Here is a 57,671-nt window from a genome sequence, read left to right on the forward strand (position 1 = left end):
AAACAAAAGCGGAAACGCCTGTTTAGAGGCGGCAGGCATAAGAAGGGCTGGCTATGCGGCGCACTTTACCGCATAACCGGACCAGCTTATGACCGAGCCTCTAGGCGTTGGAGTCTAGACGGAAACAAAAGCGGAAACGCCTGTTTAGAGGTCATCCATAGGCCAAGAACTTTATAATTTCCTTGGAATAAGTAAAAGACCGCATCGCCAACTAATAGGCGATGCGGTCTTTTACTTTATAATTGAAATCTCGATATCGTCGCGTTCAATTCATCGGTCAGTTCGCGAAGGGCTGTCACCTTGTCCACTACTTTTCCTATAGATTCTAGTTGCTCTTCTGCTGAAGCAGAAATCTCCTCACTGCCTGCCGCCGTTTGTTCTACGACTGCACTAATGTTTTCGGTATTCTCAAGCACCGTAACATTGAACTGCTTCGAATTATTCACGCCTGTAACGAGCTCTGTCAGCGCTTCCGTAATATTCCCCATTTTATCTTCGATGTTGGCAAATGAATTCAGGGTACGGGTTACATTGCCATCTTGCGCTTCGGCAATTTCAACACCTTTTCCAACTGATTGTGAAATTGAGCCAAGTCCGCCTTTGATCAGGTTAACCATATCGAAAATCTGTGAAGTCGCGGTTGTTGATTCATCGGCTAGTTTCCTTACTTCCGAGGCAACCACTGCAAATCCTTTGCCCGCTTCTCCCGCACGCGCTGCTTCTATTGCAGCATTCAATGCAAGTAAGTTCGTCTGCGAAGCAATGTTGGAAACCGTTTTGGCCATATCTTCAATTCTTATCGCATAGTGCGTAAATTGTTCAGTCGCATCTTTAATCGATTCCGATGCTACGTTATTGCTATCAATAAGTTCACGCTGTTCATTGATAGCGCGGCGCCCTTCCACAATTGCCTCATTAGCCATAGCAGCAGAATCAGCAGAATGTCTTGCCCGGTCGACATTAAATTCGAATTCCACATTCATCTGTTCTATGAGTTCTACGGAATGTTGCAAGTCCTCGGAGATGCTTTGGGTTCCTTTTGCAAGCTCTTCGGTTGATAATGTCACTTGGTTGCTCGCTTCGGTAAGATAACGATTTTCCACCTCAAGCTCTTTTGTGTAGTCATCTACTTTCCGGCTTGCCCCGTCAATCGATTGCAATAATGTCCGCAGCTGATTGGTCATGGATGTGAATGAGCGATTCAAATGCCCAAGTTCATCGTTTTTATCATACTGAATCGGCTCTACAACCAGATTGCCTGATGCAATTTCTTCGGCATTCATCGCCAGCCTCTTAAGCGGATTTGTAATGACGTTTGCAAGTCGGATAATGATTACCATTGTCCCCATTATGACAAATACGCTGCCAATAATTGCGAATGTAATGATGCCTTTAATTTTAGCGGCGAGTGCTTCTTGTAAATAGTCATAATGTGCAGATGTAAAGAGATCTACCATATAAATGTCATTGACAATTCCCACGTTGCGAAGCGATTGTCGATTGATTTCTGCGGAGTTATTTTCTTCAACAGCTGCCAGCGCTTGTTCTTTTAATAAATCAAATTTCTCTTGTGCCTTTAAAAGAATTGCCCGTGGCTCTTTCTCTTTAACCAGGCTTTCCGCAACGGAGAACTTTTCAGCAGTCGACTCTAGTTGTTGACGAACATTGTCTTTATTAGCATCTGTCATGTTATAAGCAAGTGTATTCAAACTTTGCATCGAGGCTTTGGTTTCTGCATTCACGTCATGAACAGCTAGCAACACGTCCACGTAATCATTACTCGTATTTTGAACTGCCAGCATTCTGACAATAATAATCGCTATCATCAGAATCGATAGGCCAAGCACGAAAAGTGAATTGATCACTATTTTTCTCTTTATTGTCATTTCAACTTTCCCCCTATCATTCCATTTCTAACGCAGCTTGTTCAATAAGTGCGTCTAACTTCCCTTTTTTAGCGTCCGTCAGTTCTAGCACTCGAAATGGCGCAAGACCTACTCCATTTTCCGCTAACCCCAATTCGATATGGCCGGATTGAATTGCTCCCGACTCTTTATAGGTATGAATGATATCGAACAACGCACTATCAATATTTTTCATCATAGATGTAATGACAGCTTGTTCTGCATAAAAGTATTGATCACTGTCTACGCCGATTGCATAGATGCCTCTTTTTTCAGCTTCTTTCAGCATGCCCACTCCCGTGAATCCAGCAGCAGCATAAAGAACATCCGCTTTGTCATCAATCATCTTCGAAGCAATCTCTGCCCCTAAACCATCGTTATCAAAGTCACCAGCATATTCAGTGTGAATAACGATAGCAGGGTTAATCGACTTTGCTCCTTGGATGAACCCTTGCTCAAACCGTTGAATAACCGGGGCCTCCATGCCACCAATAAAACCGACTACCTGTGATTCCGAAACAGTCGCTGCTACAATTCCCGCAAGTACACTTCCTTCGTCTTCCTTAAAGGTAATCGATGTGATATTCGTAGCTTCCGAAACCGCATCAATGAGAACGAACTTTTGGTCCGGAAAATCTAGAGCCACTTTTTCCAGCTCCTGCTGACCGGTGTAACCTAGCGCAAACACTAAATCATTACCGCTTTCCACAAGCTCCCTGAATCCTTTTTCATAAGTACCTGCTTCCGCAAGTTCCAAGTATTCGACAACAATTCCCTCTTCATCCCGCGCCTTCGTCAAACCCTTGAATGCCAAATCTGAAAACGATTGATCTCCAAGACCATTTTCCGACAGCATGACACCCACTTTTACTTTTCCAGCAAGCGGATCTTTTTCTTCAAGGCCGCAGCCTACAAGTAAGAGTAAAGCTGTCGTAAGAACAATCAGTTGTTTTAATTTCATCTCTTTCACTCACTTTCATTTACATTTTCCCTTGTATTACATCGGATATAATTTTGATTTGTTAATAAAAAAAGAATAAGTCGTCAGATGTCTTACAACTAAGTATTTTCAGACTTTTATTATTCACAAAAGCTTGTGGCACGAGCAATCATATAATCCGCCAACCGAGCATAAACACCGCACGAACGATCATATATCCCGCCAACCGAGCATAAACACCGCACGCCCGATCATATATCCCTCCAACCAAGCATAAACACCGCACGAACGATCATATATCCCGCCAACCAAGCATAAACGCCGAGCAATCATATAATTCGCCAACCAATCATTAACACCGCACGAACGATCATATAATCCGCCAACCGATCATATATCCCGCCATCCAATCATTAACACCGCACGAACAATCATATATCCCGCCAACCGATCATAAACGCCGAACAACCAATCATATGTAACCCCACAAACATGGAATATCATCTTCCAACGTTTATCTAAAGGCAAGCACTCTCTAATTTCCTGATACAACGAAAAAAAGAACCGCCATGGAAAAATCCATGACGGCTTGTTTTATTTCCTATATATATACATCCGCTTCACTAGAAACGTTATCTTGCGGAGTATCCGCCATCAATAACAAGTTCTGCACCTGTAATGTATGCAGCTTCGTCTGATGCCAAGAATAGGACCGCGTTTGCAACGTCTTCAGGTTTTCCTAGACGGGCAAGTGGTGTCATTTTCACAAGCGCTGCAACTACGTCTTGTGACGATTCCAGGCCTTTCGTCATCGGTGTTTCAATGATACCTGGGAAGATAGTGTTGACGCGTACTCCAAATTTCCCAAAATCTGCTGCAGCCGCTCGTGAAATCGCGCGAACTGCTCCTTTTGATGCAGCATAAGGGTTCAAGCCCATTCCGATAAGTGCTGTGTAAGAAGAGATGTTGACGATTGAACCTTTAGCTACTTCTTTCATATATGGAAGTACATGTTTCATACCAAGGAATGGTCCGAAACTATTGATATCCGACAGCCTGCGCCAGTCTTCAATTGTAATTTCATTCATCCCTTTTTCAGTTGAAATACCAGCGTTGTTAATTAAAATATCAATCTTCCCAAGCTTACCAACCACTTTTTCAACGGCTGCTTTCCACTCTTCATCAGATGTGACATTCAATTTAACTGTCATTACCTTTTCATTGCTACCCCACTTTTCTTCCAGTGCTGCTTCATTAATATCTGCTGCAATTACAGTAGCACCTTCAGCTGTAAACATCTTAACCATCATTTCGCCCATACCTGATGCGCCACCCGTTACGAATGCAACTTTATCTTGTAATCTACCCATTATGACCACTCCATTTCAAAATGATTTAATGTCTAAACATTAATCCTTTTTAGAGCTACTTGCAATCTATTTGCTTTGGTAAGTATGTTGAATTCTCTTCATTAAATACAACTTTACGTATCTTAACCCCTTGTTACTATAGCTTTTTAGGAATACACTAGAAAGAGGAAGTTTTTGTAGGAAGACCCTGAAAGAAGTGAATCGAATGTTCAAGGATAACCGTTATCTTGATTACAATGGAGCTGGGTTCCGCAAGGATTTGATTGCAGGAATCACTGTTGGTATTGTAGCCATTCCGCTTGGGATGGCTTTTGCAATTGCTTCAGGTGTCAAACCGGAATACGGACTTTATACGACGATTATTGCCGGGCTTATCGTTGCATTACTAGGTGGATCGCGTTTCCAAATCGCGGGACCTACTGGTGCGTTCATCCCCATACTACTCGCCATAGTTCTTCAATACGGCTATGAAGATTTGTTGATTGCCGGATTTCTAGCAGGTATTTTCCTGGTTATTATGAGTTTTCTTGGTGTAAGTAATCTTATCCACTTCGTCCCAAGATCCGTAACAATAGGTTTTACTACAGGGATTGCAGTCATCATCTTTACAGGCCAACTGGGTAACTTTTTCGGGATTACTGGTCTAGAAAAAAGAGAGTTTTTCCATGAAAACATGATTGATCTTGTCAATCAGTTTCACACAGTGAACGTCTTCAGCATAGTCACAGCCTTGATTGGGCTTATTGTCATATTTACTTTACCCAGAATAGCCCCGCGTATACCGTTACTCCTTATTGCGCTACTCATTCCGACTCTTATTTCAATTTTCCTATTCCCGGGGAAAGTTGAAACGATTGGGACAGCTTTTGGTGGTATTCCCAACACACTCCCGCGTTTTCATTTTCCAAGGATTACAGTAGAGAAATTGGTCAACCTTTGGCAGCCCGCGCTTATTATTGCCGCACTCGGTGCAATTGAATCACTGTTATCAGCTGTTGTTGCAGATGGCATGAAAGGCGGACAAAAACATGATTCAAAACGTGAATTATTTGGTCAAGGGATTGCCAATATAATTACGCCATTATTCGGCGGTATTCCTGCAACTGGAGCAATTGCCCGTACAGCTACCAACATCCGATCTGGAGCAGTCAGCCCACTATCCGGAGTCGTACAAAGTGTTTTCGTTCTTGCCTTTTTGCTCCTTTTTGCGCCGTATGCATCTTATATCCCATTAGCGGCGATGGCACCTATTCTTATGTATGTTGCCTGGAATATGAGTGCACGCACATCGTTCACACATATATTAATGATCCGGTCGGGTGACTCACTGGTTTTATTGACAACGTTCCTTTTGACGATTTTCATCGACTTAACGATTGCCGTTCAGGTGGGTATTTTGCTTGCTGCGTTGTCATTCTTACGTAAAATGAGTGGTAAACTCGATATTAAAGAGGAAACACTTTCCGATGTTGAAATCATTAAGTTCGGTGAAAGTAATACATCTTCATTAGCAAAATATACCGTGAACGGCCCTATTTTCTTTGGTACCGCAAAAGTATTTGAAGATAAATACCCTGCGATTTTTCTAACAGACGCGAAGAAAATCATTCTCGATATGGAGCACCTATCCGTTATAGATGCGACGGGTGAAGCAGCGCTATACGCACTTCTTGACGATGCAGATAAAGTCGGTGTTCAGATCATTATCAAACGTTTGCCGAAAGAAAAGTTGTCCCTGTTCAAAAAAAGTGGATTGTATGACAGGATTGGCGATGCTAATTTTTTCATGTGAATATCCACAAAACAAAAGTATCACTCCCCTACAATAAAGACTATTTTCTGTTTGGAGAAGTTTTAAGGGGCAAATGAAAACAGCAATAGACAATGTGAAAAAGAGCTAAAACCTTTACGGTTTATAGCTCTTTTTCTAATTTATTCTACACTATGGCACCTTGGGTTTATCTAATCCGTGCCTTTCATTCTGAATAAACACTGGGGGAATTCCCTAATTTTCATTAACCATTTGATTAACAATTAATTAAGAGAGGTAGTTGATTGCCCGTCCTTCGATCCATCGCTTGAATAGTATATTAAAGGAAGGTGGTGAAAAAATGAAATGTTACGACAATAATGATTATAATAGTAACAAATACAAGACCTACCGTTGCTCTTACCAAGCTAAATGCAGTAGATGCTACAATCAATGTTGCAAAGGATGTAGCAATCAATGTTGCAAAGGATGCAGCCATCAATGTTGCAAAGGATGCAGAGGACCAATTGGACCACCTGGTGCTACCGGAGCTACTGGAGCTACTGGACAAAACGGAACTAACGGCGCTACAGGAGCTACTGGACAAAACGGAGCTAATGGGGCTACCGGAGCTACTGGACAAAACGGCGCTAACGGCGCTACTGGAGCTACTGGACAAAACGGAGCTAATGGTGCTACCGGAGCTACTGGAGCTAACGGAGCTACTGGATCTACTGGACCTGCTGGAGCTAACGGAGCTACTGGACCTGCTGGAGCTAACGGGGCTACTGGAGCTAACGGAGCTACTGGATCTACTGGACCTGCTGGAGCTAACGGGGCTACTGGATCTACTGGACCTGCTGGAGCTAACGGAGCTACTGGATCTACTGGATCTACTGGATCTACTGGACCCGCTGGAGCTAACGGGGCTACTGGATCTACTGGACCTGCTGGAGCTAATGGTGCTACTGGAGCTACTGGACAAAACGGCGCTAACGGTGCTACAGGAGCTACTGGCGCTACTGGAGCAGCCGGCGGATTATCCGTATATGGGTATATTTACAATCTAATCGCTCAGACGGTAGCTATAGAAGCTGATATTACCTTTGACACAAATGGAATCATTACGGCTGGAATTACGCATGCCCCCGGAAACTCACAAGTTTTATTTACTACTCCGGGAGACTACCTGGTTACTTTCTCCGTGACTGATGTAGAACCCAACCAATTCGCGCTATTTTTAAATGGTGCGCCGGTTGCGGGTACAGTCTACGGTTCAGGTGCAGGCACTCAGCAAAACAACGGTCAGGCTATTTTTACCATAGCAGCAGGTGATGTTCTTACCCTTAGAAATCATTCTTCTGCTGCAGCGGTTATCCTTCAGACTTTGGCAGGAGGCACACAAACAAACGTAAACGCTTCTCTTGTCATTGCGAAATTAAATTAATTTTGTAATGATAAGGGATTCTCGCAAACTCAATGTAAAATGGTCATGCGACTTTCAAATAGAAAGGCTGACAAAACTTAATAGTAACTACCTTGGTATCACAGGGCTCTAACTAAGAATTCACTATTTTACAGACCCGAACAACTAAGGAGCCCTATGACCAAGGACCTTATAAAAATTTATGACTATTAAAGATGGATTTCTTAACATCCATGTAATAGCGCGTATGATTCCTTGTATAAAATATGTTAACAAGCTTTATTGGAGCGATGATTTTGCGTTGTATCGTAATTTTCCATTTTCCCAAGCTACCACGAATTGCATGACGAAATTGGAAAAGAAACTCCATGTGAACTAAAGCATGTTTAACTACACCTAAAAAGAAGGCTTTCCCGCTATGGGTAGCCTTCTTTTTTAGATTCATTCTACTAAGCAAGCACTTTTGTACTTTCCTCTTCGTCAGGTCTTTTCTTCTGAATAAACCAGATGACGCCAATTAACACAAGTCCAATTCCACTAGATAGAAACTCTGGAATAATTAACATCAGTCCAGCGCCTCCTAATACAATCCGCTCCCAAATTCTCGAGTTGCGGATGAAAAAACCAATGACTGCACTACTAATGCCAATCATTCCGATCACGGCGGCTAGAACGCCTATAATTAGTTTCCACACAACCACATCTACAAGCACCAGCATCGGATTATAAATGAATACATAAGGAATGATGAATGCTGCAATCGCTAATTTCACTGCAGTAACCCCTGTTTTAAACGGATTGGCTTTCGCTATACCCGCCCCTGCATAGGCGGCTAGGCAAACAGGCGGCGTGATATCGGCAACAATACCAAAGTAAAACACAAACATGTGAGCAGCAAGTGGAGCGACCATAAAATCATTTATCAATGCGGGTGCAGCAATCGTTGCCGTCACAACATAGTTTGCCGTCGTTGGAAGCCCCATTCCGAGAATAATGCAGGCAATCATCGTAAAGAACAAGGCAAGTATCAGGTGGCCGCTTGATAACGCGATAATGCCGGAAGCAAATTTCGCACCGAGCCCCGTGATACTGACGACTCCAGCTATAATTCCTGCAGTCGCAACCGCTGCAATTACTGGCAAAGCAACTCGTGCTCCCTGTTCAAGGACGTTGACAATTTGCCGTACATTCATCCTAGATTCTTTTCGGACAAGCGAAACAAGATAGGCAGATAGAATGCCAAAGAGAGCTGCCCGTTGTGGCGTGAAACCCGACATAATGGTTCCGATAATAACGACAAGAGGAATCAGCATATAACCGTCTCTAATTAGTAAATCCTTGAAACGAGGTAATTCGGATTTCGGTAATCCGATAATTTTTAATTTCTTTGCTTCGAAATGCGTTCCTATGAATATACCCGTGAAATAAAGAATTGCTGGAACAACTGCCGCCAACATGATGGTGGCGTATGAAACACCTAAGTATTCCATCATAATAAACGCCGCCGCCCCCATCATAGGCGGCATAATCTGTCCACCAGTAGAAGCCGCAGCTTCTGTGGCTCCCGCAAATTCCGGTGTGAAACCTGCTTTTTTCATCATCGGAATCGTGAATGATCCGGAGGCGACTGTATTTCCAACTGAACTGCCCGAAACCGTCCCTTGTAACGCACTTGCCACAACCGCCGCCTTGGCAGTCCCACCCGTAAACCGTCCAGTTAATGCAAAGGCGATGTCATTGAAAAACTTGCCGATTGGTGTATGAACAAGAATTACCCCGAAAAATAGGAAAAGATAAATGAACTTCGCTGAAATCTGTATGGGCGTCCCAAAGATACCACTTTCCCGGTACCAAATATTTGTCGAAATCCGATCCATTGAAAATCCTGGATGAGAAAGAATCTGTGTCGGAATATATTTCCCTACAAGTGTGTAGATAATAGCCACACCTGCTACAATGACAATCGGCAAACCGACTGTTCTCCTTGTCGCCTCAAGTACCAAAGCAATTCCGAGGATGGAAATTATGATATCAATTAGGCTGTAACCAGATACCCGACTTTGCAAAATCGAATCGAAGAAAAAGATTTTATGATAGGTCACATACATTGCCGTAAAGGCTAAGGTAACGTCATACCAAGGAACCTTTTTATGCGTATTTCTCCATTCCTTTTTTGCAGGATAGAGGAGATAGATAATCCCTAAAGCAGTACCTAGATGTACTGCCCCTTGTTTCTGGGAAGGGAGCGTACCAAAATAGCCCGTGTATAGATGAAACACCGTGAGTGCAACGCCGAGAAATGTTACGGCCCATGCCCATTTTCCAATTTGAGTGCGAAACTGATTTTCTTTATCGTACTTCTCAAGGATTTCTTGTGCGTCATGATGCTGTAGTTTTTTCAATTGGCGCCCCCCTTCCTAGTAGTTACGAGGTTCCATCATTCATTTCAAATCATCAAGACTTTTAATCTTTGTCTTTTCACGTGTGACAATCTGAATCACTTCAGGATAGATATGGCCGATGAAAGCCGCATTTTTCACTTCATGCCCTTCAAATTCAGCTTCTCCATTTAATGCCTGTAAGGCAGGAACGTGTACAGACATACCAAGATCCATATGGCCATCGCGGATTGTGGATAAGTTCTCCACTGATGCACCCGTTTCCGTATTCGTTACATGCATGCCATCGATATATTTGTTCCATAAGTTAGCCATTTCTCCCCCAAGAGGATAATACGTGCCCCCCTGGCTCCCTGTTCCAAGAATAAATTCTTTCTTCCGCTTCTTCGCATCGGCAGTGAGTTCCGCAACTTCATTATCAACAGTTAGCCCTTGTTCTTCGTAATACCTTTTCGCCCCTGGATGAATTAACAGCCCCTCTGCTCCGCGCAATGCATTTTCCAATGTCATTTGTTTCGCTTGAGCATGTGTATTCTCGCCTGCATTTTCAATCATACTTTTCGCAATCTCGTACCCTAGTTCCTCATCGATTGTATCCGTGCTGCCCACTAGAATCGCATATGCGGTGACAGTTTCGATATCTTCCGTAAGAAAGTCATACGTTTCTTTTGGGATTGTAAGTCGTCGATAACCTGAATTCTTTTCAATATGTTCGATCGCTTTATCCGAGAGTCCAAGCATTTTCACATCACCCGCGGATGCTTGGAGACTTTCAATACTTGCAGCTGGAAGTCCAAGAATCCCAATTGACACATCGATATTTCCATCTTGAACACCGTCCGCAGCGTCCCCGAATCCTTCTTGGTAGGCTTTGTAATCACCATCCTCAATCCCGTATCCCGCAAGAATCAACGTCGCCACATTATTCGTTTCACTCGCCGCCGGTCCAATCGCGATGTTTTTTTTCCCTCCACCACATGCAGATAAGACTAGTACCATTGCGACCACCAGGAAAAATAATACACGCACCTTGTTCTTCCTCACTTGATTACCCCCTTGTTTAATTTCTATTTAACGTCCTGTGTGAACGTTTTCAAATCAGTAGTTAGATCTGTAGATTACTAAGTTCACTTTATGTAGCAGCTGCTCTAAATAGTCCACTTGTCCTAAACTAAACAAAAGCGCAAGCGCCTGTTCAGCGGCGACAGGCATAAGGCGGGTAAAGGGAAGGCAGTCTAGGTTCGCGATCCTCTAGGCGCTGGAGTCTGGACGTGAAATCTCTATATTGCAGCTTATCCACAGTACGAAATTTTATTGTTTCCTGGACACTAAAAAAGCCTTTCAGCATCACGACAATTCGCGATACCAAAAGGCTTGTTCAATTAATCTTTCAAATAAGATGCTTTTTTCAACGTTTCCGCCAACACACGCGCTCCAATATCAAGTGCTGCCTTGTTGAACGTCATATCTGGATGATGAAGCCCTGGACCAAGATCTGCTCCAATACCAATCATTGCAGCTTTTAATTTTGGATTATGAATCGTGTAGAAATGGAAATCATCACTGCCTGATGTAATGACGTCAGGTGCGTATCCCTCTTCCCCCACTGTTGCCAAAATAGCTTCCCGGGCAATAGTTGTCGCTTCTTCAGACACTTCTGCAGCCGGCGTATAATCACTCCACGCCAATTCTATTTCCACACCGTGCATCTGTCCAATTGCTTGGATTCCCTGGGAAATACGTTCCTTCAGCTCCCCGAGCACTACATTTGACTGTGCTCTGGCATCGATTGCAAACGTTGCAGTCCCAGGAATAATATTGAGACTATCTCCGCCCGCCTGCACTTTTGTCAGTTTTGCTGAATACGCTTCGTAAGGTGAAAAATGGATTGTTTTCACAAACTGTGCAATCGCAAATAACGGATCTAGTGCACTGTTTCCTTGCTGTGGACGTGCACCATGCGCATCGTCGCCAATGATTTTCCCCTCAAGGAACACGGCCGCCCCGTGATGAATTGCTGGTGTCACTTTTCCAAATGGAATTTCTTCCTGTGGGCGTAAATGCACACCAAACAAATAGGAAACGTCGTCGACGGCTCCTCGCTCAATCATCGAATTTGCACCATTTCCTTTTTCTTCTGCTGGTTGGAAAATAAATCGGATCCGACTGCCCAGTTCCTCCTGTTGCAAATAACTAAGTGCCCCTAACACCATTGATATATTCGCATCATGCCCACAAGAATGATTCGCCTTATAGACGCCGCCGACTTCCTGCCACAATGCATCGATGTCCGCTCGTACCGCGATAATACGATCTCCTTCACCTATTTCAGCGATAACCCCAGTCACATCGTCAAACGTATGATGTTTTACATTCAATTTTGATAATATCTCCGATAATTTCGCAGTTGTCTCTACTTCTTTCCAACTCACTTCTGGATAAGCATGAAAATGTTCGAACCATTTCCCGATTTTCTCTTTGATTACCAATTAAAACACTCCAATCATTCTTTGGTTCATTAATCTATTATTAAATACTTCACATCTTTCAGAATAACCTATTTTCCGGAATATTTAAAGTAATACTGGAGATATATAGTCAGCACTTAACAAATAGAATGTACTTCCAACACCGCTTAGTCGCTTGCTGATGGCCTTACGCAATAAGCCCGCCAGAAAGAACACTGCCGGTCTTATTGCTTCGGCTCACACTTGTCGCTCCTTCGCTACATTTGTTCGTTATAGGGATGTGGTATATCACCTGGTTAATTCCATATAAGTAGTGCCGAATATATAGTTATGATTGGTTCGGTATATATCTCAATTAACCACTTTCAAAACCAATAAAAAAAGTTGCCGCTAGTATCCCAGGGCAACCTCACGAATCAATCTAGTAAATTACAACTTCCACTTCACTCTCGCATAAATAGCGAGCATTACGAAGTTCGCCGCGGCACTAATGACCGTACCGTATGCAATTGATGAAGCACCGTGCGAGTCAATCATCAAATAAATAACGCCGAGATTAATCGCAAAGACACTTATCAAACTGAATATTACAGGTATAATCGAATTGGCTTTTGCATAATAGAACCGCGTAATATACGTGTTTGCAGCAAGGAAAAACATCGACAGTGTAAATACGCGAAAAATCGGCACGATTAGCAGAATCGAAGACTCCGTGGATGCACCATGTCCAAAAACAAGACGGACAAGCGGCTCTGCGAAAAAGTAAGCGATCATAGTTGCCGGTACAAGTAGTGCAACTAGATAGAGCATTCCTTTTTTATAAAGCGCACGGATTGTTTCCATATCGCCTTCCCCTTGTTTTTTACTAAGAAGAGGATAGATAACCGTCGTCACTGCAGTCATCATGATTGCCTGGGGGAAACCCGTCAATTTAGATGCATAATTGACCGCCGAAATTGTTCCTTCCCCAAATCCATCCGCTACGATCCGATGAATAACAAAATAAAATTGCAATGATGCGCCACCAAACAAGATTGGCAATGCAATCACCCATAACCGTTTCGTATCAACAGACATGGCAAATGAAGGCTTCAAAGAATAAAGTTTTGATTTCCGAAGTCCTACATATAAGAATACACCCATTAATATCGCACCTACCAGTGCACCAATCCCATACGATTCAGGACCAAAATAACTTGTTAGCACAACAGCGATTCCGACAAAAGACGCATTATATAGAAGGACTGCTAGACTGGACAAGTTAAACTTGCCGTTAACATTCAATACACCGCTCATCCATGTCGACAAAACAAGAATAATAGAAGACGGCATCATCCATAAGTAAAGAGTGCGCGTCAACGCAAATTCTTCAGCAGTCATATTTTTGAAAAAAAACTGCAAGAGTGGATCTGTAAAGACCAACAATACAGCCGTAATCGCAACTGCAGCTACAAGAACTGTCGTAAATGATTTTCGAACAAACAATGCTTTATCCGTTCTTGTCGAGTGATAGACAGATATGAACGCCGTCGTTAACGCCCCACCAACCACAAGGTAAATGAAATTCGGTATTGTATAAGCAGTTATTATTGCATCTGCAGTTTTTGATGTACCGTATTGATTACTAATTGCCATTTCTCTGATGAACCCGAACAATCTAGCAACAATATTAATAACCGCAACCGCGCCGATAATCTTCATCATTTTACTCATTATGATCAACCTGACCTTTCTCGGCTGAACGATAAATCGACAATAAGTCCTCTAAAATCGTTTCATATGAATGCTGCGCAATTTTCGCCTGCGCAACGGTTTCATCGATCATATCAGACTTGTCGTCCAACGCACTCCATAAACCTTTCGCCAATGAATCCGGATTTTTCGGTTCAACCAAAATCCCTGCTCGATCTCTCAACAAATTAGAAAGCCCTCCAACATCCGTTGCGACAACTTTCGTCCCGGCAGACATCGCTTCGAGTGCGACTAATCCGAATCCTTCATGGTGTGAGGGAAGCACAAGCGCATCGGCCGCAGACATCCAAAGCGACAAATCGGCTTGACCTAGAGGCTCTTTGAAATGAATATCTTCAACATCCTTTTCTCTGATGAACGACCGTAACTCCTCGACAAATTGCCTGTCTTTCTGCGAACCAATTACATATAAAGAACTATCAGGGAACGACATTTTTAGTGAATCAAACGCTTCGACAAGTTCAAGAAGACCTTTTGCCTGAATCACATTTCCAACGAAGATCAACATTTTCTCTTCTATAGAAAGACCAAGCTTTTCCCTCGCCTCCACTTTAGCTACATAGTTAAAAATGGATGTATCGACGCCCATACTCATAACATGCACGCTCGTTTCCGGAACATCGAAGTTATTTATCACATCTTCCCGAAGTTTGTCACCAACAACAATGACCGATTCCGCTTGTTGTAAGATTTTTTTTGTCATGTCGGCAATGCGCTGACTCTTGGCAGCCATCTTATCTATATCCCCACCATGAACAGTCACAACATAAGGAATACCAAACATCTTTTTCCCCATCAATGAAATGATTCCTGTTGGAAACGCATAATGCGCATGCGTTAAGGATAAATGCTTACGATTTTTCATCATATATAATAAAGAATGGCAAAACCATGTCATATATTTTTTCAATGCCTGGATTTTCCCTTTTCCAGGATTCCGAATCGCAACTACATCGACATCCAGATCTGCCGACTGAAGAAGTCCAACCTGATTTTTCACAAAAAGGCCGAATGTCGGGTGCTCTATTGACGGATACATATTGCTGAATACGACTATTTTTTTCATTTCAGTTTTCAACCCCATCTTTCAATAACCTACCTAGCTAGACCTTTATTTAGATTCAATAATTATAGCATATCATCTGTCATTCGACCTCTTGACAGCCAATACTGCAATGTAACACTATTAAATTACCATAAAAAAACGCTAGTTGACAGGATAGAATCCAGTCAACTAGCGTTTCGAGACTACTTATAAGTAAAATCAAAGCACTGTAATACTATTGTAATGTAACTGTAATCGAATTGGGGGTTTAGCTATGCTAAGATGTTGACAGATAAAGCACACTCTATTAGATGTGCGAAAGGGGATTTTGAGAAACGAATGAAACGTCTTTTATTTCTAGTTTTTGCAAGCATACTATTTTCAACGTCCATCCCTTCCATGGCTTCGGCAGATTCTGCAACTAATCTCGTAAACACAGCTCGATCATATATAGGTACACCTTATTCATATGGAGGGACAACCACTTCCGGTTTCGACTGCTCAGGATATACGCAATACGTATTTAAACAACAAGGGATTTCCATTCCGAGAACGACTGGTCAACAGTATGCTATGGGAACATCTGTTGCAAAAAGTGATTTGAAAACAGGCGACCTTGTATTCTTTAATACAAGCGGCAGTGGAGTTTCACATGACGGAATTTATATTGGATCCGGTCAATTCATCCACTCTTCATCAAGCAAGGGTGTCATGGTATCTTCCATAAACGACCCTGCCTACTGGGGTAGCCGTTATATCGGCGCTAAACGAGTGAATGATTTCACACCAGGTTCTCTCGTCGCATCGGCTGACGTACCAACAGCAGCTAAAAAAGCAGTTACATACGCATCACGTGCCGAAATTGCTCAAACACTTGTCGATGAACTCGGTTTGAAAAAAAAGAGCACTCAATCTTCTTTTTCTGACGTAGCGGCGGATCATCCACAGCTCGATGCTATCATCGCAGTATCGGATGCAGGTATCTTCTCAGGAGATGACGGTAAATTTAATCCTCGTGGTGAAATGACACGCGCGCAACTTGCTAAAGTACTTGTAGAAGCATTTGATCTTAAAGGATCTACTGTTACTTCCTTCAATGATGTTCCAAAAGATCATTGGGCAAGTGAATATATTAACATTCTTTATCACAATGAAATTACAACCGGTTATGGCGATGGTAATTTCGGTCTAAGTGATAAAGTTACTGCAAGTCAGTTCAAGAAGTTCACTGATCGTCTCACTAACTAATTTCTTATTACCGGATGTTCCATTTAAGGAACATCCGGTTTTTTTATATAAAAATTCAATTATAGTTATTTATTAGTATGGTAATACATAGCCATCACTGTTAAAATGAATCTACAACTCTAGTAAAATAAGGGAGGACACAATGAAAACAATTAAGTGGGCAGCAGTGGTAATGATGATTTTCACGCTCATTTCCATGGTCCCAGGACACTCTTTCGCTAAGACTCAATTCACGGACGTAACAACAGATAAGGAATACTTTGAAGAGGTCAATTACATAGCAGATCTTGATATTATTAAAGGGTACTTAGTAAATGGGGTTTCAAAATTCAAACCTGGCAATAACTTAACGCGTGCACAAGCTGCTAAAATGCTTGTCATTGCTGCTAAAAAACAGGACATCCCTACCCCGTCTTTACAATTCACAGACGTTAAATCGGGCACTGAACAGTATAAGTATGTAAGCCGTGCCGTTGAACTTGGCTATTTTAAAGCAGACTCTAAAGGTAGCTTTAAACCAAATGAAAACTTGAAACGTGACGAAATGGGTAATGCACTCGCTGTCGCTTTCAATCTTTCTGAAAAGATTTCTGCCGATAAACCAATGATGTTTACAGATATGGAAGATAAACAATATGCTGAACGTATCAATGGCCTTTATTACGCTGGAGTAACAAAAGGCGATTCAGGGAAGTTCCTACCAAAGGCATTCTTGACTCGTTCACAATTCTCGTTATTCCTTGCTCGCGCAATGAATGATAAGTATGCTTTACCCGTTAAACTACCAGATCAAACGTCAAGTACGTATTTTGCAAGAGTGGCGACAAGCGGCGAAACGCTGAACGTCCGCTCACTTCCATCAATTGATGGGGATATCATTGCTCGGTTAAATAATAAGGATATCGTTGAAGTTATCGGTAAAACAGGAGACTGGTTATTAATCCTTCTGGATGACGATGAAGGCTATATCAACGCTAAATATACTGTTGAAGCTGGAACGGAAACACCTGATGACAACATTGTCACACCTGAAAAACCGACTATTCCTGAAGAACCCAGCGTGACTGGCAACCTAATCGGAAAAGTAACGGTGAAAAGCCTAAACATGCGACAAACAGCTAGCACTAACTCCCCTGTTATCGCTGCGTTAACACTAGGGCAAAAAGTTGAAGTACTTTCTCTCGATGGAAGCTGGGCGAAAATTCGTGCAAATTCCAAAACAGGCTTCGTTAGCAAAACATATTTAAAACTATTAAATCAATCAGGAAATCCACTTAAAAACCGAATAATCGTAATTGATGCAGGTCACGGTGCACATGATCCTGGTACTTCGAAAAATAAGGTGACGGAAAAAGCCATCACATTGAAAGTCGGTAAACTTGTAGAAGCAAAATTGAAAAATGCAGGCGCAAAAGTAGTCATGACTCGTTCAAATGATACTTACCTTTCACTTGAACAGCGTACTAACTTAGCCAAAAATAATTTTGCCGAAACATTTGTATCGATTCACGTGAATTCAGCAACATCGACGTCAGCAAAAGGAACTGAAACGTACTTTGACTCGTCTTCGAATGCTAACTCTGTCGAAAGTAAATCCTTAGCAACTTACATTCAAAATAATATTATTAAAAGAGCAAACATGGTTAACCGCGGTGTGAAAGACAATCGTTTTTATGTCATTAAGAACAACAACGTCGCGGCTGTTCTCGTCGAACTCGCTTTCCTCTCCAATGCGGATGATTATAAAAAGCTGACGAGCGATGCCTATTTGGAAATCTATGCAGATTCAATCTATCAAGGGCTAGTACAATACTATTCAGCCCAGTAACAGTATATACCTAAGAGAATGAAACTATTCTCTTAGGTATTTTTTTATAGATAAGAAGGTATAGCTGGCTTCTTACTTGGAGATAGTGTGGCTCTCGAGGAAGGAATGAACTGCTATTAACCCCTTAAATGTGACATAATTATTTCGTCGAAAGCGGGCCGAATATAGTCCGGTAAAAACGAAGGTTATCAAGCCATTCTCCCCAGTATTTTACGCAAATAAATGGTTAAGCAACAGATGCGATAAGAAAGTATACGTTTTTCACCTGAAGCAGTGTCTAGACTCCGGCGCAATTCTTTCTACAATTTAATACTAAATTGTTTTGCCCACTACTTACCATAATGGTATAATTGAAGTACAGACTATTCCGTCATTAGTTCATGAATTTAAGTAATGATGAATTAGTATGAAAAAAGGAAATGAGGGTTGTACTTTGTCTATTAAATACTCCAAAAGCACTATAGCGGCCACGCTTCTATTAAGCTCAGTTGCTATCACGCCTGTAATGGCTGCGGAAACACCTGTTGCAGCAACCGGAGACTTCTCGATGACGGTGCTTCACACCAATGACACGCACGCAAACCTCGCTACTACAGCGGAACGTGCAGCACTCGTCAAAAAGCTCAAGAAAGAAAAACCGTATAACGTCCTTCTTGATGCAGGCGATGTCTTTTCCGGAACACTTTACTTCAACGAGTTTAAAGGACAAGCTGACCTCGCTGTCATGAATTACCTTGGATATGATGCCATGACATTCGGCAACCACGAGTTCGACCTTGGCTCATCTGCAGAAGGGCACAAAGCGCTAGTAGATTTCATTAAAGGGGCGAAATTCCCATTCGTTGGCGCCAACACTGACTTTTCTGCTGACCCACTTTTCGATGGGCTTCAGTCTAGAACGGTTGAGACAAAAGCTGAAGACGGTAAAATCTATAACGGTATTATTAAAGAAGTGAATGGTGAGAAAGTTGGCATTTTTGGTCTAACGACTGAAGAAACAAAAGATATTTCAAGCCCTGAGAAAGTACAATTTACGAACTATATCGTGGAAGCTAAAGAAGCGGTCGCTGCATTTGAAAAAGCCGGTGTGAACAAAATTATCGCGCTTACTCATATCGGATATAATGACTCCGACAATGTCGACAATGACCTCCTTCTTGCTAAAAATGTACCAGGTATCGACATCATCGTCGGGGGTCACACCCATGTTAAACTTGACGAACCTTTTGTAATTAACAAAGATACTGAACCTGTCGTTATCGTTCAGGCCAATGAGTACAATAAATTCTTAGGACAACTCGACATCACATTTGATGAAAAAGGTGTCATTAAAGATTATAGCGGTGTTCTCCATGTTGTTGGCGGTGAAAATGCGGCAACTGATGCAGACGCAGCGCAAATTATTAAGCCATTTTCTGATAAAGTGAAAGCGACAATGGAGAAACCAACTGGCGCGACTGCTGGTGTATTCCTAAGCGGTCTCCGCGATCTTGGTGGTGTTCGTGCCGGTGAAACCAATCTAGGGAATATTATCACGGATGGTATGCTTGCAAAAGCGAAAGAAATCGACCCTTCAACTGTCATCGCATTCCAAAATGGCGGCGGCATACGAACTTCAATTCCACAAGGACCAATTACATATGGTCAAGCAATTTCAGTACTGCCATTTGGCAACACACTTGCATTGATGGAACTAAGCGGTACAGAATTGAAAGCTGTTTTTGAAAGATCTGTTGAAAAGTACCCTGAAGAAGATGGCGGTTTCCTTCACGTTTCTGGAATGAAACTAATTTTCAATCCAGAAGCTAAAATTGGCAATCGTGTCATCTCAATGGCGATCGACGGTAAGGAAATAGAAGCTGATAAAATGTATAAAGTTACAACTAATGTCTTCACTGCTCAAGGTGGCGACAACTATGAAGTACTTAAAAAAGCATATGCAGAGGGACGTGCTAGTGAACCAGGCTTCTCCGACTGGGAGAATTTCGCAGATCACATGAAATCCATTGGTACAATCAGCTCTGGAATTGAAGGCCGCATTCTAGCAAAAGTCCCTTATAGTGACGTTGCCTACGATAGCTGGGCGTATCCATTTGTTTCAGATCTTTATTACCGTGGAATCTTGAAAGGTAAAGACGCGACATTTGGTCCGCAAAAAGAAATGACACGCGCGCAAGCTGCTTCTTGGATTGTCCGTGCACTTGACCTAAAAGCTGTAGGTACTGCACCATTTAGCGATATTGAAAAATATGATGCGGATACAAAAGCTGAAATCGTTGCTGCATACGAAAACGGGCTAATTAAAGGCGTTAACGGCAAATTCCTGCCGAGCGAAAAAGTGACACGTGCACAATTCGCGTTGATGCTTGAACGTGCGTATGAAAAGTACACAGGTAAAAAGTATACAGCGGCTGCAAAAGCACCCTATGCAGATTTCGGTAACTATGATGCAGAAGCAGTAAACGCTATCTCCATGCTTCACGAACTTGGAATCACTACAGGGTCTGACGGTAAATTCATGCCTGGTCAATCAACATCACGCGAACATGCAGCGAAAATTATTTCGAACTTTGTTTACAATGTAAAACAAGCGAAGAAAGCTGAATAAGTAAGGAGTAAAAAAAACGTCTGTTGATTACCCATTTATTTGCATAAAGTACTGGCGAGAAGGGATTGAAGACCTTTATTTTCACTGGATTATTTCCGGCCCGCTTTCGGCAAATTAATCACGACAGATTTACTGGGGAGCCCGAGTGTGGCCAGAAGTGACTTCGTCACTTCTAGCCACACTTTTTTCAGTAATCCTGTTACGAATAGTTGCCTGTCGCGTTCCTACACTGTTCAAGTGAAAAATGCAGGTATGTACGAATAGATGACTTTCTATAGGGATTGTAAGTGCCCGAAGATGCAATTTCTGGCACTCTTGCACGTTGGATAATGTGCTTCTTGCTTACTCTTAACAAAGAGTATGCATCTAATCATGTGACGTCCTATAGAAAGTGACTCTTCTTTAATTAAGAAAGAAAAAACCATAAAGAAAACATCAGCCGCCAAAATTGCATCTTTGGCGGCTTTTCTCCAGGTAGATGCCCCTCTATTCTTTCGTTCCAAAAAGTTTCTGCACTCTGTGTACTAATGCATTTGGAACGCGACGGATGAAGGACCACCATACGATTACCGAAAAATTATGTAGGGATGCGACAAAGTCGTATCCCTACACATTCAGACATCTGGATAATGGTATGGGTAGTCATTCAATCCTAAGCAATCAAAATGTAGCTATACACGTTGCACCCAGTGTGTGATCAAGTTATTTGCTGGTTACTTTTCCTATCCAATAAAAAAAGCGAACAACTTGTCCGAAGACTTGTTGTTCGCTTTTTTGCTATCAAACTCTGAAATGCTTCATCTCCACTTGAAGATCTTCAGCAAGTTGAGATAATGTTTGTGCACTTGATGAAATTTCCTGATTGACCGCTAGCTGTTCTTCCGTTGCTGCGCTTGTATCGCCCGCGGCAGCAGCAGCTTCACCGCTCAACTGTTCGATTTCATTAGCCCCACGACTCACATCTTCTGCCATCGCCTGGATTTCCTCAATTGCAGCAGATACTGTTTCGACTTTAGCGGCAACATCCCCGACTGCTAGTTGGATTTCTTCGAAAACAAGACGTGACTGCTCGGTTGCTGCAATACCGCTATCTACTCGCTCATTTCCTGCCGTAATGGAAGTAACGGCACGTTTTGAGGCGTTTTGAATCATACTTACCATCTTACCGATTTCCGTAGCAGACGTCTTCGACTGTTCTGCCAATTTCCGGACTTCCTCTGCTACAACCGCAAAGCCTTTACCGTATTCCCCTGCACGTGCAGCTTCGATTGCTGCATTGAGTGCTAGTAAATTCGTTTGCTCGGCAATCGTCGTAATGAGAGTCGTGACTTTTTGAATTTCATCCGAATGCTGCGCCATTTCCTCCATAATTTCGGAAGATTCCTGGATTGTTGAATGGATTGTCGACATCTGATTTGACATTTCCCCTACAACACTCGATCCCGTCGTAACGAGGTTCGCTACGGTTTCTGCCGCCTGTAGCATCTCTTCATTATTTGTCGCAATTTCAGCAACGCCTAATGATAGTTCTTCCATAGATGAACTGGACTGTCCGATAATCCTCTGCTGCTGTTCACTGCCAATCAGCTGATTTTCAGCAGTCTTGGCAACCATTTCTGAAGAGGCCATACTTTCTTCGGAACTCGCCGACAATTCTTCTGACTGAACTGCTAATTGAGCGGCAGAAGCGTTGATTTTACGCACCATATTCGCGACATCTGTCCCCATTTTATTGAACGCTGCCGCCATATCTCCGATTTCATCTTTGTTTTTAACCACTAATAAATCAATGGTCAAATTCCCTTGAGCGATTTCATTCAAGCCCTCTGTCACTACGCGAACAGGACGCGAAATAGTACGACTAATTACTGTAGATATGATGATACCTGCAATCGTTGCAAGAACAATCATACCAATAACGAGCAGTTTCGAAACTGCCATGAAACCTTGTAATTCATTGCGCGTTTCCTCTAAGGCCTTATATTGTCCCTCTTTGATGATCTTTGCATTTTCCAAGACAAGAGAACCGATGTTGGCAGATGCTCGTCCAAGTTCTGTTGCTTTACGATCTTTTCCATCTTGGACGCTTAATACAATTTCATTTTGCAGATTTAAATATTTTGTTTGTGCCACTTGAAGTTCTTCCAATAACGTCTGATGTTCTTTCGTAAGTAGAATAGCGTACAATTCGTCGTATAATTCGTTGTAACGAATTACGTGTTCCGCACGCGTTTCCAAAAGTGAATCATCCTTGAATAACATAAAACCACGCACATCATCTTGAATTTCATTGTGTTTTAAGATGAATTCATCCACTAACTCTACTTTTTTTACCCGGTCATCTAGTAAAAAGGTATAATCTGAGTTTAGACGAATAGACGTTAATAAACCTATTACGCCGACAATTACAAGCAATACCAAAATTGTCGAAAAACCCGCCCACAATTTTTTCGCTACAGTAAATTTCATCATTTCCCCCCACAATCTTTTGGCCTATTCAGATTATATAACTATTGACGGATAATAGCATTACTTTTATACTAATTCAGAATACTTTGATTTATCGACCCATTTCATGTTTGGATGAATACAACGCCATTACTTGCGTACAATGAATTATACAAAAATGGTTAACTAAGGAGATTACATGTGAGGAACAGTAAAAAATGGATACTGATAAGTGGAATTCTCGCATCGATAATACTCATCCCTTCCATTTGGCTCGTCGTCTTCTATATGAATGCTGCTGGCACCGTAGCGGAAATGCATGAACCAATCGAACGCGAAATTTCAGTGATGCGTGAAGCCGAGGTTATTTTCAAGAAACAGGATCCCTTTTCTGTCCTATTACTAGGCGTGGATGAGCGCGAAGGCGATACTGGACGTTCGGATACAATCGTTGCTATAACGGTTAATCCAACAGAACAGTCGACGAAAATGGTCAGTATACCGAGGGATACGTACGCAACTATAGTTGGCCTAAACACTAAAGATAAAATCAATCATGCCTATGCATTTGGAGGTACGACAATGGCCGTGGCGTCCGTTGAGTTGTTGCTAGACATCCCAATCGATTACATTGCAACCATTAACATGGAAGGGTTTGAAAACATTGTCGACGCTGTTGGTGGCATCTCGATTAGGAATGAACTCGATTTCCATGTTGATGAACATGTCTTCCCTAAAGGGGAAATCCAATTGGATGGAGAAGCTGCACTCATTTATGTTCGGATGAGGTATGAAGATCCCCGTGGTGATTTCGGTAGACAGGACAGACAAAAGAAAATCATCGAAGGTGTTTTACGTAAAGGAGCCTCTCTAACAGGTCTTAGGAACTATAAAAGTGTTTTCAATGCACTTGGCAATAACGTTCGGACAAACATGACATTCGAAGAAATGACAGATGTTCAAAAAAATTACCGTTCTGCTTTAAGTAAAGTGGAACAGCTTCACTTCCAAGATGGGAATGGTAAAAAGATGAATGGTATCTGGTATTATCTAATGGATGACGAGGAATTGGTGGAGGTCTCAAGGGCATTGAAGGCGCATTTGGGGTTGTAGATTGTTTACTTTTGGCGATACGTTTTCTTCTAGTAAAATGATGTTGTTCTCCCGAGTAATCTGTCTCAACCAACCATTCGCTACTGATTAAAAACGCATAAAAGGATTTTTTCCCCTTTATGCGTTTTCATTCAGTACATCATTTTTGTTTCAATGAATACTTCGCGAAACCTTCTTTAGTTGGAGACAGGTATTCAATACCGCTTCCTTGTGGGATGAATTCTTTCGCCTTCTCAGACGTTTCAAATGTAACATTGATACTTTCATTCAAGGGTGCGAACGCCCAGTTACTGTCTGCAGATGGATCGATTGTACCTACATCAATCATGTAATCCATAATTGCCTGGCGGTTTTCATAGGCATAATCGATTGAATCTGTCGCACTGCGTACACCGGGGAAATCTCCGCTTGCACGGTAATTATTCGTCACTACGATGAATTTTTGTTTTGGATCAATCGGTTTTCCATCATACTGCAAATTGACAACACGATTAGCTGAGTCATTAATCGTTTTTCCATTGTAATCATATTTAGCAGGTTGAGTGACGTCAAAATCATATGTGACGCCATCGATAACATCGAAGTTATACGTACGGAACTCTTCGTTAATTAAGTTTTGTTGTTCTTTAGATGACGGGTCAATTTGGTTAAATTGACCTGCCGACATTTCAAGCCATTCTTTAACATCTGCACCTGTCATAACAAGCGCGAACACTGTATTGTCGAATACATAAAGGTCTGCCACGTTTTTAATGGCTATTTCACCTGTTGGAATTTCAGTGTAATAGTTTGCTCCATTACGGCCACCCGCTTTGAATGGGGCACCTGATGATAGAACGGGCAGTTTCTCGTATTCAGTGCCTTTAATCTTATCTTCAACGAACCACTTTTGTGCATTTGTTACGAGTTGTATCGAAGGATCGTCTTTCACAAGAGCAAAGTAACTATTGATTGGTGCCGTTGTTTTTCCTACTGGACTGCGCACATACTTGATTGTTCCTTCATGTGCTTCTTTTACTGCATCGATTACTTTTTGAACAACTTTGTCTGATTTCTTATCAATTTCACGCACTGCCCCTTTGCCTTTGATAACAGCCCATTGATCACCTGATTTTTTTAGTTCAAGATCAATGATGCCCAAGTGGCTACCAAATTTACCCGGCATAACGACAGGTGTTCCGTTTACTGTTCCCTGTTCCATATCAATATTTTTAAGATCCCCAAAATCTCCTGGGAATACTGCATGGTTATGGCCTGTCAAAATTGCATCAACACCATCGAGTTGTGAAATTTGATACGTTACATCATCTTCATCAACAGTATGAATTTCATCCCCCATTCCTGAGTGTGATAAAACCACGATAATATCTGCGCCTTGCCCCTTCATCTCGGGGATGAATTTCTCCACTGTATTCGCTGCATCTTCTACAGTTACTTTACCGTCAAGTAGTGCACGGTCCCAGCGGACGATCCCCGGTGCAACAACACCGATAACGCCAACTTTTAACGTATGCGCCTCGCCTATCCCATCGACAACTTCTTTATCGAAAATAGCGTAAGGTGTGTAGCGATTGTTCTTCGTTTTTGCATCATAGACATTGGCATTCAATACTGGGAATGGCGCTTCCTCCAACACCGAATCCAAATAGTCCAGACCATAGTTGAACTCATGATTGCCTAATGTACTAGCATCATAATTAAGTGACTCGAGGGCAGCCAGTGCCGGATGAAGTTCACCTTTTTCAAGCTTGTCTACTGTTACTTTATAACCGCCAAGAGGCGTTCCTTGGATCAAATCCCCGTTATCGAATAGGAGATTGTTTGGGTTTTCTGCGCGCGCCTCTTCAATTAAGACCGCAGTTTTCGCAAGTCCGACTTCATTCGATACTTTATCCTGATAATAATCATAGTTAACAAAATTCGTATGCAAATCAGATGTTCCTAAAATGCGCAGCGAAACTGAATTCGATGGCGGCTCCACGTTATATGCACTTAGCAACCGATCAATAATTTTAGTAACTTGTACTTTTGTTACAAGCTTCTGTGGTTTTGCCGTGCCGTCTTCAAATCCTTGTAACAGGCCGAGTCCGACACTTCTTGAAAGTTCCGCGGATTCGTTTGTCTTAAATGAACTTTTGTCTTTGAATTTATCAAGCAAATCAGTTGAGAAGACTTCTTCTGACTTAATGGCCCGAGACGCAATCAGGAATGCGTGCTCGCGTGTCAGCTTCTGATCCGGCTTGAAAGTTGTGGAAGTAGCACCTTTGATGAGGCCCATTTTCTGTGCTGCTTCCACGTAAGGCGCCAATTGCGCATCTACATCGGTAAACGCCAGTGTCTCGCCGTCACTTAGTTCAAATTCAAGTGCCTTAACAATCGCTGAGATATATTCCCCCCGGGTCACATCTTGCGTTTTCGTAGCCGCATTCGCTTGAGTTGCAAACGATAACCCACTTAGCGACAATGCCAAAATGACAATCCACATACCCGACTTTTTTAATAAAGACATTTGTCCATCTCCCTTATTTTGTATTCATTTCCGTGCGAATACACGGAATGACCAAGTGGCTCTGGTAAGCTAGCCAACTCACTTTCTAGCATATCACGGAATTCAGAATGTTCCGCACCTATTACCTCACGCTTACAAATAATGCGAAATAAGCCCCTATTTGCTTTCATTAAAAAGGGGCTTATTATCTATAGTTCTACTTCTTCGTTTTGTTGGCAATCTCCATTGCTCGGTTTGTTCCTTCAGCCGCTTTATCAAGTACTTCTTTTGGGTCTTTCCCTTGATAAAGATCTTCCAACGCAGTGACAATCTGCTGGCGTGATTCCGGGAAGACTGAAATTAGCGCACCTTGTGTTGCTAGGCCTGGCACCGTATCTTGCAACTGATCTACCGTTACTTTGTACTGCGGGAATTCCGCCCACTTCTCTTTTACATTCTCTTCATCATAGGCTTTTGGGTTAATGGCGAAATAGCCTGTATCCAAATGCCATTGTGCCTGCACTTCTGGCGTTGTTAAATATTTCATGAACGCCCATGCCGCTTCTTGCTCTTTTTCAGCGATGCCCTTGGACATCCAAAGTGAAGCACCACCAATTACAACACCGTTTCGCTTCACTTCATCCGCATATGGGATATAAGCAACACCTACGTCAAATGGCGCTGTCGTGATGGCGCCTGCAACTCCTGCTGATGAATCCATATACATGGCAACTTTTCCGGATGCAAAGGCTGCGCGGATATCATCCCAGTTCGTTCCGAAGTTGCCGAATGTACCCGCTTTATTCATTGTATCCAAAAAGTCAAAGACGTTAAGTCCTTCTGGTCCATTAAAGAGTGCTTCCGTTGCGTCACCTGAACGTCCATTGTCTTCATTTACATATAATCCGCCTTGCGTTGCAACGAGCTGTTCGAAAAACCACCCATACGTCAACATGGAGAATCCATACATCTCACCCTTTTTCAGTTTTGCTGCCGCATTGATTACTTCTGAAAACGTTTCGGGTGCTTTTTCAGGGTCAAGCCCTGCTTCCTTGAACGCATCTTTGTTGTAGACCATTACTGGAGTCGATGAGTTGAATGGCATCGAATAGAGCTCTCCGTCGACTTTATAGTAATTTAAAATATTTTCTTCAAGCTGAGACAAATCATAATTATCTTTGTCGATGAACGACTGGATTGGCTCAATATAGCCGCTGTCAATCATATACTTTGTCCCGACTTCGAATACCTGTGTAATGGCTGGCGCGTCTTTCGTACCGCCGACACCACGTAGTTTTGTCAGAGATTCTTCATAAGTCCCTTGGAACTCAGCAACCACTTCAAACTTATCCTGTGAGTCATTAAAACCTTTGACGATTGAATCGAGTGATTCCTGCCCTGTACCAGACATCGCATGCCAAAATTCAATGGACACTTTCTCGTCCTCTGTACCTGTTCCTTCGCTAGTAGCAGGTTTGGGCGTTTCCGTCTCTTCGTCCTTTGTATCACTGTCGCTGTTCGTACATGCTGTCAGAACTGCCAAACTCAAAATAAGAAGCCAGAAAATTGATGATTTTAATAGTTTCATCATACTGAGCACCCCTTTTTTATTGTAGTAAACATTATTTTAATGCACCTTGAGTTAAACCTTTTTGCAACTGCTTCTGTCCTAGAAATAACAATAATAATGTCGGAATAATGACTACGATTACACCTGCCATAACCACCCCCCACTCGGTTCCCGTTTCTAGCGACTGCAATTGTTTCAAACCGATTTGTACGGTTCTAACGGATTTATTTGTCGTAATAAGCAACGGCCATAAATACATATTCCAAGTCGTCAAAAAGCCATATGCACCTAACGTGACAAGACTCGTTTTAGAGACAGGCAGAATCACACGTCGGAAAAAAGCGAATTTACTTAACCCTGCGATTTGAGACGCTTCGTGTAACTCTTTCGGAATCGTTTTGAAATGTTGTCGCAGCAGGAATGTTCCAAATGCCAGCGCGAAAAATGGCAGCGTCAGCCCTTGATACGTATTGAGCCAATCAAGTTTTTGGATGGTGAATTTATTTGGTATCATTGTTGCTTCCCAAGGGATCATCATTGTTGAGATAAACAGGAAAAAGATGAAATCGCGTCCCTTGAACTGGATGAAAACGAACGCATAAGCAGCAAGGCTACACACCGCTAGTTGCCCAAGCATGACGCTTACGGAAACGATGAAACTGTTCAATAAATAATTTAACAATGGCAACCTATCAAACACTTTAATATAGTTGTCCAAACTAAATGACTGCGGTAGAAACTTCCCCTGCAAAAGTTCGGGTCCTGTCATAAATGAAATCAAAAACGCATACATAACTGGAAAGAATACAAGAAATGATGTAACAATTAATAGGAAGTAGATCCAAATCTTTTTAGGAAGGCTCGTTGTCATTGGTAATGGACCCTCCTTTCTCCAAGTTTAAATTGAAGAATAGTCACAATCAGAATAATGATAAACAAAGTGACCGCCTGCGCACTCGCTGTTCCAAACTGATAATTGATGAAGGCTTCACGGTAAATGGAGTAAACAATAAGATTTGTCGATGCCGAAGGACCCCCTTGCGTTAAAATATCAATCTGTCCGAACGATTGGAACGCATTAATGAGTGAAATGGTAATGATGAAAAATAGCGTTGGCGACAACATCGGAAGCGTAATTCGACGTAATCGGTAAAAGTATCCGGCCCCATCGATCCTGGAACTTTCATAGAGATGTTCATCAATATTTTGTAACCCTCCGAGTAGAATGAGAAACGAAAAGCCGATATTCATCCAAATCGTCGAAATGGAGACAGATAGAAGCGCCCACTGCGGATCTAACAGCCACTGTATTTGTGGCAAATTCAGCAAGCTCAGCAACCGATTGAACATCCCCATACTCGGATTAAACATGAATAACCAGATCACGGATGAAGCAGCTACGGAAATTCCCATTGTCGACGAATACACTGTTCGAAAGAACCCAATTCCTCTCAGTTTTTCATTCGCTAACAAGGCGAAGAATAGTGCCAAGATGATGCCAATAGGTACTGTGTATAAGACAAATAACCCGGTTGCTTTCATACTGTTGATAAATGCGGTGGACTCTAGTAAATAACTATAGTTTTCAAAGCCTACCCATATCGCTGCATCTCCATTTTGGTCAGTTAAGAAAAAACTCAGGTATATAGTCCTGAACATTGGATAGAAGACAAACACTGAAAAGAGGAGTATCGATGGCAGTAAGTAAAGCAGCGCAGTTCTGCCATTCGCCGTCCTTTTCCAGATTCCAGGCTTTTCAAGCAAAGTCATACGAGCACCTCTTTGCCGAATACGCTGTTTCCAAGGTCCGTTGGCTTTTTGATTAAGTCTCCAGTTCTAGCTTCAAATAGACAGAACGCACCGTAGTCAATAAGGATTGGAATCGAATCCCCAATGTCGATATGCCATTGTCCACTCCATTTTGCCATCCATTCATTAGTACCCAATTTAAATGAAAACACGGTTTCATTGCCCAAAACTTCAACGTTCGTTACCACAACATACAACTTATCCTTTTCCGGCGTATCTTTTAAGGCTGGCCGTAAATGCTCCGGTCGGATTCCTGCAATAAGTTGATACTCGGGAATACTAATGACTTCCTCGGGCGGTACTGGCAAACGAAGTATATCTCCAATGACGATTGCTGATGCTTTTTTATCGACATCAGAATATGCTAAATTCATTGGTGGTGAACCGATGAACGTGGCGACAAATGGATTGGCCGGATTATTATAAATATCAATCGGTTTCCCGACTTGTTGGATTTTCCCTTCATGAAGAATCATAATACGGTCACCCATCGTCATCGCCTCAACTTGGTCATGCGTCACATAAATCATTGTAATACCTAGCTTCCGCTGGATCCGTCTGATTTCCGTACGCATATGGGCCCGCAATTTTGCATCCAAATTGGATAGCGGTTCATCCATAAGGCAAATCGGCGATTCACTGACAATTGCACGGGCAAGCGCAACTCGCTGACGCTGACCGCCTGACAGTTCACGTGGCTTTCTTTTTAAATAATCGGTGAGCCCTAACATTTTAGCCACTTCAGCAGCCCTTTCTCGTTGTGCAGCTTTCTTCACTTTTTTCACGTCGAGCCCAAACGTAATATTTTGCTGAACTGTCAAATGTGGATAGAGGGCATAGTTTTGGAATACCATTGATAGATCACGCTTATTCGGTGATAAGTGATTGGCAACCTGATCACCAATTTTAAGCGTGCCACTCGTAATAGTCTCAAGGCCCGCAATCATCCGGAGCATCGTACTCTTTCCACAACCGGATGGACCGACAAGGACAAAAAACTCGCCAGGCTCAATGGTTACGTTTATATTGGAGATTACATCCACTTGTTTATCGTATGATTTCGACAAATTAATAAGCTCCACTTTTTTCACAAATTCAATCCCTTTCCATTCGCAAATACGTGATAACTCCTACATCTTTGTAATACCTTTCTATAAATTGACGCAATCTCCTCTATTATTTACCGAATTTTTACAAACGTTTACATTTACCAAACAAATGAGGAGTGGTTGTTTTGAAGAAAATGATGGTACTTCTATTGCTTTTAGTGTCATCCGGTTCTACTAAGCCCCCTGTTGAACGCGCATCTTTACCTGATGATCAATTCCTTGTCATCGCCCACCGCGGGGCATCCGCCTATGCACCTCCTCACACATTAACCGCTTATGAGTTAGCTATAAATATGGGTTCAGACTATATCGAACTTGATGTACACATGACAAGAGATAGAAAACTAGTTGCGATGCACGATTCTTATTTAACATTTCAAGATACAGAACAAGCCATTGCTGACGTGACATTTAATGAACTTCAACTTTATATGCCCGGTGAGGAATTTAACGAAAGGAATCCTAGATATGCATCTCCTATTTATAAACAATTACGCGTTGTTGAATTAGAAGACATCCTTCTCCATTTCGGCGACTCAGTCAACTATTATATCGAGATAAAATCACCCCATGCGTATCCGGGTATTGAAAAGGAGCTGCTACATCTACTTCGCGAAAATAACCTTTTACGTGGTGATGATGTGATACCAAAAGTGATCATTCAATCATTCAACGAAAATAGTTTGAAGGCTATATTCGCGATGGAACCTTCCATTCCGCTTATAAAGTTATATTCATTCGACAAAGAAGCCCATCTTTCAAAGAAGAAAGTGCAACAACTTAAAGAATATGCATCAGGTGTAGGTGTCAACGTGGATTCGGTGACGAAAAAGTTCATTAAATCAATGCATAAAGAAGGATTGGACGTCCACCCTTTTACCGTTAATGAAGAAAAATTGATCCGAAAACTTATGAAACTAGGTGCTGATGGAGTGTTTACAGATAATCCGGATGTAGCCGTGCGCGTGAAAAGCGAACAAAGCAGTTTGGATGCCGACTAGGGTCCAAACTGCTTTTCATTTTATATGTTGACCGGGTCTCTAAGTATCGTTTTCAACACTTTTCCGCTGGCATTGCGAGGGAGTGTATCGAGAAATTCGATAACAGCAGGTATTTTGAAGGATGCCAGTCGGCTTTTACAAAAATCGATAACTGCTTGTTCAGTAAGCGAATTCTCTTCTTTCAATACGATGTACGCTTTCGCTACCTCGCCGTATAGTTCGTGAGGAATGCCAACGACTGCTGCCTCGAGTACCTCTGGAATGGCATACAAGGCTTCTTCCACTTCTACCGGATATACGTTTTCTCCCCCGCGAATAATCATATCCTTTTTGCGGTCCACAATATAAAGTAGACCGTCTTCATCAAAACGACCGAGATCACCGCTGTACATCCAGCCATCTTTTATCGTTCGTGCAGTTTCTTCTTCATTTCTCAAATACCCTTTCATCACTTGAGGGCCTTTCACAGCAATTTCACCTACTTGACCTGTCGGAAGCGCTTTACCAAACTCATCCATTACCTGTACTTCGGTTTGCGGCAATGGTTCGCCTACAGAACCGATTTTTGACAATGCATAATGGTCTTTCAACGTCGTTGCACCCGGTGAATTTTCCGTCTGCCCATACAAATTTTGTACGTTGACGTCCGGGAACAATGCTTTCACTTTTTTCACAAGCTCATAAGGCATCGGTGCCGCTCCATAACAGAACAGTCGCAAATTGGATAGATCCGCTTTTTCCAGTGACGGCGTATTTAGAAGAATACTATACATGGCCGGCACACCGAAAAAAATCGTCGCGCGCTGTTGCTCCATCGTTCGAATTGTTGCCTCCGGGGAAAATGTTTCTTCAATGATGACCATTCCACCTTTATAAATGACGGGAATGCTAAATACATGACTCGCCGCACAATGGAAAAGCGGCGCAACGATGTGCATACGGTCATTGTGGTCCATCTCCATCGAGTCACTCCATATTTCAGCGATTGCCGCAACATTTCTATTGGTTAACATGACGCCTTTTGGCCGGCCGGTTGTTCCCGATGTGTAAAAAACAACCGCTGTATCAGCATCGAGTGATTCCCGTTGTTCTACATGACGCTGTTCACCGTCAATAATGGCTTCGAATTCATGATTGGTAACCATCTTATGTTGTAAAGCGGGTAACTTACCTTCAAGTAAATCAAACACGGTTGCCAGCCGCTTATCGTAAATGAGACCTTTCGCTTCTGAATGCGCTAAAATGTAATTCATTTCCGGTGCAGTCAACTTCGTATTGATGGGTAGCGCTGTAAATCCGCCTATTTGGCACGCGTAGTAACCTATTAAAAAAGAATCCGAATTCATCAGACAGAATGCTAAAATATCATCTTTCAGATAACCTAAATCTTGAAAATAGCTTGCTAGATTCTCTGCTTTACGATAAAAGTCTCCGTATGAAATCTCTTTGCCATTAAACGATGTAATGACTCTTTCTGGATATGCCTCGGAAGTAATCTTCAGTTTTTCTGCAATAAACATCGCCAAACCCCCTTTAATGTCTCTTTCCCTATTGTTAGATAATTATAAATAGTAAAATACCTTAATGCAAGATAATTGGTAGTAAGTACAAAACCTTTCGGAAGTTGAAAATGTATTATAGGATAGTAATAGCATGATTTCATGATGAATACGAATTGAAACAGAAAGGGGAGATAAGCGTGGCAAAAGCGCTCAATAAGATATTTTGGGGTTCACTCCTTGTATTCTTCAATTTTCACATCATTAATTTCGATATCTTACCGAACTTCCTTGGTTATATAGTCATTTACTTAGGTTTAAAAGGTTTAATATCCTATTCGGATCAATTTTCGAAAGCGAAACCATATGTGCTGGTACTGGCAGCAGTATCAATTCCTTTAATCTACCAATTCGAAGTGAACTTAACAGAACAGATAGAGATAACGACAAACAGCTATATACTGATGGCTATATACATTGTTGTTGCATTTGTTCAACTGGGATTTGTCTACCACTTTATGCGCGGACTTTTGGAAATCGCACAAGATGCCCCATTCAAACCATTTGAAAAGAAGACGGGTACTGTACTGCGTTTTTATATTATCCTGACACTAGTTACTCAAATCATTACATTGCTCATTTTAATCCCAAACGCTTTTATTTTACTTTTAACTCCAATTATTTTAGTACTAGCGATTATGTCCTTTATTGTCGAAATCATATTGCTTGTGTTGATTCGTCAATTTCGTTCAAAAAGCTTACAACAAGACTAGAATTGAAAAATCCTGTAAGAAGTAAATTCACTTCTTACAGGATTTTTTGTATGGTTTTTTAGTTGGAAATTCTTTGTTCGATTTTACTGGTTTGGGTATTTAGTCCTTTAACTTTTCTCAATAAACACCCACCACTTTCACGATGCTTAGATGTGGTGGATTCCTTGGTTATACGCGGGGCTATGGTGGGATATGATTGGTTGGCGGGATATATGATCGGTCAACGGGGGATATGATCGGTCTACTGGATATATGATCGCTCGGCGGAGTTATATGATAGGTTGGCGGGATATATGCTCGGTCAACGGGTTATATGATCGGTCTACTGGATATATGATCGGTCAACGGGGGATATGATCGCTCGGCGGGGTTATATGATCGGTAAACGTGATATATGATCGCTCGGCGAGATATATGATCGGTCAACAGGTTATATGATCGGTTGACGGGATATATAATCGGTCACCTCTTTTTCCAACAAAAAAGGGCTACCCGTTAAAGGATAGTCCCCATTATTACCTTACGCAAACAACAGTCTTCGACGAATCAATTGAATGGCCCATTTCATTTAACGTGTCACCAATCAATTAAAGCGCTTTGCAAATGCCGCTGTGTTCACTTCAAACCTGCTTCTTCAACTTCCAGATTTCTGTCGCATAATCTTGTATTGTCCGGTCGCTGGAGAACTTTCCTGAGTGAGCGACATTCGTAACACTCTTACTCAGCCAGGATAATTTATCACGATATGTCTGCTCCACTAGTTCTTGGGTTTCAAGATAAGGCTCAAAATCCTTTAAGACAAAATAAGGATCATTTTGGGATAGAATATTGTAATAAATATCTTTGAACTCAATATCATGCGATCCAAATTCACCGTGATTTAATTGATTTAGGATTCGGCTAACCCTGTCGTCCGTATTGTAAATATTCGTAGCATTATAACCACCATGTTGATAGTAATTCAATACTTCATCAGCTCTTAAACCGAAAATGAAAATGTTTTCATTGCCAACGGCCTCTAAAATTTCAACATTTGCACCATCTAGCGTACCAATTGTTAAAGCGCCATTCATCATCATTTTCATGTTGCCAGTACCTGATGCTTCCTTACTTGCAGTCGATATCTGTTCACTAATATCGGCTGCCGGTATGATTTTTTCAGCAAGGCTGACATTGTAGTTTTCTAAAAATACAACTTTCAGCTTACCTTGAATACCCGCATCATGATTCACAATCGAGGCCACAGTATTAATAAGCTTGATTACTTCTTTCGCTAAATGGTAGCTCGGTGCGGCCTTTGCCCCGAAAATAAATGTACGTGGAATCATTTCTAGATTTGGATTTTCTTTTAATTCATTGTATAAATAAATAATGTGGAAAATGTTAAGCAACTGACGTTTGTATTCATGAAGCCGTTTAATTTGCACATCAAAAATTGATTGGTCATCCACTAAAATACCCGTGCGCTCATGAATGAGGTTCGCTAATAGTTGCTTATTGTCATGCTTCACCTGACTAAACTTTTCTAAAAATGAAGGATCCTTCGCATACTTTAATAAGCTGATAAGCTGTTTGGGGCGTTGTATCCACTGCGGACCAATTGACTCTGTTATAAGGCCCGATAATTTTGGGTTTGCTTGCAACAGCCAACGGCGATGGGTGATTCCGTTCGTCTTATTATTGAAACGTTCTGGGAAAAGCTCATAAAAATTCTTCATTTCCTTCTTCTTTAAAATATCCGTGTGTATTTGCGCGACACCATTGACACTAAAGCTACCCACAATTGCGAGCCGTGCCATGTGGATTTGCTCATCAGCGATAATGGCTAGCTCCGGAATTTTCTCCCTAAGCTCCTTGTGATCAAACCAGAGCCCTTTACAAAAACGCTCGTTGATTTCATCAATAATCATATAAATACGCGGAAGCAGATGCTCCATCATTCCTTTTGGCCAGGTTTCAAGCGCTTCACTCAATGTCGTATGATTCGTGTAGGCAATGACTTTTGTCGTTACTTCCCAGGCACTGTCCCAACTGAAGTGCTCTTCATCCATAAGAATTCTCATTAGTTCAGGGATTGCTAGAGTTGGGTGCGTATCATTCACTTGAATAACCACTTTTTCAGGTAAATGCTTTAACGACTTTTGATGATTCTTTTTAAAGTCCTTAATGATATTTTGTATACTGGAAGAAACAAGGAAATACTGTTGTTTTAAGCGCAACTCTTTTCCTTCATACTTTGAATCGTCCGGATATAAATACCCGGAAATTTGTTCAATCGAATGCTTATGATCAAGATCATGGTAATAATGTGAGTCATCCGGGTCTTGTCCAACTGATTCTGCGCTCCATAGACGAAGTGTATTGATCACTTCATTTTTATAGCCAACAACAGGGATATCATAAGGTATCGCCATGACCTTATCTGTATTTTCATGTTTGAATTCAATATTTCCATCATTCCGCTGAAACATATGTACGTTTCCGTGATAATGAATGCAAATAGCTTCGTCCTCTTTGCGCGTTTCCCAAGCATACTTATCCTTTAACCAATAATCCGGAAGCTCAATCTGATTACCATTGATAATTCGTTGTTCAAATAAACCGTAGCGATATCTTATTCCGAAACCATGCCCAGGATATTTTAGTGAAGCTAATGAATCTAGAAAGCAAGCCGCTAATCGACCTAACCCGCCATTCCCTAAGCCAGCATCATGCTCTTGGGCATAAATAGTATCAGGGTCGAACCCTAACTGCTTCAGCGCCTCATTTGACTGTTCAAGCATCCCACAATTAAGCAGGTTACTTTCAATTAAACTACCGACTAAAAACTCCATCGATAGATAATAAACTTGTTTACAGCTTTTTTCGATATATCTTTTTTTAGTCAATTGCCAATGCGGTAGGATCTCCTCATTGACTATTGAAGCAATCACATAATACATATCTTTACCGGTCGCATTCGCTACTTCTTTTCTTTTGTCTGTTTGTAATTTGCTTATGATTCGTTCCTTTAACTCTTCCATAGTTAGTTCAAGCAAGATTCTGCCCCCTATACGCTTATTGTCATTAACTGGTCGTAAATAGTCGCATACTCCCGTGCTGAATCCTGCCAGCTGAACTGACTCTTATTGACATTTTTAACCACTACAGACCACTGAAGAGGATCATGATAAATTCGTAATGAATAGCGTAAAGTAGCCAATAAATCATCTGCATTGTAATTCGTAAAACTAAATCCATTTCCTTCGCCAGTTAGTTCATTAAACGACAGAACCGTATCCTTCAGTCCCCCTGTCTCCCGCACAATTGGCACCGTTTTGTATTGTAAGGCAATGAGTTGGGCTAATCCACAAGGTTCAAACTTTGATGGCATGACAAAGAAATCGGCACTTGCATATAATTGTCGCGCTAATCCTTCATCAAAAGCCAACAAGGTCACAAGTTTAGTTGGATGACAATCAGCAACTTCCGTAAAATACGTTTCAAATTCTTCCTCACCGGTACCTAGGATAATGAGTTGAACATCTTCGCGAAGAAAATCTTCTAAAATATGTTGAACAAGATGCAAGCCTTTTTGTTCAACAAGCCGAGTAATAATAATATAGAGCGGCTTTTCAGCGGCAATCGGCAATCCTAGTTTCTCTTGGAGAATAACCTTATTTTCCTTCTTTTTAACTCTTGAAGAACGGTAGTTAACTGCAATTGCCGGATCTGTTTGAGGATTATATTCTCGAGTATCAATACCATTTAGCACACCGGTTAAATTAGCGGAACGCTCTAAAAGAAATGGGTGAAGTTCTTCACCAAAGTAAGGTTCTTTTATTTCTTCTCCATAACTAGGACTAACGGTTGTGATTTTATCTGCATGAAACAAACCGCTTTTCAAACAGTTCAACATCCCATTCCATTCAAAACCACCGATATGCTCCCGTGACATATCAAAGAAATCCTCATATATTTCGAGCGGCATCATCCCTTGGTACTTAATATTATGAATTGTCATGACCGTTTTCATGCCGGTAATTGGTTGAAGAATTTTAGCAAAAGCAACAGCCATACCCGCTTGCCAGTCATGTGCATGCAGTACGTCCGGTTTAAAATCTAGATGGGATAACGCTTCAATGACAGCACGACTAAAAAACAAAAATCTTTCGCCGTCATCATAATACCCGTATACCCCTTTGCGGGTGAAATAATACTCATTTGAGATGAAGTAATAAATAATATTATTATAGTTTAAAGAATAAAGACTTGCTTCCGAATTACGCCACCCTAGCGGAACATTGAAGCTCATGTGATACACCATTTGATTTCTCCATTCTTCCGGTATTTCATCATAAAGTGGAAGAATTACTCGTACTTCGATTCGTTCATTTTCTTTCAATGCTTGTGGAAGTGACCCGACCACATCTGCTAATCCCCCGGTTTTAATAAAAGGTGTACATTCCGAAGCTACAAATAATACGTTTCTCATATGAAATCTTCCCTTTCCAACCAACGATTTCTTATTTTACATGACTTGTCTTTTTGCAACGACATATGGTTTATCCTTTGATCCGATTAATTTTTGATTTGCGGTCACATGAACGTCTTTATCTAATATCACATTTTCCAAATAGACACCTGCTTCAATCGTACAACGCTGCATGATTATCGAGTTTTTTATCGTGGCTCCTTCTTCTACGGTTACACCTCTAAACAACACACTACCCTCTACATCGCCAGCAATAATACAACCGTTTGCCAGAATTGATTTTTTGACACTCGCTTCATTACGATATTTCGTAGGTGGCTGATTCCCAACCTTCGTCCGAATAAATGGTAGTTTATAAAATAACTCCTGATAATTATCCTCGGATAATAGGTTCATATTATGACGATAATAACTTTCGATTGAATTGATAAACACACCGTAGCCATTGTTGTTATACGTTTGAACCTTTAACTTAGCAAGATTTTCTATAATGCCATGGACAAAAAAGTGATCTTGGTGGTGTGCGATACATTGATCAACTAACGTCATTAACAAGTCTTTGTTTATTATATAAACACCCGTGAAAAGGTGGTTATCTTGCTTATCATTCGTGATAGCAGTGACCCAGCCCTCTTCGTCTGCTTCAATACGAAAAGCAGAATCATGTTCAGTATTTAATGTCTCAACATGGGTAGAAATCAGCGTTACATCCGCTTTATTAGCAAGATGACTCTTAAACGCATCTTGATAATTCGTATTTGTTATAAATTGACTTCCACTAACCAGCACATAGGACGATTTTCCACGATCAAAATAGTCACGGTTATTATGGAAAAAACTCAAATCGCCTTTTGAAATATCAGATGGATCGTTCCAGTCCGGTGGAAGTATAAACAAACCTCCACTTCGCTCATCCATCTCCCAGCTATCACCTGTTTGAAGATGATCCATTAAGGATCTATATTTATTGCGGGTAAAAATCGCTACTGACTCTACATTAGAATTCCCCATATTGGAAAGTGGAAAATCAATCAGACGATAACGACCTGCAAATGGTATTGTGGCACCGCTACGAAAATAAGTTAATTCATGAAAGTAATGATGCTCGTGTTCTAGATTAATAAGACCCATCATTGTGTTCATCTATTTTACCCCCTTAGATTGTATAGATAAGTTGAACTAAAGATTCCATTCAAATCCGCTGCGGCGCTCGGGGATGCCTCCCACCCTAAGCCAAGCAGCTTACTTTTGTGATAAAACACTAGGCGCCCTATGAGCAGGTGCTTTCGGATTACTTTGGACTGAACGACTCCTATACAATTATCGAGATTTCCTACGCAGCTTTTTCGTTAATCGTATAGTGGCCGTTCGTCCGTCGCTCTCCAAAGATACAGGTACACTAAGTGCTAAAGCTTTTTGGGACGAAAGAATAGTTGGCTTCTTATCTGGATAAAGGCCGCCAAAGATGCAATTTTGGCTACTTACTCCTTCTTTATGATTTTTTCCATTTTTAATTTTAGGAAGTGACATTTTCTATAGGGAATCACATGATCCCGAGCGTACCCTTGGCTAAAAAAGTAAGTAAGGAACGCATTGTAGAAAGTGCAAGCGTGCCCGAAATTGCATCTTCGGGCACTTATAACTTCTGTGAAAGGTCATCTATTCTACTATTCCAAGCAACTGCAATTTTCACTTGAACGTTGTAGGTACGCGACAGGCAACTAATCGCAACAGGATGATCAAGGTCGGTGTGGCTAGAAGTGACGAAGTCACTTCTAGCCACACTTGCCTCTCGAGGAGGAATGTACTTCTATTCCTCCCCAAACCTGTCGTGATTAGTTTGGCCGAAAGCGGGCCGGAAACGTACTAGTCCAAATGGAGACTTTTGCGCCTACCTGACCAGTATTTTATGCAAGAAAGTGGTTAATCAACAGACCTGATTCAACATATATAGTTCCGTTGTTCACGACGTCATTTCACTGAAGAGTACAACAAATCATCGTACTTCGATTGCTCGCCCTAGTAGCTTAACGCTAAAATCCCCTTCAGCGTTTCTTGATTAATGACAAGCGGCTCTTCAGTAAGACCTACGCTAATATGTGTACCTTCAGGAATCTTTGTATTTTCCATAACAATTACTCGTTCTAGAATCGAGTCCTTCCCCACCTCTACGCCAGGGTACAAGATTGATTGTTTAATCAAGCTCCCCTGGTGAATCACTACATTTTCAAATAATACTGAACTGTCAACTGTTCCGCTGACCTTACAGCCAGAATTGATCAATGAATGCTTCACAACTGCAGTTTCCCCGATATACTCTGGGGGTATATTCGTTTCATTGGTGTAAATTCTCCAGTTTGCATTATTTAACAAGAGACTCCAATCTTCATCAAGCAGGTCCATATTGGCTTCCCAATAACTTTCAATTGTGCCGACATCTTTCCAATAACCCTCGAAACGATAAGCATACAAAAGAAGACGATCAGTAACCATCGCTGGAATAATATCTTTTCCGAAATCATGGCTGGAGTGACTATTTGCAGCATCCTCCACTAAATAGGCTCTTAACTTTGCCCATGAAAATATATAAACGCCCATAGATGCTAAATTATTTTTTGGGATTTTCGGTTTTTCATCAAATTCGTAGATGCGCATGTCTTCGGTTGTATTCAAAATTCCAAACCGTGATGCTTCCTCCCAACTCACTGGGATTGCGGAAATGGTAACATCAGCGCCCGTTTTTTTATGATCTTCCAACATGGCTGCGTAATCCATTTGATAAATATGATCACCCGAAATGACAAGGACATATTCTGGATCATGCCGGTCGATAAAATGAATATTTTGATAGATTGCATCGGCCGTACCAGAATACCAGTCTCCTCCATCTTTCCCTGTATAAGGGGAAAGGATCGTCACACCAGTATTTTGCCGATTCAAATTCCACGGCTTTCCATTCCCAATATGTTTATTTAATTCAAGCGGTGAATATTGAGTCATCACGCCCAATGTCTTAATCCCTGAATTTGTACAATTACTTAACGTGAAGTCAATAATTCGATACTTACCACCGAAGTGCACTGCTGGTTTCGCTAAGTTTTTCGTTAATTCACCTAAACGTTTGCCTTCCCCGCCAGCCAACAACATGCCTACACAATTTTTCATTAAATAGCCTCCTCGATGAATTCCGGAATTATTTTGCGTTTAAAAACAGTGATAGCCAAAGGTGGTACCTTTATTTTTATATGCTGTGATAATGTGTGCCATTTTTGCGGGATACTAAAGTGATCAGCATCGTTTACCTGTCCAGATCCCCCGAATTGAACAGCATCTGAATTAAATACTTCTTGATAAGTTCCAGGAGTTGGCACTCCAATTTTATAGTCAAAAAGGACATCCGACGTGAAATTGCAGACAATAATTAGTTCATGCCCCGGGCTTGTACTACGTCTACGAAAAGCAATCACACTTTGATCGATATTATGAGGATCAATCCACTCAAACCCTTCGGAATCATGGTCCAATTCATAAAGTTCTGGATATTCTCGGTAGAAATGATTGAGTGCTTTGACATAGTTAAACATCGCTTGATGAAGTGGATACTCCAGTAAATGCCAATCTAATTGTTCTTGATCCTTCCATTCAGCGTACTGCGCTAGTTCGCCTCCCATGAATAATAACTTTTTACCAGGGTGCGCTATCATATAGCCGTATAGCAATCTAAGATTTGCAAACTGTTGCCACTGGTCGCCAGGCATTTTATCAAGCAATGATTTTTTGCCATGAACAACTTCATCATGTGACAGCGGTAGTAGAAAGTTTTCCGTATGTGTATACATAAATGAAAATGTCAGTAAGTTGTGATGCCATTTACGGTAAAATGGATCAGCTTCCATATATGAAAGCATGTCGTTCATCCAGCCCATATTCCATTTGAAATTAAAACCAAGCCCTCCTGCATGTGTCGGCGCCGTAACAAGTGGTAAATCTGAACTGTCTTCAGCCATCATCATTACGCCGGGTTCATATGAAAAAACAACTTCATTTAATTTGCGAATAAAGGCATATGCTTCAAGATTTTCATCTCCACCGTATGAATTGTAGATTTTATCCTTGTCCTCTGATTTATCGAAGTTAAGGTAGAGCATACTAGCTACTGCATCTACACGAATCCCATCGATATGGTATTCTTCCAACCAAAAAAGCGCATTAGAGATTAAAAAGCTTTGTACTTCAGGTCGCCCAAAGTCAAAGGTTAATGTTCCCCACAACTTTTTTTCAGCTTTGCGAGGATCGGCATATTCATATAATGGCTCCCCATCAAATTGACGAAGTGCAAATGCATCCTTACAGAAGTGACCAGGAACCCAGTCCATAATGACTCCGATGTTGTGTTGATGGCATTGATCAACAAAATATTTAAATTCATCACGTGGACCATAACGCGACGTGACAGAAAAATACCCAGTTATTTGATAACCCCACGACAGATCAAATGGATGCTCCGCTAATGGGAGTAATTCAATATGTGTATAGCCGAGCGATTTTACATAAGGAACCAATTGGTCAGCAAGTTCACGATAGGAGTAAAATTCACCGTCTTCATCTTTTTTCCAAGAGCCTAAATGAACTTCATAAATCGATACTGGTGATGTATAAACATCAAAGGACTTCTTTTCTTCTTGCCATTCATCATCACTCCACACATATTCGGATAGCATCGGGGTTAAAGATGCTGTTTCAGGTCGAAGCTCAGATTGAAGAGCATACGGATCTGCTTTTAGTAGCACCTGACCATTCTCCGATATAATTTCATATTTATAGGGGATGTTTTCGGGAATGTCCGTATAAAAACCAACCCATAACCCTTCGTTCGTGATTCTCTTTAATGCGTGTAAATTGCCTTTCCAATGATTAAAGTCACCGACTACATGAATTTCTTTGGCGTTAGGTGCCCACACTACAAATCGATATCCTTGAGTGCCCTGCCATTCAATCGTATGGCAACCTACTAATTGGTGACTATGATAATTAGTCCCTTGGTGGAATAAAAAGATATCCTGTTGTGATATATTGTAATACATCGTGCTGACTCCTTTCTTGAGCCAATTAAGATTATATTCATGAAGGGATACGAATATGACTAGTTTTTCTTTGTCGCGGATCATTTATTATTTACTTCTTTGTAATAGCTACATATTGTGAATGACATAACGGTTATATTCTAAGCATTTACTATTGCTACGTAGAACCCTAATTACTTTTGCTTTCATCACAATCTATATTAGCAGGTTATTGTGTAAATAAATTTTAAATCGTTCTACAAATTTCTTTTTTTGTAAATATAATGTAAGTTTATGTCGAATGAAGGACTTAACTCTGGCTTCATTTTCCTATATAAATTTAGTGTTTTGTTTAAACACCTGTCTGTTTACTACCCACTTTCTTGCATAAGATACTGGTCAGGTAGGCGCAAAAGTCTTCAGTTGGATTAGTACGTTTCCGGCACTTAATAAATGGATAGTAAGTGATTATTATTAGGAAGCAGTTTCTAATACCGCTTCGTCGCTTGGTGATGGCCTTCCGTAATGAGCCCCCCAGAAGATCACTGTCGGTCTCATTACTTCGGCGCCTGCAGGATGCAGGTGTGCAGCCTTTGCCGCAGGACGCGGCGATATTGGGCTGCCTTTCATTAGTGTCGCTCCATCGCTAGGTTCTTTCGTTGTACAAGGAGATTAGTACAGTTTCTATTGAATCCTAAATACATAGGTGACTTTCTATAAAGATTGTAAGTACCCAAAGATACAATTTCCAGGTTCATTAATCATCATTTGATATCCTGTAGAGATTAACACTTCCTTAAAATAATAAAGAAAAAACCATAGAGAAGGAGTGAGCTGCCAAAATTGCATCTTTGGCGGCTTTTCTACAGGTAAGAAGCCAGCTATTCTTTCGTCCCAAACAGCTTCAGCACTTCGTGTATCTGTGTTTTTGAAGAGCGACGGAGAAACGGCCACTCTACGATTAACGAAAAAGCTGCGTAGGGTGCGGCAAAGTCGTATTCCTACGCAGCAGGAAATCTCGGTAATTGTATAGGGGGCGTTCAGTCCGAGCAATCCAAACAACTATACAAGGAGCGCCTAGTGTTTGATTATTTTATTTACTGATTGTTTATGGTTAATCAACAGATGTGGTTTAAACTTTAAACAGGATGACAATAACTTCATTTTAGACTAAAATTTTCAATACCCGGTTAAAGTTCAGGTAAGTTTCTTAATATAGGGGTAGAACATATACTAAGATTAAGCATGTGTAAATGGAAATAGTGAAGATGAATTTTGGGTACTGACAATAGAGAAATCAGCGCCAGTACGTCCAGTATGGTAGAACTAAACAAGAAAAGGGGGTACTTTTGTGGAAACTCATGTAGCTTGGATCGATGATGTTCACGTGTTAACCGTTATCGTGAACGATAGTTCAATAATCCTGCACGCGGAAGAACCACCCGTCATTTATTGGGCAGCAAAAGAGAAGTACTTTTTGACAAAGGTTGATAAAGTAAACGCCGATTCCACTGTAAGTATCATTCTTTTAGAAGAACTGCCAATCGGAGAAAGTCTTGTGCTCTTATGGGGCACAGCGAAGGTTCCCGTTTATCCTCGAGCAATCGTCCGAACGGATTGGTTTGATCAGCACTATGCCAATTTGACTACTAAATTTGGGACTGACTACGAAGATTCGGCAACAACATTCTCTATTTGGGCCCCGACGGCTACTTCTGTAAAATTATATTTAGATAGTCGTTATTTTTTATTACATCGACAAAAAAGTGGTTTATGGCAACTAAATGTCGATGGTGACTGGCATGGTTTTTCTTATGATTATGAAATTATCGTCAATGGGCAAACGACACGCTTGAATGACCCCTATGCGAAAGCCATGCTTGCTAACAGTGAAAAAAGCGTGATTATAGACCCCGCTAGAACAAACCCGCCTAACTTCAGCAAACGAAACAGGCCAAAACTTCAACATTTACAAGATGCAATTATCTATGAGTTACATGTTAGAGACGCAACGAATCAAGATGAAAGTGGGGTCGTTAATCGAGGGAAATTTTTAGGTTTGACAGAAACAGCTACAACAACTACTAATGGTTTTTCAACAGCGCTCACTTATATGAAAGAATTAGGTTGCACACATGTTCAACTTTTACCCATTAATGATTTTGCACGCGTAGATGAGACTAGTCCGAACGATGATTATAATTGGGGGTACGATCCATTATTCTTTCAAGTTCCAGAAGGTAGTTATTCCGTGACACCTAATGACCCCGTAGCAAGAATCGTTGAATGTAAAAAGATGATTCAAGCGTTTCATCAGGAAGAAATCGCGGTCATCCTTGATGTCGTTTATAATCATGTTTTCATCATGGAAGAATCACCATTTGAAAAACTTGTTCCTGGCTATTACTTCAGGTATCACAGTGATGGAAGCCTTAGCAATGGAACTGGGGTAGGTAATGATTTTGCAACAGAGCGAGCAATGGCGCGAAAGTTCATTTTAGATACGATTGATGTTTGGCTTGATGACTATCATGTAGATGGATTCCGGTTTGATTTAATGGGGGCCATTGATATCGAGACAATGAACAAAATTCATGACCGCTGTAAAGAAGAAACAGTGCCGATAATGCTGTTAGGTGAAGGTTGGGATCTTCCAACAGCATTAGCTTCCGAAAAGAAAGCGACTTCCATGCACGCCAATCAATTAACAGGTATCAAATTTTTCAATGACTACTTCCGGGATTCACTCAAGGGTCAGTTATTTAACAAACACGATACGGGTTATGTAAATGGTCAAGGTCGTTTCATCGAAAGGCTACCCCACCTCGTATCCGGAACCTCTTTAGAAGAATTTGGTGCACCATTTGTGTCGGAGGTGGACCAAACGATTAACTACGTCGAATGCCACGATAACCATACACTTTGGGATCGGCTTCTAGTTAGCAATGACCAAGACAGCGAATTGACGCGTAAGAAAATGCACCAACTTGCTTCAGGAATCACGTTATTAAGCCAAGGAATACCGTTTATCCATGCGGGTCAAGAATGGTTTAGAACGAAGCAGGGCGATGAGAATAGCTATATTTCCAGCGATCGGGTCAATCAATTAGATTGGCGGCAAAGAGAAGTTGAAAATGACAATGTTGAATTTATTAAAACGCTGATTGCGCTACGGAAAAAATATAATGTATTTCGCCTGACTTCTAAACAAGACATTAGGAGAAGATTATATATAGTTGACACGCCCTCTCCTGTTTTTGGCTTCACATTACTTGGAGATAATGAAGACTTTGCAATCTATATTAATCCAACAAAAACAGCTTATCAGTTACGTTTGCCTTCGTCGGCTAGATGGCGAATTATGGCGAACAATAATTTCAATAAGCATACAGCGCAACAGGAAGTAATAGGTGAATTAATTTCTATTGATCCTTACGAGTTAGTCGTCTTTATGAAATCACGGGAGATTAAATAAGAGAAGGTACCCAGCTTGGCTTTTAAGGAACTATAGATTTCATTCAAAATCCCCTAGCATGCCTAGTGGCCGTAGGGGATTTATCATCATTTAGTTATTTATTGTGCATCACGTCTGTTGATTAACCATTTTCTTGCATAAGATACGGGTGGGAAGGGCTTGAAAACCTCCATTTCCCACTACATATTTCCGGCCCGCTTTAGGCGAAATAATCATGACAGTCTTACCGGGGGCATGTGTGGCTAGATGTGACTTCATCACTTCTAGCCACACTCTTTTTAGTAATACTGTTGCGAATAGTTGCCTGTCGCGTACCTACACTATTCAAGTGGAAAATGCAGTCGCTTTTGGAAATGAAAGAATAGCTACTTTTCTATTGAGGTTGCAAGTGCCCGAAGATGCAATTTCGGGCACTCTTGCACATTGTACAATGTGCTTCTTGCTTACTTTTAGTAAAGAGTATGCATCTAGTCATGGGATGACTAATTGAAAGTGACATTTCTTTAATCTAAAAAAGAAAAAACTATAGAGTAAGTGTCAGCCGCCAAAATTGCATCTTTGGCGGCTTTTCTCCAGGTAAGAAGCCTGCTATTCTTTAGTTCCAAAAAGCTTTAGTACTTCATGTATAGTTGCATTTTGAGAGCGACGGATGAACGTCCACCATACGATTACCGAAAAAGTCTCTAGGGATGCGACTTTGTTACATCCCTAGATTTCAAGATATCTCGGTAATGGTATAGCAGTTGTTCACTCCAAAGCGATCAAAAAGCAACTGCACACGGAACGTCTAGTGTGTGATCAAGTTGTTTTCTGGTTACTTGTGGTTAATCAACATATGTGACATTACATCATTAAAATACTTCACACTACTCTTCGCTTCACCAACTGCTCGTTCTGGCCAGTTCGTTTCGATGAAAATCTCCATCAACTTTTCATATCGCTCACCATGTAGAGCCGCCCATTCCAGCGCAATGACCCCTTCATAGAGTAAAGCCATAGTGCGCATTAATCCTTTTGCTTCGATTGTTTGATTGTCAGGAGCCAAACTTGCCAATAGTGTGAGGTCTATTGCTAGTTTTTCCACTGCGTTAGCTATCCGCTGTTTCCATGAACTTTCGGGAACAGCGTCTAACCTTTCTGTCATTTCGTCGATAAATAACAAGTGTGCACTGAATTTATTGACGAGCCTAAGGAGCTCAAGTCCTAAAATATTCGCCGTCCCTTCCCAAACCGTCAATACTTGTGCATCGCGAAGTAGCCGCGGCGTGACGAAATCTTCGATATAACCATTTCCACCATGCATTTCAATTGCTTCATGGGCGAAATGGATTGCCTGTTCTGCGGTTTCTTTTTTAACGAGTGCAATCTTCAAGCGGTTCAATGCAATTTCTTCGTCAGAAGCATTTCCGGAAGTCACTTTATCAAAGAGCTTAATCAGATCGAATGTTGTTGCCAGTTCGACTTCAAGCTTCGCTTTCATGGTCGCTAAACTTTCCTGGATCATTGGAAAGTCCGTCAGTTTTTTGCCGAATGCATTGCGCCTGTCTGCATACATCAAAGCCTCGTTAAACGCGCGGCGCATGATGCCCAGGGACGCAACGGCATTACATATTCGTGATAAATTCAACGCTTCCATCATATAATAGAAGCCTTTTTTCGGATCACCTACGGCATAAGCCAGTGCACCGTCAAACTCCACTTCACCGGATGGCACTGCGCGCACGCCAAGCTTGTCTTTCAATTTCCGAATCTGGATACCATTTAGGGAACCGTCATCTTTTCGCCAAGGTACCGCGAATAAACTCAATCCGCGTGAGCCTGCTGCTGCACCTTCCATTCTTGCAAGAACCATCGCAACACCTGCCATTCCGGCATTGGATGCGAAATACTTTTCGCCTGATAAACGATAATTTTCACCGTCTGCCACCGCCTTCACGGCGTTCGCACCGACGTCTGAACCTCCCTGTCTTTCCGTTAAAAATGTTCCGCCTTCAAATAACTCAGTATCACCCGTTGCACAAACATGTGGCAAGAACTTCTCTTTCACTTCATCACTTGCATAATGATCAAGTAAATAAGCCGTTGCTTGCGTCAATGTTACAGGACAATGGAATCCTGGCTCTGCCTGTGACAACAAGTAACCTTGCGCAAAACTATATAAGTAGTTCCCTTTATGGCCAAGTTGCGGGATATCTTTATGAACGTAACCGACAATCCCTGTCCGGTATGTTTCTTCCACTGTCTTCTTGTAGCCTTCATTGACCCAAACATGTGAACTATCATCGCCGTATTTATCATACTTCTCGAGTCGGGGTTGCCCTTCGCGGTCCGTATGTTTGGCACGTTCATCAATTTCATTGGCAACCAGTGAACCAAATTCCGTTAATTCTTTATGTGCATAATCGTAAAACGTAGGAGACAAGGATTCTTTTAATAGGGTTTGCAGGGTTTCGTCGCGTTCAAAGAAATTCAATGATCGTTCAATTTCAGATCGTTGTTGTAAGACCATTTGCTTCGCCTTCTCTCAGAGGTTGTTTTAATATCTTGCCGGATGCATTACGCGGAAGCGCTTCAACTTGTTCATACAAACGCGGTACTTTATACTGCGCAAGCTTTTCTTTCGCAAATTGTTTAATCTCTTCAGGGTCAAGCACTTCACTAGCGGCAAAATAGGCTTTGACCGTTTCGCCCCATTCCAGATGCGGCACGCCAACTACCGCCACTTCATGAATTGCAGGGTGTGTAATTAGTACTTCTTCAACTTCTTTCGGATAAATATTGACGCCGCCGGATATAATCAAATCTTTTTTCCGGTCCACAACCCAAATGTAACCGTCCTCATCGATTTTCGCCAAATCACCCGTTTTCAACCAGTCCCCTATGAATGTTTCTGCAGTTGCTTCTTTATTGTTATAGTAGCCAAGCATATTGCCTTCCCCGCGCAAAAGAATTTCACCAACTTCACCTAGTTGCACGTCTTCCCCGTCTGGATTAACAATCCTAAATTCCGCATGCAGTGCCGCCCGTTTCCCAATGCTTCCTGCTTTCGTTTTATGTTCACTTGCGCCTAGTAACGTACCGTTCGGGCCCGCTTCTGTCAGCCCATAAACACATATAAAATTATCAGATTGGAACTTTTGCTGTACAAATTCAACTTCCGGTTGCGATAAAGGCGCACTGCCATAAATCCACCATTTCATCGAAGAAAAATCGGCCGTTTCCATTCTCGGATTCTTCGCTGTCAATAAATAAACGACAGGAGCTCCGAAAAAGTGTGTCGTTTTTTCTTGCTCAACGGTATCAATCAAAAGATCCGGTGTGAATGTTGGTGTTAATACGCTAGTTGCCCCAACTATGATTCCTGCCATGAAAAACAGATGAAGCGGCGCCGAATGACTGAGCGGCATCATAATAAGCAAGCGGCTCTCCGGTTTAATTTCCATCTCTACACAAATCATTTGTGCAACCGTGAGGATGTTTTTATAACTGAATAACACGCCTTTCGGTTTACCCGTTGTGCCTGAAGTATATAAAATTGTCGATTCACTGGAATCGGGTAAATTGCATTCGATTGGGGCATCATTGTCATCAAGTACTGTTTCAAAACTGATCCAGCTGTTTTCTAAAGCGGCACCTGTTTTGATTAACACTACATCGCTAACTAGACTTTTTACTGATTCAAATAATAAATCATGTGCAATGAAGGCTTTTGCATCGGAATTCTCAAGTACATATTCCACTTCTGACAGCGACATCTTCGCATTTATCGGAACAATGGTTGCCCCAAGCCGTTGGACTGCGAAATAGGCCACAGCGAATTCCGGAACGTTTGGCATATAGAGAACAGCTTTGTCTCCTTGTCCTATGCCGAGTAGTTTGAGCCCGTGCGCAAACCGATTCACAAGCTGATCAAGTTCCTTATACGTATACCGTTTCCCCATTCCGATAACCGCTTCTGTTTGAGGATATTTCCTCGCATTACGATCCAATAGTTGTGAACTGTTCATTCCCTTAATCCCCCTTTATGTTGGTTAGTTTTCCGGTAAATTGCACAAGCAGCTGTTCCATTTCCCTCTTCATTTCTGTGAGTTCTTGGATTTTCGTTTCTATTTGTCCGATTTTTTCATTGCCAAAATCGATTGTGCGCTCCAATTGTTTTATCCCAGTTCGATCTTTGTCAAAAAGCAAAATCATCTCCTTTATTTCTTCCAGCGTGAATCCGTACCTTTTCCCGCGCAAGATCAGCCTGAGCTTTACGGTTTCTGCTTTCGGATAAATCCGTATATTCCCCGCAGTCCTGTCGGGTTTCAACAAACCAAGTTCCTCATAGTATCGGATTGTACGAGTCGAAACATCATACGCCTGGGCAAGTTTACTGATATCCCTCACTTTAGCCCTCCTTTTCAGGTTTCTGAATTTTCAACTATGTCACTAGTTTAACATTGACGTTAACGTTAATAGCAAGTGGATACTTTTTTATAAGGTTAGCTGTTGGATATGATTGGGTGGCAGGGTTATATGCTCGGTTGATGAGGTTATATGCTCGGTCTGCACGCTATATGATCGGTTGAATTGGTGATATGCTCGGTTCGCACGCTATATGATCGGTTGCCTGGGTGATATGCTCGGTCACACACTTATATGATCGGTTGACTGGGTGATATGCTCGGTCACACACGCTTATATGATCGGTTGAAAAGGTGATATGCTCGGTTCGCACGCTATATGATCGGTTGACTGGGTGATATGATCGGTTCGCACGCTATATGATCGGTTGACTGGGTGATATGCTCGGTCACACACTTATATGATCGGTTGACTGGGTGATATGCTCGGTCATACACTTATATGATCGGTTGCCGCGGTTATATGCTCGGTCATCACACTTATATGATCGCTCACCCCTTTTTCCAACAAAAAAAGGGCTACCCGTTAAAGGATAGCCCCATTATTTCCTTACTCAAACGCCCACTCGTACTTCTTGCTTAAATCGTTCTACTGCCTTCGCCGAATTAACCGGATGGCCCAATTCGTTCAACGTGTCACCAATTAATTCAACCGCTTTTTCCAACATTTCTTCCGTTGTATTGCCCATATGCCCTATGCGGAACGCTATGCCTGCTAAATGAGCAAGTGAGCCCGCGACGATTACGCCTTTTTTACCAAGTGCTGCGCGGAATTCCGCGTCGTTGACTCCCTCTGGATAAAGGATACAGCTCAATGTGGATGCCGCAACCTTTTCATCAGCAAGTGCTTGCATGCCATATTCAGACAGTGCAGCTCGCACCGCTTTGCCGAATGCGGTATGGCGAATAATTCTTGTTGACAATCCTTCCGCGTGAACGAGTCTCATTCCTTCATCATAGGCATAAATCAAGTTCACGGGCGGTGTTGCAAAATACTTTGAAGGATCGTTCATGACAGGAATCCAATTATAAATATCGCAATAATATGCCGGGACGCGCTCAATCTTCTCCCTAGCAGCCAATGCTGTTTTGTTAAAGGCGACAATGGCCAATCCAGGCGGAACGCCAATTGCTTTTTGAGAGCCTGTCAAAATGACATCAATTTTATAGTCCGGATGGCCGTATGTTTTACTCATGTCTTCTTCCATCGCAGCCGTTGCACAAACACCGTCTAAAATGACGAGTGCGCCATGCTTTTTCACGATTGGTATAAGTGCATCAAGATCAGCTGCAACACCCGTTGATGTGTCGGCATGCGTGATTGTCACTGCTTTATAATGCCCTTCAGCAAGTTTTGCTTCCACTTCTTCAGGCGTCACTTGCTTGCCCCATTCTGATTGAAGTACATCCACCTCAATGCCAAAAGCTTGCCCTAGTTTAATGAACCGGTCACCGAAATAACCTTGGCTGAGGACCAATATCTTTTCCCCAGCTGCGACTGTGTTAACGAGTGCCATTTCCATTGCAATCGTTCCTGAGCCCGCAACGACGAACACTTCCCCGTCTGTTTGCAACATTTCACGTGTCTGTTCAATGGCATTTTTGTAAATTGCAACAAATCTCGGATCAGTATGTCCTCTTGTTTCACTCGCCAGCGCATCATAAATGGAATCGACAACAGGTGTCGGTCCAGGTATCAGCAGCATTTCTTCGTTTCGCATTCTATTTCCCCCTACCTATTTTCAATATATACTTTCTAGCTCTAGTACTACTTCCATACATGTTGCCTAAATCCTCTTATAGCTAATCAAAGCAAGTAAAAACGGCTATATTCCACTTATGGGAATAGAGCCGTTACTATGTCACTCTTCGTTCGAACCCATACAGCGCTCACATTCGAACAATGGGGATTCAACTTGCTCTATAATTTCACAGCCACATTCACGACAAATCTTTCTGGGCATTTCTTTCCTATTGTTATTTGTTTGCATATAAATCTCCTCCACTCTCATATTGTTTGACCCCCATTTGTAGTTCAGTTTAATAATTCATAACCCGGCAGTGTCAAAAACTCAACGAAGTCATCTTGCACAATCAAGGATGAAAACAGCTCGGCCGCTTCAGTATATCGGCCTGAACGGAATGCAGTGTCACCAACAGTCTGTTTGATTAATTCCAATTCCTCTTGCAATACTTCTGTAACCAGTTCCCCAGTAATATCAAGCCCGTCACTAAGTTTACCCCGCGGATGACGGATCCATTGCCATACTTGTGATCTGGAAATTTCAGCTGTCGCCGCGTCTTCCATCAAATTGTTGATAGGTGCGGCGCCGTTTCCTCTGAGCCAGGAAGCGATATATTGGACGCCTACACTGCAATTCATTCGCAAGCCTGCTTCCGTAATTGTTCCTTCTGGGACTTCCAGCAAGTCATCAGCGGTAACTTTGACATCTTCTCGTTTACGACCTATCTGATTCGGTGTCGGCATATGCTCGTTGAACTGCTCCATCGCAACTGCGACGAGTCCCGGATGTGCTACCCATGTTCCATCATGTCCGTCTGTCGCTTCACGGCGTTTATCTTCACTTACTTTGCCAAATGCAGCCGCGTTTGCTTGCGGGTCATTTTTAATCGGGATTTGCGCGGCCATCCCACCGACTGCTGGAGCATTGCGCTTATGACAGGTTTGAATACAAAGCAATGTATACGCCCGCATGAATGGCGATGTCATCGTTACTTGACCGCGATCCGGTAAAATGACATCCGGTTGATTGCGCAGCCGTTTGATATAGCTAAAAATATAATCCCAGCGGCCACAATTAAGGCCTGCTGAATGGTCACGAAGTTCATATAGAATTTCGTCCATTTCAAATGCTGCCGCAATCGTTTCGATTAACACCGTTGCCCGAATGGTCCCGCCCTGAATACCAAGTTGCTGCTGTGCGAAGGTAAATACATCGTTCCACAACCTTGCTTCCAAATGACTTTCAAGCTTCGGTAGATAAAAGTAAGGCCCTGATCCGCGTTCGATTAATTCCTGAGCGTTATGGAAGAAGTAAAGTCCGAAGTCGAAGAAACTTCCTGCAATCGGCGCTCCATCAACCACGACGTTCTTTTCCAGCAGATGCAATCCGCGCGGTCGTATCATTAACACTGCGGTATCATCGTTCAACTTGTATGTCTTGCCATTGGAATGCTGTTCAAACTCAATCGTCCGCCGAACGGCATCTTTCATATTGAGCTGACCTTCCAACATGTTTGCCCATGTGGGAGACGTTGCATCTTCAAAACAAGCCATGAATGTTTTTGCGCCTGAATTCAATGCATTGATGACCATCTTCCGACCAACGGGACCTGTAATTTCTACCCGTCTATCCTGCAGATCATGCGGGAGGGGAGCAATTGTCCAATCCCCATCCCGAATGTGTTTTGTTTCGGCTAAGAAATCCAGTTTTATTCCGCTGTCGATAGCGCTTTGACGCTGGTGACGGTTAGCTAAAAGTTCTCTCCGTCTCTCGTCAAAGTTATCATGAAGAGATTGTAGAAACGCCAGTGCTTCCGGTGTTAAAATCTCTTCACTTTCAGCCGTCAGTTCCCCTAAAACTTCTATAGTATGAGATGTCGCTTGATTCGTAGACAGATTGTTCACCCTCCCCGATTGTTGTTAGTGTCCAGTTACTGCCACCGAACGATCAAACAAATTGTGCAGTTTCTGTTGAGCCTTTCATCGCTGTGGTAGAAGATGTACCGCCAGAAATGATCTGTGACACGTCATCGAAGTAGCCTGTTCCAACTTCACGTTGATGTCTAGTCGCTGTGTACCCTTTGTCTTCATTAGCAAATTCAGCCTGTTGCAGTTTTGAATACGCCGCCATGCCATTGGCTTTATAGTCATGCGCAAGATTAAACATGCTGTGGTTCAATGAGTGGAAGCCTGCAAGTGTAACGAACTGGAATTTGTAGCCCATTTTACCGAGTTCCACTTGGTATTTCGCGATTGTCGCTTCGTCCAAGTTTGCTTCCCAGTTGAATGAAGGCGAGCAGTTGTAAGCAAGCATTTTCCCAGGGAATTCTGCATGGATTGCATCTGCAAACTGTTGTGCCTCTTCAAGAGATGGATGCGATGTTTCACACCAGACAAGGTCTGCATAAGGTGCGTAAGCCAATCCGCGTGCAATCGCCTGGTCGATACCAGGTTTTGTACGGTAGAATCCTTCAGGTGTGCGCTCGCCAGTAAGGAATTTAGCGTCAACTGGATCGATGTCGCTTGTGACCATATCTGCTGCATCTGCATCTGTACGTGAGATAAGAACAGTTGGTACGCCGAGAACGTCAGCCGCAAGTCTTGCAGCCACTAAGTTACGAATCGCATTTTGTGTCGGTAGCAATACTTTACCGCCCAAGTGTCCACATTTCTTTTCGGATGCAAGTTGGTCTTCAAGGTGAACGCCTGCTGCTCCAGCTTCGATCATGCCTTTCATTAATTCGAATACGTTAAGGGGTCCGCCGAAACCTGCTTCAGCGTCTGCAATAATGGGTGCGAACCAGTCAAAACCATCTGCACGCCCTTCTGTGTGGTCGATTTGGTCAGCCCGTTGAAGTGCTTGGTTGATACGTTTGACAACAGCAGGAACACTGTTCGCTGGATATAAACTTTGGTCAGGATACATTTGGCCTGAAAGGTTTGCATCCGCCGCCACTTGCCAGCCGCTTAGATAGATTGCTTGAAGTCCAGCTTTTACTTGTTGAACTGCCTGATTGCCTGTTAGAGCACCAAGGGCATTGATGAAATCCTCTTCATGCAATGAACTCCATAAGCGAGTTGCACCTTTAGTTGCAAGTGTTTGTTCAATCAAAACGGATCCACGAAGTTTCACAACATCTTCAGCAGTGTAAGGACGTTCAATTCCTTTCCATCTGCTATCCTCCGCCCAACTTTTCTCCAATTGTTCAATCTGCTCTTGTCTAGTCATATCTCAGTCACACCTTCCAGTTTTTTTGTTCAGCTAGTTGTGAAATTAATTCTTTTGTACTGTTTCATAACAGCTGAAGTTGTTATACAGTAATATATAACAGAAGATGCAAAGTTGTCTGTACTTTCCGACAAAAGGTTGTTATTTTAGGATGAAAGCGGTTTATAGATGACGAAATAGTTTGCTAGTAGAAGTTTCATAGAAAAAAAGGGGGATACAGATGTGAGGATGGTGAATATGGAGATGGAGAGAGAACTGTTACAACAATATGCTTCTATATTGGAAGATTGGGTACCGAAAGATGCCGCTATTGCAATTGCGGTGGGTGATAGCTATATCTATTACGTGGAAGGTATTCATGATATCCGCTTAAGAGAAGGCCAGCAGGTCATGCCTGGTAGCATTGCGGATAAAGTGATTAACGATCGACTCAAAGTTGATAAAATCATGGATAACTCGTTGTTCGGAATTCCCTATTATGGAATCGGTTATCCGATTGATCTCCAAGGCGAACCCGGCGCGTTAATCGTTATTTTGCCGCCGTATTATCATGTACTGCGACATGAACCGTTTCGCTTCCTCACTGGAAAACAAGAGGATGAATGGAGCCCGGTCGCAATTGAAGAAATTGCATATATAGAAAGCTTACAAAAGAAAACTTGGTTTTATGTAGCCAGCGAACAATTCTGTACCAGCTATACGCTGAAAGATTTGCAATTACGACTGCCAAAG

Annotated in this window: 36 protein-coding genes (1 of these 36 running past the window's edge); 10 read left to right on the forward strand and 26 right to left on the reverse strand. The window is 41.9% G+C overall.

Features of this window, described 5'->3' with window-relative positions; translation table 11 throughout:
* Positions 1-236: 236 nt before the first annotated feature.
* The 3 genes from I2484_RS12035 to I2484_RS12045 form a co-directional block, all read right to left on the reverse strand.
* Complete coding sequence (locus I2484_RS12035) at positions 237-1,886, reverse strand: methyl-accepting chemotaxis protein (RefSeq protein WP_207151270.1); 1,650 nt, start codon at positions 1,884-1,886, stop codon at positions 237-239.
* A 16-nt stretch (positions 1,887-1,902) separates the two neighbouring features.
* Positions 1,903-2,865 (reverse strand): BMP family lipoprotein, encoded by a 963-nt coding sequence (locus I2484_RS12040; protein WP_207151271.1) that lies wholly within the window; start codon positions 2,863-2,865, stop codon positions 1,903-1,905.
* 611 nt (positions 2,866-3,476) lie between these two features.
* The gene (locus I2484_RS12045) at positions 3,477-4,214 is read right to left on the reverse strand and encodes an SDR family NAD(P)-dependent oxidoreductase (RefSeq protein ID WP_207151272.1); all 738 of its coding nucleotides are present in this window, start codon (positions 4,212-4,214) and stop codon (positions 3,477-3,479) included.
* Between the two features lie 205 nt (positions 4,215-4,419).
* Here I2484_RS12045 and I2484_RS12050 point away from each other — a divergent pair, with 205 nt between their 5' ends.
* Both I2484_RS12050 and I2484_RS12055 read left to right on the forward strand, forming a co-directional pair.
* Complete coding sequence (locus I2484_RS12050; protein ID WP_207151273.1) at positions 4,420-6,006, forward strand: SulP family inorganic anion transporter; 1,587 nt, start codon at positions 4,420-4,422, stop codon at positions 6,004-6,006.
* Positions 6,007-6,325: 319 nt separating this feature from the next.
* Positions 6,326-7,411 carry a BclA C-terminal domain-containing protein gene (locus tag I2484_RS12055; protein ID WP_207151274.1) on the forward strand — a complete coding sequence of 362 codons (1,086 nt, stop codon included), beginning with the start codon at positions 6,326-6,328 and terminating at the stop codon, positions 7,409-7,411.
* A gap of 428 nt (positions 7,412-7,839) precedes the next feature.
* On the opposite strand, the gene I2484_RS12060 is transcribed toward I2484_RS12055, so the two are convergent.
* From I2484_RS12060 to I2484_RS12080, 5 genes are all read right to left on the reverse strand, one after another.
* Positions 7,840-9,792 carry a TRAP transporter permease gene (locus I2484_RS12060; RefSeq protein ID WP_207151275.1) on the reverse strand — a complete coding sequence of 651 codons (1,953 nt, stop codon included), beginning with the start codon at positions 9,790-9,792 and terminating at the stop codon, positions 7,840-7,842.
* A gap of 39 nt (positions 9,793-9,831) precedes the next feature.
* Entirely contained in the window at positions 9,832-10,833 is a 1,002-nt protein-coding gene (locus I2484_RS12065; RefSeq protein ID WP_346014188.1) for a TAXI family TRAP transporter solute-binding subunit, read from the reverse strand.
* 338 nt (positions 10,834-11,171) lie between these two features.
* Positions 11,172-12,278: an amidohydrolase gene (locus tag I2484_RS12070; protein WP_207151276.1), complete on the reverse strand. Its 1,107-nt coding sequence runs from the start codon at positions 12,276-12,278 to the stop codon at positions 11,172-11,174.
* Positions 12,279-12,686: 408 nt separating this feature from the next.
* Entirely contained in the window at positions 12,687-13,970 is a 1,284-nt protein-coding gene (gene murJ, locus I2484_RS12075; RefSeq protein ID WP_207151277.1) for a murein biosynthesis integral membrane protein MurJ, read from the reverse strand.
* Positions 13,963-15,075, reverse strand: coding sequence for a glycosyltransferase (locus I2484_RS12080; RefSeq protein ID WP_207151278.1), 1,113 nt, complete (start codon positions 15,073-15,075; stop codon positions 13,963-13,965). Before I2484_RS12080 ends, murJ begins: the two co-directional genes overlap by 8 nt.
* Positions 15,076-15,336: 261 nt before the next feature.
* Here I2484_RS12080 and I2484_RS12085 point away from each other — a divergent pair, with 261 nt between their 5' ends.
* The 3 genes from I2484_RS12085 (at position 15,337) to I2484_RS12095 (ending at position 20,738) form a co-directional block, all read left to right on the forward strand.
* Positions 15,337-16,302, forward strand: a complete 966-nt coding sequence (locus tag I2484_RS12085) for a C40 family peptidase (protein ID WP_255551370.1) — start codon at positions 15,337-15,339, stop codon at positions 16,300-16,302.
* A gap of 142 nt (positions 16,303-16,444) precedes the next feature.
* A complete protein-coding gene (locus tag I2484_RS12090; RefSeq protein WP_207151279.1) occupies positions 16,445-18,130 on the forward strand; it encodes an N-acetylmuramoyl-L-alanine amidase in 1,686 nt (561 codons plus the stop codon).
* 433 nt (positions 18,131-18,563) lie between these two features.
* Positions 18,564-20,738, forward strand: coding sequence for a 5'-nucleotidase C-terminal domain-containing protein (locus I2484_RS12095; protein WP_255551371.1), 2,175 nt, complete (start codon positions 18,564-18,566; stop codon positions 20,736-20,738).
* A 780-nt stretch (positions 20,739-21,518) separates the two neighbouring features.
* Here the strand turns inward: I2484_RS12095 and I2484_RS12100 are convergent.
* Positions 21,519-23,207 carry a methyl-accepting chemotaxis protein gene (locus I2484_RS12100; protein WP_207151281.1) on the reverse strand — a complete coding sequence of 563 codons (1,689 nt, stop codon included), beginning with the start codon at positions 23,205-23,207 and terminating at the stop codon, positions 21,519-21,521.
* Positions 23,208-23,387: 180 nt separating this feature from the next.
* On the opposite strand from I2484_RS12100, the gene I2484_RS12105 reads away from it, so the two are divergent.
* Complete coding sequence (locus I2484_RS12105) at positions 23,388-24,299, forward strand: LCP family glycopolymer transferase (protein WP_346014189.1); 912 nt, start codon at positions 23,388-23,390, stop codon at positions 24,297-24,299.
* A gap of 139 nt (positions 24,300-24,438) precedes the next feature.
* Here I2484_RS12105 and I2484_RS12110 read toward each other — a convergent pair whose 3' ends face one another.
* From I2484_RS12110 to I2484_RS12130, 5 genes are all read right to left on the reverse strand, one after another.
* Complete coding sequence (locus tag I2484_RS12110) at positions 24,439-26,808, reverse strand: bifunctional 2',3'-cyclic-nucleotide 2'-phosphodiesterase/3'-nucleotidase (protein WP_255551372.1); 2,370 nt, start codon at positions 26,806-26,808, stop codon at positions 24,439-24,441.
* 196 nt (positions 26,809-27,004) lie between these two features.
* Entirely contained in the window at positions 27,005-28,378 is a 1,374-nt protein-coding gene (locus I2484_RS12115; RefSeq protein WP_207151282.1) for an ABC transporter substrate-binding protein, read from the reverse strand.
* Between the two features lie 31 nt (positions 28,379-28,409).
* On the reverse strand, positions 28,410-29,228 hold the full coding sequence (locus tag I2484_RS12120; RefSeq protein WP_207151283.1) for a carbohydrate ABC transporter permease: 819 nt from the start codon (positions 29,226-29,228) through the stop codon (positions 28,410-28,412).
* Positions 29,225-30,127 carry a carbohydrate ABC transporter permease gene (locus I2484_RS12125; RefSeq protein ID WP_207151284.1) on the reverse strand — a complete coding sequence of 301 codons (903 nt, stop codon included), beginning with the start codon at positions 30,125-30,127 and terminating at the stop codon, positions 29,225-29,227. Before I2484_RS12125 ends, I2484_RS12120 begins: the two co-directional genes overlap by 4 nt.
* Positions 30,124-31,257: a sn-glycerol-3-phosphate ABC transporter ATP-binding protein UgpC gene (locus I2484_RS12130; protein ID WP_207151285.1), complete on the reverse strand. Its 1,134-nt coding sequence runs from the start codon at positions 31,255-31,257 to the stop codon at positions 30,124-30,126. The genes I2484_RS12125 and I2484_RS12130 overlap by 4 nt, the downstream gene beginning before the upstream one ends.
* A 152-nt stretch (positions 31,258-31,409) precedes the next feature.
* On the opposite strand from I2484_RS12130, the gene I2484_RS12135 reads away from it, so the two are divergent.
* Positions 31,410-32,276: a glycerophosphodiester phosphodiesterase family protein gene (locus I2484_RS12135; protein ID WP_255551374.1), complete on the forward strand. Its 867-nt coding sequence runs from the start codon at positions 31,410-31,412 to the stop codon at positions 32,274-32,276.
* A gap of 20 nt (positions 32,277-32,296) precedes the next feature.
* Here the strand turns inward: I2484_RS12135 and I2484_RS12140 are convergent, their stop codons facing one another.
* Positions 32,297-33,796, reverse strand: coding sequence for a class I adenylate-forming enzyme family protein (locus tag I2484_RS12140; protein WP_207151287.1), 1,500 nt, complete (start codon positions 33,794-33,796; stop codon positions 32,297-32,299).
* Positions 33,797-33,975: 179 nt separating this feature from the next.
* Between I2484_RS12140 and I2484_RS12145 the strand changes: the two genes are divergently transcribed.
* The gene (locus tag I2484_RS12145) at positions 33,976-34,548 is read left to right on the forward strand and encodes a hypothetical protein (protein WP_207151288.1); all 573 of its coding nucleotides are present in this window, start codon (positions 33,976-33,978) and stop codon (positions 34,546-34,548) included.
* A gap of 620 nt (positions 34,549-35,168) precedes the next feature.
* On the opposite strand, the gene I2484_RS12150 is transcribed toward I2484_RS12145, so the two are convergent.
* The 5 genes from I2484_RS12150 to glgB form a co-directional block, all read right to left on the reverse strand.
* Positions 35,169-37,571, reverse strand: coding sequence for a glycogen/starch/alpha-glucan phosphorylase (locus tag I2484_RS12150; protein WP_207151303.1), 2,403 nt, complete (start codon positions 37,569-37,571; stop codon positions 35,169-35,171).
* Between the two features lie 26 nt (positions 37,572-37,597).
* Positions 37,598-39,022 carry a glycogen synthase GlgA gene (glgA, locus tag I2484_RS12155; protein ID WP_207151289.1) on the reverse strand — a complete coding sequence of 475 codons (1,425 nt, stop codon included), beginning with the start codon at positions 39,020-39,022 and terminating at the stop codon, positions 37,598-37,600.
* Between the two features lie 36 nt (positions 39,023-39,058).
* Positions 39,059-40,165, reverse strand: a complete 1,107-nt coding sequence (gene glgD / locus I2484_RS12160; protein ID WP_207151290.1) for a glucose-1-phosphate adenylyltransferase subunit GlgD — start codon at positions 40,163-40,165, stop codon at positions 39,059-39,061.
* Between the two features lie 876 nt (positions 40,166-41,041).
* Positions 41,042-42,187: a glucose-1-phosphate adenylyltransferase gene (locus tag I2484_RS12165; RefSeq protein WP_207151291.1), complete on the reverse strand. Its 1,146-nt coding sequence runs from the start codon at positions 42,185-42,187 to the stop codon at positions 41,042-41,044.
* Positions 42,187-44,106 carry a 1,4-alpha-glucan branching protein GlgB gene (gene glgB / locus I2484_RS12170; protein ID WP_207151292.1) on the reverse strand — a complete coding sequence of 640 codons (1,920 nt, stop codon included), beginning with the start codon at positions 44,104-44,106 and terminating at the stop codon, positions 42,187-42,189. Before glgB ends, I2484_RS12165 begins: the two co-directional genes overlap by 1 nt.
* Before the next feature lie 1,330 nt (positions 44,107-45,436).
* Between glgB and pulA the strand changes: the two genes are divergently transcribed.
* Positions 45,437-47,560 (forward strand): type I pullulanase, encoded by a 2,124-nt coding sequence (gene pulA / locus I2484_RS12175; RefSeq protein WP_207151293.1) that lies wholly within the window; start codon positions 45,437-45,439, stop codon positions 47,558-47,560.
* A gap of 814 nt (positions 47,561-48,374) precedes the next feature.
* Here pulA and I2484_RS12180 read toward each other — a convergent pair.
* From I2484_RS12180 to aceA, 6 genes are all read right to left on the reverse strand, one after another.
* On the reverse strand, positions 48,375-50,069 hold the full coding sequence (locus I2484_RS12180) for an acyl-CoA dehydrogenase family protein (protein ID WP_207151294.1): 1,695 nt from the start codon (positions 50,067-50,069) through the stop codon (positions 48,375-48,377).
* Positions 50,047-51,567 carry a class I adenylate-forming enzyme family protein gene (locus tag I2484_RS12185; protein WP_207151295.1) on the reverse strand — a complete coding sequence of 507 codons (1,521 nt, stop codon included), beginning with the start codon at positions 51,565-51,567 and terminating at the stop codon, positions 50,047-50,049. The genes I2484_RS12180 and I2484_RS12185 overlap by 23 nt, the downstream gene beginning before the upstream one ends.
* Before the next feature lie 4 nt (positions 51,568-51,571).
* Positions 51,572-51,949, reverse strand: a complete 378-nt coding sequence (locus I2484_RS12190) for a MerR family transcriptional regulator (protein WP_207151296.1) — start codon at positions 51,947-51,949, stop codon at positions 51,572-51,574.
* A 571-nt stretch (positions 51,950-52,520) separates the two neighbouring features.
* Positions 52,521-53,687 carry a pyridoxal-phosphate-dependent aminotransferase family protein gene (locus tag I2484_RS12195; RefSeq protein WP_207151297.1) on the reverse strand — a complete coding sequence of 389 codons (1,167 nt, stop codon included), beginning with the start codon at positions 53,685-53,687 and terminating at the stop codon, positions 52,521-52,523.
* Between the two features lie 314 nt (positions 53,688-54,001).
* The gene (gene aceB / locus I2484_RS12200; protein WP_481886406.1) at positions 54,002-55,576 is read right to left on the reverse strand and encodes a malate synthase A; all 1,575 of its coding nucleotides are present in this window, start codon (positions 55,574-55,576) and stop codon (positions 54,002-54,004) included.
* 82 nt (positions 55,577-55,658) lie between these two features.
* A complete protein-coding gene (aceA, locus tag I2484_RS12205) occupies positions 55,659-56,939 on the reverse strand; it encodes an isocitrate lyase (protein ID WP_207151298.1) in 1,281 nt (426 codons plus the stop codon).
* Between the two features lie 228 nt (positions 56,940-57,167).
* Between aceA and I2484_RS12210 the strand changes: the two genes are divergently transcribed.
* Positions 57,168-57,671, forward strand: the 5' portion of a protein-coding gene (locus I2484_RS12210; RefSeq protein WP_255551376.1) for a LytR/AlgR family response regulator transcription factor. It continues 162 nt past the right edge of the window; 504 of the gene's 666 nt are visible here — the first part of the coding sequence; its start codon is at positions 57,168-57,170; its stop codon lies off the right edge, out of view.

The sequence above is a fragment of the Sporosarcina sp. E16_8 genome, assembly GCF_017347095.1.
Taxonomy (GTDB): Bacteria; Bacillota; Bacilli; order Bacillales_A; family Planococcaceae; genus Sporosarcina.

What these genes read in the sequence shown, in the direction of transcription:
- I2484_RS12045 (WP_207151272.1), bottom strand. Translation starts at nt 4,214, where the DNA reads ATGGGTAGATTACAAGATAAAGTTGCATTCGTAACGGGTGGCGCATCA.
- I2484_RS12035 (WP_207151270.1), bottom strand. Translation starts at nt 1,886, where the DNA reads ATGACAATAAAGAGAAAAATAGTGATCAATTCACTTTTCGTGCTTGGC.
- I2484_RS12050 (WP_207151273.1), top strand. Translation starts at nt 4,420, where the DNA reads ATGTTCAAGGATAACCGTTATCTTGATTACAATGGAGCTGGGTTCCGC.
- glgB (WP_207151292.1), bottom strand. Translation starts at nt 44,106, where the DNA reads ATGTATTACAATATATCACAACAGGATATCTTTTTATTCCACCAAGGG.
- I2484_RS12085 (WP_255551370.1), top strand. Translation starts at nt 15,337, where the DNA reads ATGTTGACAGATAAAGCACACTCTATTAGATGTGCGAAAGGGGATTTT.
- murJ (WP_207151277.1), bottom strand. Translation starts at nt 13,970, where the DNA reads ATGAGTAAAATGATGAAGATTATCGGCGCGGTTGCGGTTATTAATATT.
- I2484_RS12040 (WP_207151271.1), bottom strand. Translation starts at nt 2,865, where the DNA reads ATGAAATTAAAACAACTGATTGTTCTTACGACAGCTTTACTCTTACTT.
- aceA (WP_207151298.1), bottom strand. Translation starts at nt 56,939, where the DNA reads ATGACTAGACAAGAGCAGATTGAACAATTGGAGAAAAGTTGGGCGGAG.
- I2484_RS12180 (WP_207151294.1), bottom strand. Translation starts at nt 50,069, where the DNA reads ATGGTCTTACAACAACGATCTGAAATTGAACGATCATTGAATTTCTTT.
- I2484_RS12165 (WP_207151291.1), bottom strand. Translation starts at nt 42,187, where the DNA reads ATGAAAAATTGTGTAGGCATGTTGTTGGCTGGCGGGGAAGGCAAACGT.
- glgD (WP_207151290.1), bottom strand. Translation starts at nt 40,165, where the DNA reads ATGAACACAATGATGGGTCTTATTAATCTAGAACACGAGCATCATTAC.
- I2484_RS12120 (WP_207151283.1), bottom strand. Translation starts at nt 29,228, where the DNA reads ATGACAACGAGCCTTCCTAAAAAGATTTGGATCTACTTCCTATTAATT.
- I2484_RS12115 (WP_207151282.1), bottom strand. Translation starts at nt 28,378, where the DNA reads ATGATGAAACTATTAAAATCATCAATTTTCTGGCTTCTTATTTTGAGT.
- I2484_RS12135 (WP_255551374.1), top strand. Translation starts at nt 31,410, where the DNA reads ATGATGGTACTTCTATTGCTTTTAGTGTCATCCGGTTCTACTAAGCCC.
- I2484_RS12150 (WP_207151303.1), bottom strand. Translation starts at nt 37,571, where the DNA reads ATGGAAGAGTTAAAGGAACGAATCATAAGCAAATTACAAACAGACAAA.
- I2484_RS12100 (WP_207151281.1), bottom strand. Translation starts at nt 23,207, where the DNA reads ATGAAATTTACTGTAGCGAAAAAATTGTGGGCGGGTTTTTCGACAATT.
- I2484_RS12110 (WP_255551372.1), bottom strand. Translation starts at nt 26,808, where the DNA reads ATGTCTTTATTAAAAAAGTCGGGTATGTGGATTGTCATTTTGGCATTG.
- I2484_RS12125 (WP_207151284.1), bottom strand. Translation starts at nt 30,127, where the DNA reads ATGACTTTGCTTGAAAAGCCTGGAATCTGGAAAAGGACGGCGAATGGC.
- I2484_RS12140 (WP_207151287.1), bottom strand. Translation starts at nt 33,796, where the DNA reads ATGTTTATTGCAGAAAAACTGAAGATTACTTCCGAGGCATATCCAGAA.
- I2484_RS12055 (WP_207151274.1), top strand. Translation starts at nt 6,326, where the DNA reads ATGAAATGTTACGACAATAATGATTATAATAGTAACAAATACAAGACC.
- I2484_RS12195 (WP_207151297.1), bottom strand. Translation starts at nt 53,687, where the DNA reads ATGCGAAACGAAGAAATGCTGCTGATACCTGGACCGACACCTGTTGTC.
- I2484_RS12080 (WP_207151278.1), bottom strand. Translation starts at nt 15,075, where the DNA reads ATGAAAAAAATAGTCGTATTCAGCAATATGTATCCGTCAATAGAGCAC.
- I2484_RS12090 (WP_207151279.1), top strand. Translation starts at nt 16,445, where the DNA reads ATGAAAACAATTAAGTGGGCAGCAGTGGTAATGATGATTTTCACGCTC.
- glgA (WP_207151289.1), bottom strand. Translation starts at nt 39,022, where the DNA reads ATGAGAAACGTATTATTTGTAGCTTCGGAATGTACACCTTTTATTAAA.
- I2484_RS12185 (WP_207151295.1), bottom strand. Translation starts at nt 51,567, where the DNA reads ATGAACAGTTCACAACTATTGGATCGTAATGCGAGGAAATATCCTCAA.